Consider the following 50,757-nt stretch of genomic DNA (forward strand, 5'->3'; position numbering starts at 1 on the left):
GCAGCGTCAGATGTGTATAAGAGACAGATCCAGGCCTTCGGCTCGGCTCGACAGGTGGACGGCGGCAGTGGCGCCGTCTACGTGCTGCTGCGAGTGAAGTGACCAATCAGACATCGGCTTCGGGGGTCTCGGCCTGAAATGCGTTGCTGATCAGCTCGTGCAGCACGGCCGTCGCGAACGAGCCGCGCTGCAGACGAAACTGCAGATGCACGTCGGCGCCCTCGATGCGCCACTTCAATTCTCGCACCGGCACGCGCAACGGCCGACGTTCGGGTTCCAGCCTGGCCTTGGACAACCCCGCTGCGAGCACCGCGTATCGCTGAGCAGCCTCGGTCTCCAGCGTCGCAGTCGCGCCCTTCGAGAGTAGTGCATCGCCGTGCCACATCGGCCCGGTGGGATGCACATCGAGCTGCTGGCAGCGATCACGCAGTGTGTCGTCGATGGTCTCCGCAAGGAAGAAACTACCGCTGCCGTTGAGATTCACGACATCGCCGTCGAGCAGTTGATTCCAACTGCCTGCGTTGACTCGCTCGGCGAGCACCGCATTGAAAATCACCGACCGCGCAGCGGATAACGCGAAGCCGCGATCCATTCGCTCCGGCGCGGGACCACCTTCGAACCATGCAATCGCAGTGCTGACATTCGAGCCATTGTGGCCGAAGCGCTGCGGTCCGAAATAATTCGGTGCGCCTGCCGTCGACAGTGTTTGTAGCCGCTGCTCCAGCAGCGTCGTGTCGCCGGAGAACTCACGCAAGACGATCTCGAAATCATTGCCCTTCAACGCGCCTCGCTTCAACTTGCGGCGCGTGCGCGCGGCACTGATGACTTCGAAGCCATCGCCGGTAACACCGAGCCAATTGGGCACGGCGGAGCGACCCGGGACGGTAAACGCCTGCTCGGCGACGGCATCGCGATCTTTCAGACCCGCGAAGCCCACATCGCGCGGATGTATCTTGCCAATTCGCGCCAGCTGCTTTGCCACCCACATGGTGTTCGCGCCGCGCTTACGCACCTTCAACAGTAAATGATCGCCCTCGCCGTCCGCGTCGAAACCGAGCCATTCGCGCACGACGAAATCTTCAGGCAAGGCACGCAAGCGGGCACTCCCCGCCGGTCCACCGTGAGCGCACGGCAGAGTCATGAGGTCGACGAAATTCATCCAGAAATGTGCTCGATCAGTGCAATGGCCTGACAAGCGAGACCTTCGGCGCGGCCGATGAAGCCCATTTTCTCGCTGGTCGTGGCTTTGATGTTCACGCGGGTGATGTTGATACCGAGGTCGGCCGCGATGTTCGCGCGCATCGCCTCGCGATATTTGCCGAGCCGCGGTGCTTCGCAAATAACTGTGGTGTCGACGTTCACGATCACGTAGTCGCTGACCTTGAGCAGGTCTCGCACGTGACGCAGGAACGCGCGACTGTCGGCGCCCTTCCAGCGCGCATCCGTATCTGGAAAGTGCATGCCGATATCGCCGAGCCCGGCGGCACCGAGCAATGCATCGCAGATCGCATGCAACAACACGTCACCGTCCGAATGCGCGAGGATGCCGTGCGTGTGTGGAATCTTTTCCCCGCCGAGCGTCACGTGATCGCCGGTGGTGAATGCATGGACGTCGTATCCCTGCCCGATACGAAGTGGGGAAGTCATGGGGCGCTCCGTGATTGCAAAATGCGCTCGGCACGAGGCAGATCTTCAGGCAACGTGACTTTGATATTGTCCGCGTCGCCCGCGACCAGCTTGGGTTGCAACCCAAGCGCCTCGACCGCCTGCGCCTCGTCGGTGACGGCGATACCTCGTGCCAGCACTCCGTCCAAGGCGCGCTGCAAGAGGTCACGACGAAACATTTGCGGGGTGAGTGCGCGCCAGAGATTTTCTCTGGGCACGGTTTGCGAGACGCGCCCGCCGTCAGCGGCGCGCTTCAACGTATCCACGACCGGCGCGGCGAGCAATCCACCCACCGCATCGTCGTTCAATTCAGTCAGCAAACGATCCAGATCGGTGGCTGACAAGCAGGGTCTGGCAGCGTCGTGGACCAGCACCCAATCCTCTGGCGCAGCGCGATCCTGCAACGCTCGCAACCCCGCGAGCACCGAGTCCATGCGCTCCGCGCCACCGCTTGTGGTAACCACCTTCGCGTCCCCCGCGAGCGCAGTCTGCGGCCAGCGCCGATCGTCCGCCGACAGCACCACGACGATACCCGCGGTGCGTGCGTGCGCCAGAAACGGCGCCAGCGACCACTCAATCACAGTGCGGCCGGCGAGCGGCAGGTATTGCTTGGGCACAGCGGCGCCCATACGGCGGGCACTGCCAGCCGCAGGCACGACGACCCAAAACCTGTTTTCCACCAAAGGAACCTCAGACATCCGCGCTACGGGCGGACGCTAGTCTTTATTCGGCGCGCGAGCCCGAATGACGCTGGCAGGGCTGTTGCCGAATGAGCTACCGCCACCGCTCTCCGCCTCGTCCGACTCGCTCGGCGGGGCCGGCACCGGCTGGACGACCGGCTTGGGCGTGACCACTTGGTAGAAAGTCTCGCCCCGGCCGACCATGCCGAGATCGGTGCGTGCCCGCTCCTCGATGGCGACAGTGCCCTTCTTCAGGTCCTGCACTTCCGCCCCCAGCGTGCGATTGCGCTCCTTCAGCTCGCGGTTCTGCTCGCGCTGAGCCTCGATCTGGGCGCGCAACCCATGGACTTCACGCATGCCGCCGTCGCCCAGCCACAGCCGGTACTGCAGCAGCACCAGGACAATGACCAGGCCGGCGGCGAGGAATTTCATGCTTTGATCAGCAAGAGATACCAGGCAGCGGCACCGGCAGTGCCTCAACGCCAGCATACTTCGCCTCGCTGCCCAGCTCCTGCTCGATGCGCAGCAGCTGGTTGTACTTGGCGATGCGATCCGAACGTGACATCGAGCCCGTCTTGATCTGCGTGGCGCGCGTCGCGACGGCGATATCGGCGATGGTCGCGTCTTCGGTCTCGCCCGAGCGATGCGACACCACCGCCGCATAACCCGCGTCCACCGCCATGTCGATGGCGGCCACGGTCTCGGTCAGCGTGCCGATCTGGTTCACCTTGATCAGGATGGCGTTGGCGATGTGCTTCTCGATGCCCTGCTTCAGGAACTTGGTGTTGGTGACGAACAGATCGTCGCCGACCAGCTGCACCTTCTTGCCGAGGCGCTGCGTCAGGTGCGCCCAGCCGTCCCAATCGTCCTCGCTCATGCCGTCTTCGATGGTCACGATCGGATAGCGACCCACCAGGCCCTCGAGGTAATCGGCGAACTGCGCCGAAGTGAACTTACGGTTCTCCGATTCGAGGTGATAGATGCCGTCCTTGAAGAACTCGGTGCTGGCCACGTCCAGGCCGAGGAAGATCTGCTTGCCGGCCTTGTAGCCGGCGCGATCGATGGCTTCGAGAATGGTCTCGAGCGCCGCTTCGTTCGACGGCAGGTCCGGCGCGAAGCCGCCTTCGTCACCCACCGACGTCGCGAGCTTCCGCTCGTGCAACACCTTCTTCAGCGTGTGGAAGATTTCCGCGCCGTAGCGCAGCGCTTCCGACAGCGACGGCGCGCCGACCGGGAGAATCATGAATTCCTGGATGTCGACGCTGTTGTCGGCATGCGCGCCGCCGTTGATGATGTTCATCATCGGCACCGGCAGCGTCTTGGAGCTGCCCAGGCGGCGGAACAGGGATTGTTTGGTTTCTTTCGCCATCGCGTGCGCGTTGGCCATCGAGACCGCCAACAGCGCATTCGCGCCGAGACGCGACTTGGTCTCGGTGCCGTCGAGCTGGATCATGGCCTGGTCGATCGCGGCTTGGTCGCCGGCATCGCGGCCCACCAGCAGCTTCTTGATCTCGCCGTTGACGTTGGCAACCGCCTTGAGCACGCCCTTACCGAGATAGCGCGATTTATCGCCATCGCGCAGCTCGATGGCTTCACGCGCACCGGTCGAAGCACCGGACGGGACTGCAGCGCGACCCACCGCGCCGGAATCCAGATATACATCGGCTTCCACGGTCGGATTGCCGCGCGAATCGATGATTTCGCGGCCGCGGATGTCGACGATCTTGCTCATAACAAACTTTCCTCGTATGGCCGTGACTTCACGGCTTGGTCTAATTCTTTCAGTGTCGTCAGCAACGCTTCCATGCGCGCCAGCGGCCAGGCATTCGGGCCATCGGATAACGCCTTGGCGGGATCGGGATGCGTCTCCATGAACAATCCGGAGACGCCGGCGGCGACCGCCGCGCGTGCCAGCACAGGCACGAACTCGCGCTGACCGCCGGACGATGTGCCTTTACCGCCGGGCAACTGCACCGAGTGAGTCGCATCGAACACGACCGGTGCGCCGGTCTCGCGCATCACTGCCAGCGAGCGCATGTCAGAGACCAGATTGTTGTATCCGAACGTGAAGCCGCGCTCGCACACCATGATCTGCTGATTGCCGGTGGAGCGAGCCTTCTCGACCACGTTGCCCATTTCCCAGGGCGACAGGAACTGGCCCTTCTTGATGTTCACGGGTCGATTGTGAGAACAGACGTTGACGATGAAATTGGTCTGGCGGGCCAGGAACGCCGGCGTTTGCATCACATCGACGACTTCGGCGACTTCCGCAAACGGTGTGTCCTCGTGAACGTCGGTGAGCACCGGCACGCCGATCTGTTTCTTCACTTCGGACAGGATGCGCAGCCCCTCTTCCATGCCGGGGCCGCGGAAGCTTTTGACGGAGGAACGGTTGGCCTTGTCGAACGACGACTTGAAGATGAACGGCACGTTCAACCGCGCCGTCAGCTCCTTGAGCCGACCGGCGACGTCGATGTTCAGTGCTTCGCTCTCGATGACGCAGGGGCCCGCGATCAAAAAGAACGGCTTATCGGGCCCGACGTCGAAATTCAGCAATCGCATCGTCTTCAAATCCTTCTCAGGCGCCGCCGACCGCAACGCGCTTGGCTTCAGGCTGCTGACTCTGGTGATAAGCGCGCGCCGCCTTCACGAAGCCGGAGAACAGCGGATGTCCATCACGCGGCGTGGAGCGGAATTCCGGATGGAACTGGCTCGCCACGAAGAACGGATGCGACGGCAGCTCGATCATTTCCACCAGGCCGTCGCGCGAGAAGCCGGAGAACCGCAGGCCTGCGTTCATCAGCTTCTGCAGATAACGATTGTTGAACTCGTAACGATGGCGATGACGCTCCATCACCGTGTCCGAGCCATAGATCTGATGCGCCTTCGAGCCGTGCGACAGACGCGCTTCCTGAGCGCCCAGGCGCATGGTGCCGCCCATGTCCGACTTCTCGGTGCGCTGCTCGACGTTGCCCTTCTCGTCCTGCCACTCGGTGATGAGTGCAACGACCGGGTGCGGCGAGGCGCGGTTGAATTCTGTCGAATGCGCGCCCTGCAGTCCGGCGATGTTGCGCGCGAACTCGATGATGGCCAGCTGCATGCCCAAGCAGATGCCGAGGTACGGAATCTGGCGCTCGCGCGCGAACTTGATCGCCTGCATCTTGCCGTCGACGCCGCGCTCGCCGAAGCCGCCCGGCACCAGAATGGCGTCGACGCCTTCGAGGCAGCCGGTGCCGTGCTTCTCCACGTCGGTCGCTTCGACGAACTGAATGTTCACGCGCGTACGAGTGCGCACGCCGGCATGCGTGAGCGCTTCAGAGAGCGAGATGTAGGAGTCGCGCAGATTGACGTACTTGCCGACCATCGCGATCGTGACCTTCGCCTCCGGGTTCGCCTTGGCGTTCACGACCTGCTTCCACTCGCTCAGATCGGCCGGCGGCACATCCAGGCGCAGCTTGTCGACCACGATGTCGTCCAGGCCCTCTTCGTGCAGCAGCTGCGGAATCTTGTACAGATCGTCGGCGTCCACCGCCGTGATGACGGCGCGCTCTTCCACGTTCGTGAACAGCGCGATCTTGCGGCGATGCTCGGCCGGCAGCGCGTTCTGCGAGCGGCACACCAGGATGTCCGGCTGAATGCCGATGGAGCGCAGCTCCTTCACCGAGTGCTGCGTCGGCTTGGTCTTGATCTCGCCCGAGCTCGGGATGTACGGGATCAGCGTCAGGTGCATGTAGAGCACGTTGTTGCGGCCCAGCTCCACGCCCAGCTGACGGATCGCCTCGAGGAACGGCAGCGACTCGATGTCGCCGACCGTGCCGCCGATCTCCACCATGCAGATGTCGGCGTCGCCGGCACCCATGCGGATGCAATGCTTGATCTCGTCGGTGATGTGCGGGATGACCTGCACCGTCGCGCCCAGGTAGTCGCCGCGACGCTCCTTCGCGATCACGCGCTCGTAGATGCGCCCGGTCGTGAAGTTCGAATTACGTGAAGTCGTGGTGCGCACGAAGCGCTCGTAATGGCCGAGGTCGAGATCGCTCTCGTAGCCGTCGGTGGTCACGAACACTTCGCCGTGCTGGAACGGGCTCATGGTGCCCGGATCGACGTTGATGTACGGATCCAGCTTCACCATGCTGACCTTGAGGCCGCGCGATTCGAGAATGGCGCCCAGGGAAGCCGCGGCAATGCCTTTGCCCAGCGAGGAAACTACACCGCCGGTTACACAGATAAAACGCGTCATCGTAAAGCACCGTCGCAAACAAGAAGGGAGTGGGATCTGGATCGTGACGCGCTCCCATCAAAAGTGGGCGAAGGTGGCGCATCAATGAATCACGACGGGAGCGCAGTCTATCTCAATACGGTGCGCGCGGATAGACGAGAACGGATAGAAATCGTCTATGCGTTGGGGTGTCGGCCAACGATCGTCGGGCGCGACTCCCACCGGATCGACACAGCGGGCTCGTGGTCGCGAGCCGCGAACTCGGCAGCAATCCACAAATCGCCGACAGCGACCAGCTGCTTGCCGGCATAAACGAGCGGCAGGCGCTCGCGCCACCACGGCAGGATCGCTGAGGCCTGCAGCAGCTTCTTGAGCTTGTGGTGAATCGCGTGACCCACCGGCTGCAGCGTCTCACCGCCGCCGCGAAATCGCACTGTCAACGTTGCAGGCAGCTTAGCAGCGCTGAGGCGTCCCGGCTCTCCAGGAGAGATACGTAACGCGCCCAGGCCCGCGGGCAATTGCAGCGGCGCGTGGGTGGGCCACTCCAGCACCTGCTTTGTATCCAGCGCCGGCAATTTTTGCTCGCAATACAGCCAACCGCGATGGCGACGCATCTCCCAGCCGTCCCAGCCCACGCAGGGCACGCGATCCAGGCTCGCCGCGAGCATGTCGTGTTCGATGCCTGCGAGCTTGCGCGTCGAAGGCGCGCGAGCGCCACGACGACGAATCCAATATCGCAACAAATTCCGGCGGCGTTCCGGATTGAGCGCACGCAAGGCCGCGACACTCAGACGCTCACCCTCGATGGCTTGCTCGGCGTCGATGGCCGCCAGCTGCTCCAGCGCTCGCCACGCTTCCTGTAAGTGTTGCGAGGAACGCAACGCTGTTTGCGCGGCCGCCGGCCAACGCTCGCGCAGCGCTGCGACGATGCGATGACGGACAAAGTTGCGGTCGAGCGCCAGATTCGTGTTGGAAGGATCGGTGAGCCACTGCAACCCTTGCGCCCTCGCCCACATCTCCAGCTCGGCGCGCGTGAAATCCCAGAGCGGTCGAAGCAATGCGCCGCGCGCGAAAGGCTCGAACACTTGCATCGCGCCCAGCCCCAACACACCGGCACCTCGCATCAATGCGAGCAGCATGGTTTCCAACTGATCGTCGGCGTGATGGCCGACCAAGAGATATTCGCCCGGACGCAGCTCCTGGGCGAAAGCATCGTAGCGAGCGTCACGTGCCGCGGCTTCGACACCAATTTCGTCGATGCCCGTCACATCGACGCGCATGGCCGTGAATTCAACGTGCAACGCCTGCGCCTGACGTTCGCAGTGCTCGCGCCAGAGCGTCGAGTCTGCGTGCAATCCATGATCGATATGAACGGCGCGCACGCGATAGCTGTTCGGCTCGGCCGCGAGACGAGCGAACGCATGCAACAACACCGTGGAATCGAGCCCGCCGCTGAAGGCAACGCAAACGGCCGCATCCGGCGGCAGCAACACCCTGCCCCCGGCCTTGCCTTGCAGGCGATTTTGCAGCTCACGTGGAGAGAACATGAGCCACGACACCGTCAGCCGACGCTATAGACTCCGTAGCTGCGCAGGCGCTGTTCACGCACCTTCATCAACTGCTCCAGCGGCTTGGCCTGCAGATCGTTGAGGTGACGCAGCAGTGCGTCCTTCAACGTATCGGCCATGAGCTGCGGATCGCGATGTGCGCCGCCCAGAGGCTCTTTCAAAACTTCGTCGACGACGCCGGGCAGCTTGGCGATGCGCTCGGCGCTCACGCCCATGGCCTCGGCCGCGAGATCTTTCTTATCGGCGCTACGCCACAGGATGCCGGCGCAGCCTTCCGGCGAAATCACCGAGTAGATGCTGTATTGGAGCATCAGCAGACGATCGCTGACGCCGATGGCCAGTGCGCCACCCGAGCCACCCTCGCCGATCACGACGGCGATGACGGGGGTTTGCAGGGTCGCCATCTCGAACAGGTTGCGGGCGATGGCTTCGCTTTGGCCGCGCTCTTCGGCGCCGACGCCGGGATAGGCACCCGAGGTATCGATAAAGGTAATCAAGGGCACCTGAAAGCGTTCAGCCATCTTCATCAGGCGCAGCGCCTTGCGATAACCCTCGGGCTTGGGCATGCCGTAGTTACGACGCACGCGCTCCTTGGTGTCGCGGCCCTTTTGCTGACCGATCACCATGATCGGCCGGCCGTCCAGCCGCGCCACGCCGCCGACGATGGCGTGATCGTCGGCATACATGCGATCGCCGTGCAGTTCCTGGAAATCGGTGAAAATCGAGCTGATGTAATCCAGCGTATACGGGCGCTGCGGATGACGGGCCAGCTGCGCAATCTGCCATTGGCTGAGGTTGGAGAAGATGCTGGTGGTCAGCGCCCGGCTCTTGGCGCGCAGACGTGCAATCTCCTCGCCGATATTCACCTCGGCGTCGCTGGAGACGAACTTGAGCTCGTCGATCTTCGCCTCCAATTCGGCGATCGGCTGCTCGAAGTCCAGGAAATTCATTGCCATGCAAACAGTTGCCTCATCCTGCGGAGGCGCGAACATAGCGGGGGCCAGCGCGAAGGGCAAGCACGGGGCCCGGACCCCTTGAACAGGCATGCTGGGCAGGATGCCCGAATGCCGGGAGCGCAGGGATGCGCAGGACCGGCACAGAGCCGGGCGCGGCCGCCCCCCGCTGCCTGAATGGCCGCCCTGCCCGCCGTTCGGGCGCCGAACTGCTTGACCCTACTGCACCAATCGCACCGTTTACAGCAATCAGCCACCTCAACCGCGGAGCTGATATGCGCCTGCCCCTGCCGTCCGTCGCGATAGTCGCCGCCCTGGTTCAGCTGTCGATGCCCGGGCCGGCGCTGGCCGGCCGGGATCGCGCCCCGGCGTATGTCCACCAGCTGGCTCGCGTCGAAATCTTCGATCGAACCGCCGGCTTTACCCTGCCGGTGCACGTCCATGACAACCGCCTGTACGTGGTCGGCGAGCCGGGCCACCAATATGGGGTGCGGCTCGGCAACCGGACCAGCGAGCGGCTGCTGGCGGTGACCAGCGTCGATGGCGTGAACGTCATCAACGGCAAGAATGCGGATCAACGGCAATCCGGCTATGTGCTCGATCCCTGGGACGGCCTGAGCATCGGCGGTTGGCGCAAGAGCCTGAATGAGGTCGCGACCTTTTACTTCACGCGACTGCCGGATTCGTACGCGGCGCGGACCGGTCGTGCGGAGAACGTGGGTGTCATTGGAGTGGCCGTGTTTCGAGAGCGGCGGCCCTGCTGTCAGATCCCGCCGCAGCGCGCGGAGGCGCCAGCCGCCGATGAATCTCTAGCGCGCCGTTCGCAGGACCTCGGCACGGGCCACGGTCATCGCGAGACATCGCTAGCCGAATACGTGGACTTTCAACGCGCATCGCACCAGCCGGCCGAGACCATCGTGATCTATTACGACTCGCGCAAGAATCTGGTCGCGCGCGGCGTGATCCTGGACTCGCGCCGCTACGCAGATAGAGACGATCCCAATCCGTTTCCGAATGGCATGTTCGTTCCCGATCCGTAGCGATTACGACTCGGTATCCGGCGCGCCGCCCGCCTTGGCCAGATCCTGCTGATTCACCTTGTCGACGTTGAATTTCGCAAGGCGCTCTTTCATCGTCTTCAGGACTTCCGGCAACGGCGGCGGCTCATCCTTGATCCAGCGCAACGGATTGATACGAGCGACCACGAACGCACGCAGGTACGGACTGACCAGGCCGCGCTCCTTCAACTTCTCGACGACCTTCAACACCTTCTCGTCCAGCTCGAACAGCTGGTCGGCATACTTCTGATGAACCTTCAGCGATGTCTGCAACGACTCCGAGGAGAACTCTTCGAGCCGGCGCAGAATCGGATGATAGGCGCCGCCGGCGAAGTTACCTTTGCGCTCGTAGCACAAGCCCAAGGTCACCAGCGCCGCCTCTTCCAGATAAAACGCGAAATCGCTTTCCGGCCGACGCGGATCCTCTTCGATCAGACCTTTATAGATACGAATGACTTCCAGCGCGCGCTCGCGCAGGTTGTGCGCCTTCTCGGTATTCAGCGCGAGGATCTGCCACGCGATCTCACGTTTGGGCACGACCAGCGCGATGATGGACTTGGCGCCGAGCCGGCGCATCGCCTCGAGCCGGTGCCGGCCGTTCGGAGTCCAGAAGCCGTCCTTCGGCGCGGTGATGGCAATCACCGGATCCAGAAACAAACCGGTGCGATCGATGACCCCGGAGAGTTTCTTGTAATGCGCATCGGACAGATCGCGCTGAAACGGCGTCGGCTCGACCTGATCGATGGGCAGCGCCGCGAGCAACAACGGATTGCGGCCGAGCGGCTCGCAATAGCTGCCGATGACAAAGCCGCCCTCTTGCTCGATGCGCTCGGCTACATCCGCAGCCTCCGGCGGCAGGTTGTCCAGACGACATTCGGCAGGCATGACGCCGCGTGTGCGCGGAGCTGCTTTTTTCGGTGTCTTACGCTTGGCGGGCGCTCGCTTACGCTTCGCGGTTGTTTTGCTTTTCGTAGCCATGACCCCTCCGTGCAAGTATGCATACGGATTCTCATACGCAGTTGCTGCGTCGGCCAGCTCCTGCCACCAGCAGGCTCAGCACATCCATGTGCCCGCCCTGCATTCGGACATCCTGTCCATCACAAATCCTACGTGGAACCCGCCTGCAATTCATCGCGTTGTTTTTGCGGACGGGGCGGACAGCTTGCCTGAAGTCCACCCGACACCCGATGTTCCTCAGGAGGCCCACCAATGCGCAACGGCGCTTTTGAATCCCCAATCCGGCATCTGCGCAAGGATTTGCAGAGCGTCGCCCGTGACGCAGAGGAATTGCTGCGCGCCACCGCCGATATTACCAACGACCGCGTTCAAGAGGCGCGCGCCCGCACTCAGAAAACCGTGCGGCAAGCTTTCGATCATCTATACGACCGCCGGATGCAACGCCGCGTCCGCAGATATGCCCGCAATACGGACGCATATGTGCGCGATCACACGTGGGGCATCATCGGCGCGGTCGCTGGCGTTGCTCTGGTCGTAGGCTTTCTCGCGCGTCGCGACTGAGGACATACCATGAGCCAGACACCCAGCGCGCACGAGGCCAAGGTTTGCGAGGCCATCAGCGATCCGTCGAAAGACTATCGCAGCCCCATGGATGTGGTCAGAGACGATCAGCTCGACGCCGACGAGAAGCTGCGCATTCTCGAGTCGTGGAAAAAGGACGCCGAGCTGTTATCGGTCGCTCAGGATGAGAACATGGCCGGCGGCGAGCGTCCGCAGTTGCAGGACGTAGTGCTCGCCATCCAGGAGCTGGAGCGGATTCGCGGCTCGATCAATTGAGCCGCGTGCGCCGGTGAGCCTGCTCAGTTCTTCCCGAGATTGAGCAGGTTCGCCGGCGAGTACTGATCGGTCAGCACCCGGGCATTGCGCTGCCAGTCCTGCTTGCGTGAGAACAGCGGCAACAGCTTGCTCGCGCTGATACCGAATGAATCGAACGCTTGCTCGAAGCGCTCACTGTTAGCCTGCAGTTGTCGCGCGTCCGGCAGCGGCCCATTGGCCGCGATGATCACGCGGTTGTCCCGTTTCAGATTGAAGAACTCCGGAAACACCGACGCGTAAGTGGTCGACTCGTGATCGTACAGGCGGCTGGATGAGAACGTGTTGGCCGCGAGCACGCCGTCGGGCGCCAGCAGCGCTCGCACTTCCTTCAGAAATTCCTGCGTCAACAGGTGTTCGGGAATGTACTCGTGATCGAACGCATCGAGCATGATGAGGTCGTAGCTCTTGCGCTCACGCAGCGCCTTCTTCACCTGCACCCGGCCGTCCGCTTCGATCACGTTCAGCGCGCTGTTGTCGCCCAGATCGAAATAGCGACGCGCCACCTTGACGACCGCGGGATCGATCTCGACCACGTCGATGCGCGCCTGCGGCACCAGCTCATGCAGCGCGCGCGGAATCGTGCCGCCGCCCAGCCCGATGATCAGCACCGATTTCGGCTCGGGCTTCACGAACAGCGAGCCCAGCATCATCTGCGGGTAGTTCATGACGATGCGGTCGGGATGCTGCACGTCCTGACAGGTCTGCCGGCCGATGCGGCAGAAGCGCGTGAAGCAGATACAGCGCACGCCGCCCGTCTCATAGACGAGCACTTCACGATACAGTGAGCGCTCGGAGTGCAATAACTTCATATTGTCGGCGCTCGCCGGACCGGACAGGAACAAGGCCGCAGCCAACGATAACAATGCCCGCCAACTACTGCGCATTCGCTTCTCCGCGTACCAGACAAGCGGCCCCACCTATGAGGCCTGAAATCGTCATCAGCGCGATCAGGATGTGATTCACTTCCAGGATCAGCACCAGATAGAAAGAAGTCAGCAGCGTGCCGGCGGCGCTGCCAAAAGTCGACACGAAATACAGCTGACCGGCATGACGGCCGGAGCTGGTGCGGTCCGGCACGATCAGACGCACCGCATACGGCGAGATCATCCCGGAGAACACGGTGGGAATGAAGAACAGCACGGTGGCGCCCACCAGCGAGCCGAAGCGCGGATCGGGAATGGCCTCGGCGACCGAATCCAGCAGCGACTCGGCAAATAGCAACAGCGGCAACACCGTCAGCGCTGCGACGATCAGAATGAGCCCGAGCTTGCGCACGCTCGGCGCGTTCATCGACAGGCGACCGCCGGCGAGATAACCGATGGACAGCGCCAGCATGAACACCGTGATGATGGCGCCCCACACATAGATGCTGCTGCCGAAGGTCGGCGCGAGCAGGCGCCCACCGAGCAACTCCACCGCCATGACGAAAAATCCGGACCAGCCGGCAATCAAGTAGCTCAATGTCAGCTGCATACCCGCCTGTCTTCGCGAACAGATCAACGATCCGCTTTGGTATCGGGCGGCGGGCTCTCACCCGACGCGCCCACGACTTCAAATGAGTCCTTGAGCGTGCCTCGCACGCCCGGCGCGGTACCTCGCATCCACACCGAGCTGGAGAAATCCCGCGTTGCTCCCGGCGGAATGGCGATCGGAATCCAGTGCCGGTCCTGCCACAGCACGATACAACCGGTCGGATCCAGCGCGCCTTCGAAACAATCCAGTCGCGTCACCAGCAGCGTGACCGACTTCAACTGCACGTCCGAGGTGTTCTCGATCCGGCCTCGCAACTCGAACGGCGCGCCGCCGCCCGACATCTTCATGTCAGCCACGTGCACCTGATCCGGCGCGATGACCTGCAGCGCCGCCGCCGGCGACGTGGGACGCCCGCGCTGTTGAACGGTGGGCTGAGCGTCGTCCGCAGGTGCCCGTAAGCGTTGAACCACAGCCCAGGTCAGCATCGCACCGAGCACGACGCAACCCACGATACCAACGGGCCGGAGGCGCGGCACAGCCAGCGCCACCAGGATGAAAATTGTAGCTAGTATCCAGTACACCCTGAGAGCATACCTCGTCATCCGCCTCTCGTGCCCGGAACCTCGGTGACAGACGGACGTTTTAGCTGGCAGTAGCTCGACGCACCGGAGGAAGAACTCATGGGCACAACGCGAAACGAAGGCGAAGGCAACAAGACTGCCGATCGCAACTATCGCAAGGCGACCAAGGAATTCGTCGAGTCCGAGCGCGGCAAAAAGGAGATCGAGAACGCCGGCAACGTATCGCCGAGCGAGGAACAGGAGATTCGCCGCGCCGAGCAGCAGGCCAAGCAACGTGCCAAGGACCACGATCCCGAGGAGTTGAGTGGCGAGGAGGATTCGTCGCGAAATTCACGACCAGCGCATTAGACGACGGATGGGTATGACTCCGTCGGCCTGGCGGCCGTGAATTTCGAAGCGGTGTGACGATCCGGGAGCACATTCCGGGTTGTCCACCGCTTCCTTTTATGGGCGCTTTCCTTTGGCAGTGGCTTCGTTCACCATCGCCGCGGGCCCACTAACAACTCCACCCAGTGAACGATAGCGCAGGGACCGCAGCACCCGAGGCCACCACCACTGCCAGACAACGCCTCCGCGCTATTTTCGGCGGCTCGGTCGGCAATCTGATCGAGTGGTACGACTGGTACACCTATGCCGCGTTCGCGATCTACTTCGCGCCCAGCTTTTTTCCGAAGAGCAATGACACTCTGCAGTTGCTGAACACCGCGGCGATTTTCGCCGTGGGCTTTCTGATGCGCCCGATCGGCGGCTGGGTGTTGGGCCGCTATGCGGACCGCCATGGCCGCAAAGCCGCGCTGACCCTGTCGGTCATGCTGATGTGCCTGGGATCGTTGATCATCGCGCTCACTCCGACCTACCAGACCATCGGTGCCGCCGCGCCCGCCCTGCTGCTGGTCGCGCGCTTGCTTCAAGGCTTCAGCGTCGGCGGCGAATACGGCACCAGCGCGACCTACATGAGCGAGATCGCGACGCGAGGCAGCCGCGGTTTCTATTCAGGCATCCTGTACGTCACGTTGATCATGGGCCAGCTGCTGGCGCTCGGCGTGCTGATGGTGTTGCAGTTCTTCGTGCTCGATGCGCAGCAGCTGGAATCCTGGGGCTGGCGCATTCCGTTCGTCCTCGGCGCCCTCGCTGCCGTGGCCGCGCTGTATCTGCGCCGGAATCTGGTCGAGACCGAGGCGTTCAAGAACAAGTCCGCGGCACCCGAGGCGGGTCAATTGAGCCTGCTGCTGCGACATCCGCGCGAAGTGCTGATCGTCATCGGGCTGACCATGGGCGGCACCCTGTTCTTCTACACGTTCACCACGTACATGCAGAAGTTCCTGGTCAACACGGTCGGACTGAGCAAGGGCGAATCGACGCTGGTGTCGACCGCGAATCTGTTCATTTTCATGTTGCTGCAGCCGTTGATGGGCGCCCTCTCCGATCGCTACGGCCGGCGGCCGATGCTGATCGTGTTCGGCGTGCTGGCGCTGTTCGGGACGGTACCGCTGTTGTCGGCTTTGTCACAGGCGCACGATGCCTGGACCGCATTCTTCCTGATATTCATCGCGCTGACGATTTCGTCGCTGTACAGTTCCATCAGCGCCGTAGTGAAAGCTGAATTGTTTCCTGTGGAGATCCGCGCCCTGGGCGTGGGCCTGCCCTATGCGATCACGGTCTCGCTGTTCGGCGGCACCGCGGAAATGATCGCGCTGGCATTCAAGAACATTGGCCACGAAGAACTGTTCTATTGGTACGTGACCGCCTGCGTGTTCTGTTCGCTGCTCGTCTACATATTCATGCGCGACCCGCAGCGCGAGTCGCGCCTCTAACAAGGACCTCGCATGTCACCTGAAGCCCCCGAAGCTGTCGGCCTCTCCAGTAGCCGCTTGCAGTATCTCGATCGTTTCCTGCAACAGCGCTACGTAGACACGGGGCGCCTGCCCGGCACGATGACGCTCATCGAGCGTCGCGGTCAGCTTGCTCATTGCAGCGTGCAAGGACAGATGGATCTGGAGCGCGCGCGACCCTTGCAGCAGGACACGTTGTTCCGCATTTATTCCATGACCAAGCCCATCACCAGCGTCGCGCTGATGATGCTGGTCGAGGAAGGACTGATCGCGCTGGATGATCCGGTGCATCGATACATTCCTCAGTGGCGCAACCTGGGCGTGTACGAAGGCGGCTTTCTCGAAACGTTCCGCACGCGGCCCACGAAAGCGCCGATGCGCATCATCGATCTGCTTCGCCACACCTCGGGCCTGACCTATGGCCTGCAGCAACGAACCAACGTCGACGCCGCGTATCGCAAATTCGGCTTCGGCAATCCCGCCGGCAGCTGCACGCTGGAGGGAATGATCGAAGGTCTCGCGAAGATTCCGCTGGAAGCCTCGCCCGGCGATCTGTGGAATTACTCCGTCTCCACCGACGTGCTCGGGTATCTGGTGGGCAAGCTCTCCGGCGTGCCGTTCGAAGAATTTCTGCAGCAGCGGATCCTGAGTCCGCTCGGCATGGTGGACACGGATTTTCATGTGCCCGCAGCGAAAGCGTCGCGGCTCGCGGCCTGTTACATGCTCGGACCCAATGGCCGGATGCAACTGCAAGACGATCCACAGACCAGCAACTACCTGCGCGTGCCGGCATTCATCTCCGGAGGCGGTGGCCTGGTATCGACGGCGGCCGACTATCTGCGTTTCTGTTGCATGCTGTTGAACGGCGGCGTGCTGGACGGCGTCCGCCTGCTCAGCCCGAAGACCATCGAGCTCATGACCGCCAATCACCTGCCCGGCGGCAAAGAGCTGCCGGACCTCTCCGTCTCCTTGTTCAGCGAGGCGGGTTATTCGGGTGTCGGCTTCGGGCTCGGCTTCGCGGTCACGACCGACCCGGCGCGCACGCTCATTCCCGGCAGCCAGGGCGATTACTCGTGGGGCGGCATGGCGAGCACCTACTTCTGGATCGACCCGCGCGAACAGCTGATCGTGATCTTCATGACGCAGCTGATCCCCTCGACGATTTACAACTTGCGTCGCGAGCTGCGCACATTGGTGTATTCGGCGTTCACATGAGGCCGCTGGATGCGGCATGATGCGCGCTTCGCGGCAGAGAGAAGAACGACGCATGCGACTCCAAGCGATGGCCCGTACCCTGGTCTGGGCAACGATCTCAATCGGCCTGTTTCTGCAGACCGCCGCGGGCCTCGCGGCCGAAAGCGATGTTTCGGTGCTCCCTGCGCCGGCACGCAAGGAAGGTGACGGCCCCTACTCGCAGCTCATCCTGCGTAGCGCGATCGTCATCAACGGCACCGGCGCACCGGCGTTCGGCCCGGCCGATATCGTCATCGAAGGCAATCGCATCGTGGATGTGTTTCCGGTCGGCGCACCGGGCGGCAGCAAGGAACCGCCGAATCGGCCAAAGCTGAAACCGAACGGCCGAGAGATCGATCTGCGCAATCACTACGTCCTGCCCGGCCTGGTCGACATGCATGGGCACATCGGCGGCAAGGAACAAGGCGTGCCCGCCGAGTATGTATACAAACTCTGGATGGGCCACGGCATCACGACCATCCGCGATCCCGGCTGCGGCAACGGCATCGAATGGTGCGTCAGTGAGACGCGCCGAAGCGAGCGCAACGAGATCACCGCGCCGCGCATTTTTCCGTACGCGTTCCTGACGCCGGAAAAGCCGCTGACCACGCCCGAAGAGGGTCGCAAGTGGGTGCGCGACATGAAGGCCAAGGGCGCCGTGGGCATGAAATGTTTCGGCTACCGGCCCGACGTGCTGCAGGCGATCTTCGATGAGCTGAAGAAACAAGGCATGCGCAGCGCCTGCCATCATGCGCAAATGGATGTAAGTCGGGTCAACGCGCTGACGACCGCGCGTTGGGGACTCACCACGATGGAACATTGGTACGGTCTGCCCGAAGCGCTGTTCGATGACCGCACCGTGCAGAACTATCCGCCCGCCTACAACTACTTCAACGAGCAGGACCGCTTCGCGCAGGCCGGCCGCTTGTGGCGTCAGGCCGCGCAGCCCGGCAGCGAAAAATACGAAGCCGTGATGAAGGAACTGCTGGCGCTGGACTTCACCATCGATCCAACCTTCACGATCTATCTCGCATCACGCGATCTGATGCGCGCCCGGCGTGCCGACTGGCACGAGCAGTACACCCTGCCGCAGCTGTGGGACTTCTACACGCCGAATCGTGACAATCACGGCAGCTTCTTCTTCGACTGGGGCACCGAGGACGAAGTCGCCTGGCGCGACAACTACCGCCCGTGGATGGCGTTCGTGAACGATTTCAAGAATCGAGGCGGCCGCGTCACGGTCGGATCGGACTCGGGCTTCATCTATCAGTTGTATGGTTTCGGCACGATTCAGGAGCTGGAGCTGCTGCGCGAAGCCGGCTTCCATCCGCTGGAAGTGCTCCGCTCGGCGACGCTCAACGGCGCTCAGGCGCTCGGCGCAGCCGAGCGCATCGGCTCGATCGAACCGGGCAAGCTCGCCGACCTCGCCGTGCTCGATGAGAACCCCGTCGCCAACTTCAAAGTGATGTATGGCACCGGCCACGTGCGACTCGGCGATGACGGACGCACCCGTCGCGTAGGCGGCGTGAAGTACACGATCAAGGACGGCATCGTGTATGACGCCCGACGCTTGTTGAACGATGTGCGCAACATGGTCAGCGAAGAAAAGCGCGAGCGCGGGGTCAACCAGCTCGCGCAGCCGTGACCGCCTCGTTACTTTACTTTGGGATACCGTCGCCGCCGACCGGCTCGGTCGTCACATAGTCGCCGAAGCCCGCGATCAAGGGTTTGCCCTTGGCGATGGCCGCTTGCACTGAGGGCAGTTTCAGTGAGGCTGCGTGACTCTCCTTGCTGTCCCAAACCTCGGTGATCCAGATCGCGTCGGCGTCCTTCACATCGCGCGCCACGATGTAGCTCAGACACCCGGGCATCTCCTTGATGCCCTCGAGCAGCACCGCGATCAACGCTTCGCGCTGGCCCGGTGTCGCGATCATCTTGCCAATCAATCCGTGCATGGGTCGTGCTCCAGTCCGAGGTTTGTCGTCCGCCGTCGGCAGCGCGCAGCCGCCGACGGTTGCCATCATGGCCACAGTGAATTCTCGTCGCCCGAGCGCCATTTCATTCCTCCGTGGCATAAGTCTTATGCGGGGATCTTACCTGGGTTGAGCTTCCTGTCGCTGTTGCACCAGTCCCTGAAAGCCGCAACACTTTCGGGCATGAAAACCGTCCTCCTCATCGCCCCATGACTTCGACGCGCAAGGCGCCGTCGGATGGCGGCGGCATCGTTTACTCCACCGGCATCGGCGAGCGCTGTCCCAATTGCCAGCGCCCGGTGCGCGAATGTGTCTGCAAAAAAGGTACGCCCGGCAAGACCAGCAGCGATGGTGTCGTGCGTGTCAGCCGTGAAACCGCCGGCCGCAAAGGCAAAGGCGTCACCGTGATCTCCGGCCTCGGCCTGCCAGCGGAGCAACTCGCAGCGCTCGCCACCGAGCTGAAAAAGAAGTGCGGCTCGGGCGGCGCCGTCGACAACGGCCGTATCGAGATCCAGGGCGATCATCGCGACAAACTGGTTCAGGAGCTGACGCAGCGGGGCTTCAAAGCCAAGCGCGCGGGCGGCTAGCAATCGACTCAACCGCTGCCGGTCGGCAGCATCAATGGAGACCTGCATGAAATCATCGTCCCTGCTCGCCCTGGCAGTCGCAGCCGCCGCGCTGACTGCGGGTGCCGCGAGCGCCGCTCCGGTCAAATACGACATTGATCCGAATCACACCTACCCGAGCTTCAGCGCCGATCACATGGGCGGCCTGTCCAAGTGGCGCGGCAAGATCAATAGCAGCTCGGGCACCGTCACGCTCGACACTGCGGCCAAGACCGGTACCGTCGATGTGAAGATGGACATGTCGACCATCGACTTCGGCCACGAGAAGATGAACGCTCACGCCAAGAACGATGAGATCTTCGACGTTGCCAAGTTCCCCGAGGCGACCTACACGGGCAAGCTGGTCAATTTCAAGAACGGCGCCCCGACCGAAGTCGACGGCAACCTCACACTGCACGGCGTGACCAAGCCGGTGAAGCTGAAGATCAACAGCTTCCTGTGCAAGCCGAACCCGATGAACAAGAAAGAAACCTGCGGCGCCGACGCCAGCGCCCAGATCAAGCGCGACGACTTCGGCGTGGATTACGGCAAGGCGTATGGCTTCAAGCAGGAAGTCGAGCTGCAGATCCAGATCGAGGCCGTCAAGGCCGACTGAGCCTGTTGCACCGATACCGCGCGTGGCGACTCACCTCGCCGCGCGCGGCGCTCAGTAAACGTCAACCTGCCGCACCGGCCGAGCGATACTTGGCCGACAGCTTTCTCAAATACTCCGCTTCGAGCTCGCGACGCTCCTCCTGAAAACGATCGGGACAGGCTTCCTTGGCGAAGTTCGCCATGCCGAGCTCATTGAAGCTGACCACCAGGTCGTCGCCGATCGCGAGCGCCTCGCGGCAATCGACGAACGCGATCGAGGTAGCGACGATCGCGTCGCCGGGCTGGTAGCTGCCCTTCCAGGACTCGATCACGGCAAACTCGAACGCGAAGTCTTTTTCGCTCGCGCGCCGGAGCACGCGGACTCGCAACACGTTGCTCCGGTTCTTCAGCAGCCACTCGACCGATTTCCTCACCTGGGCCGGATCGACCTTCGGGGCCGGTTGACAATTACACGCGTTGGACGCCTGCGGAAAGGCCAGGATGGCCGCGACGATCAACCAATACCGCAACGTGCGCTCCGGATTGGCCCCGGAAGATGAAAAAAACATGTCGGCTCCCTATCGACACCCGAAAACGCTTCAAGTCAGATCCGCTGCGCGACGCTCGATGGCTGTCATTGATTGTCATAACTCGGTCGCCACAAAGCCCGCTTGCCTTCGTCCCGCCTGGAACGAACAGCCGCTGATTGTGCGTATTTCGCAGGGCGAGTCATGGATGGATGTCCATGCCACCGGTGTCAGTATTTTTTATTTAACGCTCACGGCTGCAGATCGCCGTGAACACCAGCTGGCAGGTCTGCTATCACGTCGAATTCGCGCCCGCCTCTCTCTGCGCCGCGCGCTCTCCGAGCACCGAGGACGCCAGCGCCCCCATGACGAACACAAAGCCGACCCACGACATGAAGCGCGGCGGCACCAATGTCCACGCCGTCGCGCCGATGCTGGCGCCGACGGCCATGCCGAGGTAAGTCACTGAGGAGTTGAGCGCGATCGTAGCCGCGGCCAGCATGGGAGCGACAGCGACCAGTCGCGCCTGCTGTACGGCTGGAAAGCCGGAGCTGCCGAGGCTCCATAGAAACTGAGCGACATAGATCGTCGCGGCCCAAAGAGAAAACAGCGGCCACAACAACAGCATGGTCGCGGAAGAAATGTTGCAGCGATACGCAACGAGGGTCGCGCCGAACCGCCGCACCATGCGCACGCTCAGTAGATTGCCAACCAATCCGCCCACGCCGGCCGCAAACAACAGCAGAGCCAGCGCGGCACCGGAGATCCCCTGCACGGCTTTAACGATGGGCGCGATGTAACTCATCATCACAGCGCTGCCCATGTTGGCGAGCGCCGTGGCGGCGGTCAGCCACCGTAGCGCCGGAGAGCGCAGTACTTGAAACCAACGCACCCAGTTGAGCGGCGGCACCCTCACGTTCGGCGGCACCGAGTGCCAGATGAAGATCGCGATGATCGCACTGGCCACACCGATGAATGCAAACGACATTCGCCACGACGACACCGAGGCGATCAACACCGACATGGGATTGCCGAGCACCGCGCCGACCGACCAGCCCACCATCAATTTCGCCAGTGTCGGCGCGCGCTCCTGCTCGGGCGTGAGCATGCTCAAAGTCGCAGCGACCTGCGGCGTATAGACGGCTGAGGTCACAGCCGCGAGCACGCGAGCCAGCATCAAGTGCTCATAAGTCTGGCTGAGCGCAGCCAACAAATTCGCGAGCGCGCAGACCGCCATCGAGCCGGTGAGCAGCTTACGTCGGTCGATGCGGGAGCCAAGCGTCGCCAGGGTCGGCGCGCAGACGGCAGCAGCAATGCCAAAGGCGGCGATCAGCAACCCGGCCTTCTCGATGGGAATCTGCAGCGACGACGAAATATCGCTCAGCAGGCCGCCGACGCTCAGGAAGCTGGTGGCGACGAAAAAATTGCCGGCGATGAGGACGAAGAGTCGCTGGGGAGGCACGGAACGGTCGACGTTAGCGAGGGGGTGTTCGTGGCGATGCGCGTTGGTCGCACATCATCTCCGACTCACCCGACAATCGCCAACGCCTTGACTATTCTCCCCGGCTGCCGCCGCCCGGTGGGCCGTAGATCAACTTGAATCCGTCATGTCCGCACAGTTGCGACAGCCGTTCCGTCACCTCGCGCGTCGGTTTGACCTGCCACTCTTGGGATAACACCAGCTCGGCTCGCGCAGCGGAACCGGTGTAGTAAACCGCGACCGCACAGCGGCCGCCGCGGAACGGTCGCAACGTTTGTTCGAGTTGCTTGAGAAAGTTGCGCTGCCCTTGCGGATCGAGGCCGGGTGGCCAGCGAATCGCCAGGCGCTTGCCATGCAGCTCACGAGCCTGATCGATGTCGATGACCTTCTTGGCATTCAGACGCCAGCCTTCGATGTACTCGTCGAAGCGCAGCTGACCTTCGACGATCACGATCGCGCTCTTGGCGATCACCGTGCGGTACTGCTGCCACTGATCTTCGAACATGGAGGCTTCCATGCGACCGCTGCGGTCATCGAGCGTGAAGATCACGCGCTGACCGCGCTTGCCGACATCGAACACCATGCCGCCGACGGTGACCGGCTTGCCCTTGAATTGCTGGAAGCCGCCCTCGCCGCCGCTGGGCGCCGGCCGATCGCTGGTCAGGTCGACGATGCGACCGCTGGTGATGGGCTTGACCTCCGCCTCGAACTCTTCGAACGGATGGCCGGTGAGATACAAACCCAGAGTGTCGCGCTCGCCATCGAGTCGCACGCGCCGGCTCCAGTCCGGCAGCACTTCTGTAACGACCTGCGGTGCCGCCGACGGACTGGTATCCATCAAGCCGAACATATCGTCCTGACCGACCGCTCGCGCGCGGATGGTTTGATCGGCAAGCTGCATCGCTGAAGGCAGCGAATGCATCAGCGTCGCACGATTGGCGCCGAGCGAATCGACCGCGCCGGAGCGGATCAACGCTTCCAGCACGCGACGGTTCATTCGATTCGCGTCACTGCGCCGGCACATGTCCGCCAGATCGCGATACGGTTCTTTGCTTCTGCTCTCGACCAACTCGTCGACGACGTTCTGGCCGACGCCTTTAATCGCGCCCAGACCGTAACGAATCGTGCGTTCGCCCGACACGGTGAACATGAATTGCGAGAAATTCACATCCGGTGGCTCGACCTTCAACTTCATGCGTCGCGCTTCGTCGATCAGCGTCACGACCTTGTCGGTCTTGTCCATATCGGACGACAACACCGCCGCCATGAACGCCGCCGGATAGTGCGCTTTCAACCACGCCGTTTGATACGTCAGCAGCGCGTACGCGGCCGAGTGCGACTTGTTGAAGCCGTAACCGGCGAACTTCTCCATCAGGTCGAAGATGTGCTCGGCCTGTTTCTGATCGACGCCGCGCCCGGTGGCGCCCGTGACGAAAATGGTCCGTTGCTTGGCCATTTCTTCGGGCTTCTTCTTACCCATCGCGCGACGGAGCAAATCGGCGCCACCGAGCGAATAGCCGGCGAGCACCTGCGCGATCTGCATCACCTGCTCTTGATACAAGATGACGCCGTATGTCGGCGCAAGCACCGGCTGCAGATCGGGATGCAGATAGTCGATCGGACCGGTCGTGGTGCCGCGCTTGCGCGCGATGAAGTCGTCGACCATGCCCGACTCGAGCGGGCCGGGACGGAACAGCGCCACGAGCGCGACGATGTCTTCGAAGCAGTCCGGCTGCAGGCGGCGGATCAGATCTTTCATGCCGCGGGATTCCAGCTGGAACACAGCGGTAGTCTCGTAGCGCTTCAGCAGATCGAACGTCGCGGCGTCATCCATCGGCAGCGCGTTGATGTCCAGCGGCCGCTCGCCCTTCGCTGCGCGTTGGGCATTGATGACCTTCAGCGCCCAATCGATGATGGTGAGCGTGCGCAAGCCCAGGAAGTCGAACTTCACCAGACCGGCCTGTTCGACGTCGTCCTTGTCGAACTGCGTCACCACGCTCTGACCGTTCTCGTCGCAGAACAAGGGTGAGAAATCGGTGAGCACGGACGGCGAGATGACCACGCCACCGGCGTGCATACCCGCGTTACGCACCAGGCCTTCGAGTGACATCGCCATATCGAGAATGGCGCGCGTCTCCTCTTCGTTCTGATACCGACGCCGCAGCTCTTCTTCCTTCGCGAGCGCATCCTTCAGCGTGATGCCCAGCTCGAACGGAATCAGCTTGGCGATGGAGTCGGCGAAGCCGTAGCTCTGACCGAACACACGCGCCACGTCGCGCACCACGGCCTTCGCCGCCATGGTGCCGTAAGTGATGATCTGCGAAACGCGCTCGCGACCGTAGTGCTGCGCGACGTAATCGATCACGCGATCGCGGCCGTCCATGCAGAAGTCGACGTCGAAGTCGGGCATGGAGACGCGCTCGGGATTCAAGAAACGCTCGAACAGCAGGTCGTAGCGCAGCGGATCGATGTCGGTGATGCCGAGGCAGAACGCGACCAGCGAGCCGGCGCCCGAGCCGCGGCCTGGGCCGACCGGCACGCCGTTCTTCTTCGCCCATTCGATGAAGTCCGCGACGATCAGGAAGTAGCCGGGGAAGCCCATCTGGATGATGACGCCCAGCTCGATCTCCAACCGTTCCGTATATTCCTCATCGGGAATGACGCGCCCCTGCACGGGCGCCGCCTTGAGCTGCACCAGACGTTGCGCCAGTCCATTGCGCGATTGCTCACGCAGGAAGTCGTCGACCGGCATGTCGCCCGGCGTTGGAAACTTCGGCAGCACGGATTTGCCGAGCTTCAGCTCCAGGCTGCAGCGGCGCGCGATCTCGACCGTGTTCTCCAGTGCCTCGGGCACATCCTTGAACAGCTCCGCCATTTCCTTCGGCGACTTGAGATATTGCTGCTCGGAGAAGCGACGGCGACGCTTGGGATCGGCGAGCAAGGCGCCGTCATGAATGCAAACACGCGCCTCGTGCGATTCGAAATCCTCGCGACGAATGAAGCGCACGTCGTTGGTGGCAACCACTGGAATGCCGCGCTCGATCGCGAGATCCAGCGCGCCCTGCACGTGACGCTCATCGCCTTCGCGGCCGGTGCGTTGCAGTTCCAGATAGAACCGATCGCCGAACAGATTGAGCCAGAAGTCGAGCGCGCTGCGTGCTTCGTCATCGCGGCCGGTGAGGATGGCGCGACCGATATCGCCTTCGCGCGCAGCGGACAGCGCAATCAAGCCCTGCAGATCTTCAGGGTTGAGCCAGCTGCGATCGACGGTCGCGATGCCCTTCTTCTGGCCCTGCAGATAGGACTTGCTGACCAGCTTGGAGAGATTGTTGTAACCGACCGGGTTCTGACACAGCAACACCAGCGCCGAGGGCTCGACCCGATCGCCGACCTCATGGATGCGCAGATCGACGCCGATGATGGGTTTCACGCCGGCGGCCTGCGCCGCCTTGTAGAACTTCACCATCGCGAACAGATTGCTCTGATCGGTGAGCGCGACCGACGGCATCTTTGCGGCCGCCACCGAATCCATCAGGCCAGGAATGCCCTCGCCTTCGCTGGTGATGCGTACCACGCTGTCGACCAGCGAGTACTCGGTGTGCAGATGGAGATGGACGAACGAGGACACTTAGGACGCGACCACAGCAACATCGGACGTCATCGCGCCCATGTCGGCCAGCGTCAAACGCCGCTCTGCGGCGAGGCGCACCGGCTCGAAACTGCGGCGATGAATCGGCGTCGGACCGTGATGCTTCAGGGCCTTGTAGTGTTGCGGCGTGCTGTAGCCCTTGTGAGAAGCAAAGCCATATTCGGGATACAGCGCATCCAGCTCGACCATCATGCGATCGCGAGTGGTCTTGGCGAGAATGGACGCGGCACCGATACAGGTCTTGAGCGCGTCGCCGTCAATGATGGCTTCGTAGCTGCACTTCATTGGCAGTCCGATGAACGACGGACACAGATTGCCGTCGATCTGCACGTGGCCCGGATGAATGTGCAGACCGATGAGCGCCCGGCGCATCGCCAGGTGCGTGGCCTGCAGGATGTTGTGGCAGTCGATCTCTTCCACGTCGGCCCAGGCGACCGACCAGGACAACGCAGCCCCGCGAATCTTGATCGCGAGCGCCTCGCGCTCTTCGGCTTCGAGCTGCTTGGAGTCTTTGATGCCACGGATACGACGGCTGGGATCGAGAATCACCGCCGCGGCGACCACCGGTCCCGCAAGCGGTCCGCGCCCCGCTTCGTCGACGCCCGCGACCAGCCCGGGCGCCTGCAACGGCAAGGCCATCGTCTGTCGAGATGCTGCCCGCTGAGATGCTGCCATCGCCCTTTTCTACACCGACAATCGACGCTTCACCAACAAGTCCACGATCGCGTCCGCCGCGCGCGCACTGGCGTCGCGCTTGAGGGTCTCGTGGATGGAGGTGAAAGTTTGCACCAGCTGCTCGCGATCGGCACGTTCCAATTGCTGAAGCACCGCAGGACCGAGCACGTCGGCCCGCACCTGCGCGTTGAAGAACTCCGGCACCAGCTGCCGGCCGGCCAGCAGGTTGGGCTGCGCGAAGAACGGCGCCTTGAAGAGTTTCAAATGCTTGAGCAGAAAACTTGTCAGCAGCTTTAAGCGATAAGCCACCACCATCGGGCGCTTCACCAAAGTCGCTTCCAGGGTCGCCGTGCCTGAGGCGAGCAGCACGACGTCACTGGCAGCCATCACGGCCTGCGCTTGACCGTTGACCACCGTGACCCGTTCGCGCAAGGTCGGCGCGTCAGCGGCAGCGCGATCCAGTGCTGCTTCAAAGTTTTTTCGCGTCGAGTCGCTCGCGAGCGCGGCAACAAAGCGCAACTGCGGCCGCTGTTTGAGCAACCAGGCCATAGTCGCCGCGAAATCCGGACTGAGCCGTGACACCTCACCCTGCCGGCTGCCAGGTAGCACAGCAATGTATTGACCGTCCGTCGGGACACCCAGCTTGGCGCGCGCCTCGACAGCGTCCATCTGCATCGGCACCTGATCCGCGAGAGGATGCCCCACGAACTCGGCATGCACCGCGTGCGCGTCGTAGAACGGCTTTTCGAAGGGCAACAGACACAGGATCAAATCCACCGCTCTGCCAATCGTGTGCACGCGCCCTTGTCGCCAGGCCCACACCTGGGGGCTGACGTACTGCACGGTCGGAATGCCCGCTTCCTTGAAACGGGGCGCGATGCGCAGATTGAATTCCTTCGCATCGACGCCGACATACACCGCCGGCCGTTCGGCCAGCACGCGCTCGATCAGATTGCGCCGGATGCGCAGCAGTCGCGGCAAATGCGGAATGATCTCGAACAGTCCCATGACGGACAGGCTTTCGGCGCGTTCCCAAGGTTCACAGCCGGCTGCAACCATGCGCGGCCCGGCGATGCCGGCAAAGCGTGCTTGAGGGATGCGCTGGCGTAGCGCCGAGATGAGCTGAGCACCGAGGTTGTCGCCGGATGTTTCACCGGCAACCAGAACTATTAGCGGTGCTTCGTCAGGCTGAGCCACCTACCCTTTTACCTGACGATACCGACGCGCTCGCGCCGTGGCGTGGAGTCGTTGAGGAAATCGACCAGCGGCTGCAGCTCGGGCTGCGTCTTGGCGCGCTGCTCGATCTGCTCGGTGGCCTCGATCAGTTTGAGCTGCGAACGATACAGGATGCGATACGCGTCGCGAATGTTCCGAATCTGCTCGGGCGAGTAGCCGCGGCGCTTCAGTCCTTCCGAATTCACGCTGTGCGGTTCAGCAGGACGGCCCACTGCCATTACGAACGGCGGCACGTCGCGCGTCACGGCGGTGTTGTTAGCGATGAACGCATGCGCGCCGACCTGACAGAACTGATGAATGCCGGCGAAGCCGCCCATGTGCACCCAGTCGCCGATGATCACGTGACCGCCGAGTGTGCCGTAGTTCGCCAGCACGCAATGCGAGCCGATGACGCAGTCGTGACCGACATGCGAGCCGGTCATGAACAAATTATCGCTGCCGATGCGCGTGACCAGCTGATCCTTGGTGGTGCCGCGATTGATGGTGGTGTTCTCGCGGAACGTATTCCGGTCGCCGATTTCGAGCCGGGTCGGCTCGTTGTTGTATTTCAGATCCTGCGGCGCGGCACCGATCGAGGCGAACTGAAAAATCTTGTTGTCGCGGCCGATCGTGGTCGGGCCGTCGATCACCACGTGCGGCCCGATCCAGGTACCGGCGCCGATGACGACACCGGCACCGATGACGGTGTACGCGCCAACCTGCACATCCGGCGCGAGCTGCGCGCTGGGATCGATCAGCGCTGTGGAATGAATAGCCATCGTGGCAATGTCCGTTACTTTCGCGTTTCGCCCGGCGCAACCATCATTTCAGCGCTGCACGCTTCCTGGCCGTCGACCTCGGCGATCGTGGAGAACTTCCAGATGCCGCGAATCGACCGCTCCAGCGTCGCCTTCAGGATCAATTGATCGCCCGGCTCGACCGGCTTGCGGAAGCGCGCCTTGTCGATGCCGACGAAGTACAGCTGACGGTGCTCGTCCGGGTACACGCCGGCGGTCACGAAGGCGAGGATGCCGGCGGTCTGGGCCAGCGCCTCGAGGATGATTACGCCCGGAAATACCGGCCGGTGCGGAAAGTGGCCGGGAAAGAACGGCTCGTTGATGGTGACGTTCTTGAGTGCGCGGATGTGCTTGCCCGACTCGCACTCGAGCACCCGATCCACCAGCAGGAACGGATAGCGATGCGGCAAACGGCGCATCACCTCGTGAATGTCCATGGTCAACACATCGCCGGCGGCTTTGCCCTGCTCTGTCTGAATGCTATCGGTCATCGGAAGCCTTGTTATTCCTCGGTTTCTGGCGGCGCGGCCTGGTCGGCGGCGCCCCGCTCCCGGCGGACCTCGCGGACGAATTCGTCCAGGTGGTGGAAGCGGGCCGCATTCTTGCGGAAACGGGTCGTTTCGTCGACCGGTATCCCGCTCGAATAGTACCCCGGCTTGCGGATGCTGCTGTTCACGAAAGATTTACCGGTCACCATCACGTCGTCGCAGATGGTCAGGTGTCCGGCGACGCCCACCATGCCGCCGATCATGCAGCGTTTGCCGATCACCGCGCTGCCGGAAATTCCGGCACAGCCGGCAATGGCGGTATGGTCGCCGATACGTACGTTGTGGCCGATCTGGATCTGGTTATCCATCTTCACGCCGTCGCCGATGACGGTGTCGTCCATGGCGCCGCGGTCGATGGTGGTACTGGCCCCGATCTCGACATCGTTGCCGATGCGCACCGTGCCCACCTGCGGGACCTTCAGCCACTCGCCCTGATCCGGCGCGAGACCGAAGCCGTCGGCACCGATGACAACGCTCGGGTGGAACAGGCAACGATCGCCGATGCTGACGCCGTGACATAAAGTCACATTCGCCGTGAGCCGCGTGTCGGCGCCGATCGTCACATCGTCCATGACCACGCAGCCCGGCCCGATGACCGTGCGTGCGCCGATCTTTACTCTCGCACCGATGACCGCATGCGGACCGATCGATGCGCTCGCATCGATCTGCGCCGAATCCTCGACGGCGGCGGTTGCATGTCGACCGGGCGGCGCGGCGGGCGGTGGATATAACAAAGCCGCGATGCGTGCGTATGTCGCATACGGATTCTTCGCCAGCAGCGCGTTCACCGGACAGGCATCTGCCAGCTTCGGGTCGATGACGACCACGCCGGCCTGGGTCTGCTGCAAATGACGGCGATAGCGTGGATTGGCTAGAAACGCGACGGACGAAGCGTCCGCGCGCTCCAGCGCAGCGACCCGCGACACGCGCAGGTCAGGATCGCCTTTGAGGATGCAGCCAAAGCGGACGGCGAGCTCGCCCAGGCTGAGGCCGGGCTGCGCGGACATCGCCGTCGCCCGGCTCAGTGACGCAACCCGGAAGGGATATGCGCACTCATGAGGTTACTGCTTGGCCGGCGGGGTGGCGGGCTTCGCGGGCGGCGTTGCCGGCTTCACACCACTGGTCTTGGCGCGAGCCTGCAGGGCCGTCAGCACCTGCGGGGTGATGTCGAGCGACTCGTTGACGAACAGCACGCCATCGCCGACCACCAGGTCATAACCGGACGAACGAGCGAAGGTCTGCACTTCTTGCAGCAGGGCCTTCTGCAGCTTGCCCAGCTCCTCGTTACGGCGCACGTTCAGATCCTCGACGTACTCATTCTGCTTGCGAGCCAGGTCGCGCTGACCTTCGCGCAGCTCCTTCTCGGCGTTGCGACGCTCGTTTTCGGCCATCACGGCACCGTCACGCTGCAGCTTCTCTTCCTTGGTCTTCAGGTCTTTCTGCTGAGCGGCCATCTCGCGCTGACGCGGCGAGAACTCGTCTTGCAAGGCCTGCATGGCGCCCTTGGCCTGTGGGGCCTCTTCCAGCAGCCGCGGCACGTTGACCACGGCAATCTTCAGCTGCGTCTGGGCGCCGGCCACCGGCGCGAACAACGCCACCGACAGCGCCAGCGGAGCAAGCAGAAAAGCAGGAATGCTCAAACGTGCCATGTATCCAACCTCGGAAAAATGTCCCAATTATCGTAATAAGAGCCCAAGAATCGCCGCGACCCGTCAGAACGCCTGGCCGATCGAGAACTGGAAACCTTCCGTCTCGTCGCCATAGCGCGCGTTGGTGTCGCCGCTGAATTTCTTGAGCGGCACCGCGTAGCTGAAGCGGAACACGCCCAGCGGCGCCAGCCATTGCACGGCCAGACCGGCGGATTGCCGGAGCTGATCATAACTGAACCCGTAGTCCACGGGGGTGACCTGATCGGGCCCGTAGAACTTGACGTTCTGGTTCGAGAAGACGTTACCGATGTCGTAGAACAAGCTGAACCGGGCGCTGTTACGCCATTTGTCCGGGATCGGCAACAACAATTCGGTCTGGGCGATGGTCTTGATATTGCCGCCGTACGGACGGCCGAAGTTGTCCTTCGGACCCAGGCGGCTCTCGCGGAAACCGCGCACCGACTGCGGACCGCCGCCGAAATACTGCCGATACGGCGGCAGTGCGGTGGTGTCGCCCAGCGCCTCGCCGTACGCGAGCTCGACGTTGAACATCAGGGTCAGGCTGCGCCAGATCGGCAGGAATTGCAGGTAATCGTAGGACGCGGTCCAGAACTCAACGTCGCTGCCTGGCACCGTGTAACCGATGTTGAAACGATGCCGGGCGCCCCGGTCGGCGAAGATCGCGCGGTTGCGCGAGTCATAACGCCAGCCCAAGTTCAGCTCGAGCGTGTCGAAAGCACTGGTGTACAGGAAGTAGTCGTACGAACCGGGGGTGCCCGGATTGCAGACGCCATCGCTGTAGACATCGATACAGCGCGTGCGCGAATTGCCGTTCGAGCGCACCCAGTCGGTCGCCTGCTGGGCGCTGCCGCCCTGGCTGGTCGCCAGCTCGGCGCGCTGCGCCGACAGACCCACACCGAGATATTGATACTCGGTGATCGGCCAGTCGTAGTTGATGCCGAGCGTGACCGTGGTCGTGTTGAAGTCCGAAGTCGCCGACGTGAATTGCTTGACGTCGCGATAGCCCGCCGAAATGGTCCGCTGCACTTCATCGATGGTGGTGTAGCGATCGGTGTGCGAGAAGCTGAACGCCTTGGCGAAACGGCCGGAGTTGATCTCCATGGCGATACGGTTGCCCGTGCCCATGAAGTTCGAGTGCACGAAGTTGCCGTTCAGGATGATGGACTGCGACTCGGAGTAGCCGATGCCGCCGCCGAACTGACCGGGCAGGCCCTCCTCGATCTGGAAATCGACGTCCACCAGGTCGGGCGCGCCCGCCACCTGGTTGGTTTCCACGTCGACTTTCTGAATGAACGGCAGACGCTGGATACGCTGCTTGGAGCGCTCCACCGCCGAGTTCGACAGGTACGCGCCTTCGAACTGGCGCATTTCGCGGCGGAACACTTCGTCGTTCACGCCCGAGGTGCCGTTGAAATTCACCCGGCGCACATACACGCGGTTCTTCGGATCGACCACGAAGGTCAGCGAGATTTCCTTGGTCTCGTTGTTCGGTGTCGGCACCGGATCGACGGTGGCGAAGGCATAACCGTCGACACCGAGGCGCAGCTTCATCGCCTCCTGGGTGGCGGTGATACTGCGCAATGAATACGTGTCGCCGGGCTTGAAGAAAATCATCCGGCGCAGCTCCGACTCCGGCACCACCATGTTGCCGGCCATCTTGATCTCGGAGATCTTGAACACATCGCCTTCATCGACGTTGACCGTGACAAAGATGTCATCTTTCTCGGGCGCGATCGCCACCTGCGTGGACGTCACATGGAAGTTCGCGTAGCCACGGTCCATGTAGTACGAGCGCAGCTTTTCCAGATCGCCCGACAACGATTCGCGCGAGTAACGATCGTCCTGCTTGTACCAGGACAGCCAGCCGGGCGTGTTGAGCTCGAACCCTTCGCGCAGCTCCTCGTCGGTGAACGCGCTGTTGCCGGCAATGTTGATCTGACGGATGCGGGCGCGCTTGCCCTCGTTCACCTCGATGGTGAGCTTGACCTTGTTGCCCGGCACTTCCTCGACTTTGGTGTCGACGCGCACCGCGTATTTGCCGCGGGAGAAATACTGGTCGGTGAGGTATTGCTTGACCTCATCCAGCACCGACTGGTCGAAGGTCTTGCCGGTGGCCAGACCGACGTTGCGCAGCGACTTCTGCAAGTCCTCGGTCTTGATGTCCTTGTTGCCCTTGATCTCGAAGCTCTCGATCGAGGGACGCTCGAGCACCGCGACCACCAGCGTGCCGCCGTCGCGACGGATCTCGACGTCGCGGAAGAAGCCGGTGTTGTACATCGCCCGCAGCGCTTCCTGAACGCGGCGCTCGTCGATCTGGTCGCCGATGTTGACGGGCAGGTAGTTATAAACCGTGCCTTCGGAAATGCGCTGCAGGCCTTCGATACGAATATCGCCGACCGTAAAGCTGGACTGCGATGGCGCGACCTGCGCAAACGCTACGCCCGGCAAAATGCCAGGCACAGCGCCGGCCGCTGCGACCGCGAGTGTCGCGTGGATGATGGACTTCAACCGCATCAGCCCTATGCCCCTAGTTTCTCTTTGGAATACGCCGCCGCAATGTCGGCGTTAATTCAGATGTCGCACGATGTCGTTATAGAAGGCCAGTGTCATCATCAGGATCAACATCACAATGCCGATGCTGTGCCCGAGTTGCAGTGCACGTTCTGAGACCGGCCGGCCCTTCACCAGTTCCGCGAGCTGATACACGATCTGGCCGCCATCCAGGATCGGAATCGGCAGCAGGTTGAGCACGCCCAGACTGATGCTGATCAGCGCCAGGATACCGAAGAAAAAGCGCCAGCCCTGCCGGATCGCAAAGCCCGCCGTCTCGGCGATGCTGATCGGCCCGGAAATCGCCTTCATCGACACATTGCCGGTCACGATACGGCCCACGATGCGCAACGTGAACACCGAGGTGTCCCAGGTCTTGGTGGCCGCCTGGCCGACGGCAGCGAACACACCATACTTCTGCAGCGCCACCATGTCTTCGTAGGTGCGGCCGGTCTTCATCGGCTTGTTCTCCGGCACGACGCCGATCAAGCCGATGCTCTTGCCGCCCGCAGTGCTCTCGCCAATGGTGAGCGGCACCGACAGGGTCTGACCGTCGCGGCGAATCTCCAGCGTCACGTCGCGGCCGGGGTTGGGCTTGACCAGCGCCACCAGCTGACTGAAGTCGCCGATCGGCTGTTCATCCACCTTCAGAATTTCGTCGCCCGTCTGCAAGCCGACCCGGGCGGCGGCGCTGTCGTCGATCACGCTCGCGACCACCGCCGGCACCTTGGGCTGCCAGATATCGAAGCCCAGGCCCGGCATCAGCGCGTCGGGCTGCGTCAGCTCGCGGCTGCGATTGCCGGCATCGAGCGTCAGATCCCGCTCACTGCCATCCACGCCCCGCACGCGCAAATGTATCCTGCCATCGTCGGTCAGATCGTCGATGATGCCGAGCGTAGCCTGTTCCCAGGTATCGGTGGGCCGGCCGTCCACGGCGATGATGTGATCTTCGTAACGCAGGCCCGCCTGCGCGGCGATCGAATTCGGCGTCACCTCGCCGACGATGGAGCGCGGCGCCGGCACGCCGGCGGTGAACAGAATCCAGTACAAAAACACCGCAAAAATCAGGTTGAACACCGGGCCGGCGAGCAGCACGGCAATGCGCTTCCACACCGGCTGGCGCGTGAACGCGCGCTGCACGTCCTGCTCCGGAACATCGCCTTCGCGCTCATCGAGCAATCTCACATAACCGCCGAGCGGAATGGCTGCGATCACGTACTCGACCTGGTCGCGGTCGCGGCCGACATGGCGCCACAGCGGCTTGCCGAAGCCGATCGAGAACCGCAGCACCTTGATGCCGAGCCGGCGCGCCACCCAGTAGTGACCGAACTCGTGCACCGACACCAGGATGCCGATGGCAATGAGGAATCCGACGGCGGATATCAGCCATTCCAGCGGATTGCTCGGTGTAATCATGCACACACTCCCGCGACCGTCGTGAGGGCCGCTTGCGCCTCGCGACGCGCCCAGTCATCCGCGCTCAACACGTCATCGAGCGAGGCGGCGGGCAACGTCCGATGACGCGCCAGCACGCGCTCGATCACTTCCGGGATTTCCAGGAATGACAGCCGGCGCTGTAAAAAAGCTTCGACAGCGATTTCATTGGCAGCGTTCAATACCGCCGGTGCGGTACCGCCCGCCTCCGCCGCCGCGCGCGCCAGCCGCAGGCACGGGAATCGGGTCGCATCGGGTGCTTCGAAATCCAGCCGCGCGGCCCGCAAAATATCGAGCGATTCTACACCCGAGGCAATGCGCTGCGGCCAGCCGAGCGCATGGGCAATGGGCGTGCGCATGTCGGGATTGCCCAACTGCGCCAGCATCGAGCCGTCGATATATTCGACCAGCGAGTGCACGATGCTCTGCGGATGCACCACCACCTCGACCTGCGCCGGCGGCAACGCAAACAGCAAACAAGCCTCGATCAGTTCCAATCCCTTGTTCATCAAAGTGGCCGAGTCCACCGAGATCTTGCGCCCCATCACCCAGCGGGGGTGCTTGCAGGCCTGTTCAGGCGTGACCGCCACCAGCGCACTGGGCGGGGTCCGCAGGAAAGGTCCGCCGGAGGCAGTCAGCAGCACCCGCCGGACATCGGTACGGGTCACGCCGGCCTGGGTTGCCCCTGGCCCGCTCATGCACTGGAACACAGCATTGTGCTCGCTATCCACGGGTAACAACGTCGCGCCGCCATCTCGCACCGCTTGCATGAACAAGGGGCCGGACATCACCAGCGCTTCCTTGTTCGCCAGCATGATCCGCTTGCCCGCGCGCGCGGCGGCAAGGCTGGAACGCAGGCCGGCGGCGCCGACGATCGCGGCCATGACCGCGTCGACCTGCTCGTGAGCAGCAACTTCGCTGAGCGCCGCTTCACCTACCAATACGCGCGTGGTGCAACCGGCAGCAATGAGTTCAGAGCTGAATTTCGCAGCCGCGACCGGGTCGACCACTACCGCAAATTGCGGACGATGAGCGAGGCATTGCTCACGCAGCCGGGCGATGTTGTTGTGGGCGGTGAGCGCGAAGACTTCGAAACGATCCGGATGCCGTGCCAGCACGTCGAGCGTGCTCAGGCCAATGCTCCCTGTGGAGCCGAGTACAGCAACCCGCACGCGCGCGTTCATCGCAGCAGCCCCAGCCGCTCCAGACCGATCAGAAACACCGGTGCGGCGGCAGTTACGCTGTCGACGCGATCGAGCACGCCACCATGGCCGGGCAGCAGATTGCCGCTGTCCTTCAGGCCCGCATGCCGCTTGAACATGCTCTCGGTCAGGTCGCCGACCACCGAAGCGATCGCGACCAGGACGCACAACGCCATGAAAGGCACGGTGTCCATGCTGAACCACCACACGCCAAACGCGGCCATCAGCGCCGCCGCCACCAGGCCACCGCCTACTCCTTCCCAGGTCTTGCCCGGGCTAACCCGCGGTGCAAGCTTGTGCTTGCCGAGGGCCCGACCCGCGAAATATGCGCCTATATCGGCAGCCACCACCAGCAGCAAAAGGAACAACATCAATTGCGGACCCTGCGCGTGCAGCCGCACCAGGGCGATCCAGACCGGCACCAGCGCGAATAAGCCGGCCGCGGCGGCAGTGGCACGGTTCACACTGGCGGGCGCCAGGCCGATCCACAGCAATGCCAGCACCCACCAGACGAGCGAGGCATGCAGCAACAGGTTCGACTCGACGCTATCGACCCCCAGGTACCACGCCAGGACTACACAGGCCGCAATGAATGCGACATAGGCCCACCGGGTCGAGCGATGCGTAAAGCCGGGAAACGCCGACCACTCCCAGGCGCCCGCCGCCACCAGCAACGCCAGGATGGCCGCCGTGATCGGGTGGGGAACCCAGAGAATCACCAGCAGGACGAAGGGGGCCAGCACCAGGGCTGTGATCACCCGCTGACGAAGCATCAGCGCGCCCCTGCCTGACCCGGGGTCAGGCCGAAACGCCGCTGGCGTCGCGAGAAATGCTCGATGGCCGCGTCCAGCTCGCGAGCCCCGAAGTCTGGCCACAGCGTGTCGCAGAAATACAGCTCGGTGTAGGCGAGATTCCACAGCAGGAAGTTGCTGATGCGCTGTTCCCCACCAGTGCGAATCAGCAGGTCGGGATCCGGCAGCCCCGCCAGCGCCAGGTGCGCATGCACGGCCGCCTCGTCGATCGCCTCGCTCTGTAGCTCCCCGGCAGCACAGCGACGGGCCAGCTCCCGCGTCGCGTTCGCAATATCCCAGCGGCCGCCGTAGGCGATCGCGATCACCAGCGCCATGCCCTGATTGTTGGCGGTCAGCTGCATGGCCGATTCCATCCGTTCGCGCAGCGCCGCGGACAGTTGCGACAGATTGCCGATGAAACGCAATCGCACCCCGTTGTTGTGCAGGCCCTCGATCTCATCGTCGAGCGCCTCGAGGAAGCGGTTCATCAGCATCGAGACTTCTTCGCGCGGGCGCTGCCAGTTCTCGCTGGAGAACGCGAACAACGTGAGCGCCTCGATACGGCGCTCCAGACAGGCCTCGACGATTTGTTTGACCGTGCGCACGCCCATGCCGTGACCGGCCGAGCGCGGCAACGCGCGGGCAGCAGCCCATCGGCCGTTGCCATCCATGATCACCGCGATGTGCCGCGGCATGCCGCCGGAGGTAGGATTCTTCACGAGCTGGTTCAGGCTCAGATCTGCATCAGCTCTTTTTCTTTTTCCTGCAGCACCTGCTCGATGTCGGCAATGTGCTTGTCGGTGAGCTTCTGCACCTCTTCGCCGGCGCGACGCTCGTCGTCCTGCGACAGCAGCTTTTCCTTGAGCATGTCCTTGATCTCGGCGTTCACGTCGCGGCGGACGTTACGAACGGCGACGCGCGCGTTCTCGGCTTCGTGACGCACGACCTTGGTGAGATCGCGACGGCGCTCTTCGGTGAGCGGCGGCATCGGCACACGAATCACGGTGCCGGCGGTGTTCGGGTTCAAGCCCAGATCGGACTTCATGATGGCCTTCTCGATCGCCTGCACCATGGTCTTCTCCCACGGCGTCACGGTGATGGTGCGCGCATCTTCCAGAGCGATGTTGGCGACCTGATTCAGCGGCACTTCGTTGCCGTAGTACTCGACCCGAATGTGCTCGAGCAGGCTCGGGGAGGCGCGACCGGTGCGCAGCCGCTTCAGCTCGTTGCGAAACGCGAGGACGCATTTCTGCATGCGCTCGACGGCGTCTTTTTTTACGTCTTCCAGCATGGTGATTCTCCAGGCTTGAGCTTCGGCTCAGCCGTTTGTGACCAGCGTACCCACGTCTTCGCCGCGCACGATGCGCAACAGCTCGCCGGGGGTGTTCAAATCGAATACGCGCAGCGGCAGGTTGTTGTCGCGGCACATGACGATGGCGGTGGCGTCCATCACGTTCAGCCGATCCATCAGCACCTTCTCGAAGGTAAGACGAGAGTAACGCGTGGCATTCGGATTCTTCATCGGATCGTCGTTGTAAATGCCGTTGACCTTGGTGGCCTTGAGCAGCAGGTCCGCCTCGATCTCGATGGCACGCAGCGAGGCCGCCGTGTCGGTCGTGAAGAACGGATTGCCGGTGCCGGCGGCGAGAATACAGACGCGGCCTTTTTCCAGGTGCCGTACTGCACGGCGCCGGATGTATTCCTCGCAGACTTCATTGATGCGGATCGCCGACATCACGCGCGCATGCATGCCGAGCGCCTCGACCGCATCCTGCATGGCAAGCGAGTTCATCACCGTCGCCAGCATGCCCATGTGGTCGCCGGTCACGCGGTCCATGCCGGCGCGCGCCAGGCCGGCGCCGCGGAAAATGTTGCCGCCGCCGATCACCACCGCCACCTGCATGCCGAGGCTCATCACCTCGCGGATCTCCATCGCCACGCGCTTGAGGAACTTGGGATCGATGCCGTAGTCCTCATCGCCCATCAGCGCTTCGCCGGAGAGCTTCAGGAGGATGCGGCGTAGGCCGTTCGGGGCGGAAGTGGCGGGAGTGGCTGCCATGAAAACCTTGGTGTTCAGATAAAACTATCCGCCATTATAAAGAACCCCGCAGGAGCGGGGTTCAAATCGTAATGTCTTCAGTTTTTTGCCCGAGGGGGCCGACCGGTTACGCCTTCTTGGCGCTCTCGACCTGTTTGCGCACTTCCTCGGCGAAATCTTCCTGCTTCTTCTCGATGCCGGCGCCGACTTCGTAACGCACGATGGACAGCACTTCGCCACCCGCCTTCTTCAGGTACTGCTCGACCGTCTGCTTGTCGTCCTTGACAAACGGCTGACCCAGCAGCGTGATCTCGTTCAGCCACTTGCGGACCTTGCCTTCGACGATCTTTTCCAGCAGCTCGCGCGGCTTGCCGGCATTCTTCGGGTCCTGCGCGGCCTGCTCGACGAATACGCCCTTCTCCTTGGCGACTTCCTCGGCGGGCACTTCGGCGGCCGTGACGCGCACCGGATTGATGGCGGCCACGTGCATTGCGATGTCCTTGGCGACCGCGTCGTCACCGGACTTCATCACGACCAGGGCACCGATGCGGGTGCCGTGCAGGTAGGCGCCAACCACCGACGGAGCCTCGACGATCTGGAAGCGACGCACGCTGATGTTCTCGCCGATCTTGGCGATCAACGCACGGCGGGTCTGTTCGACCGACTGACCGCCCGCAATGGTCTGCTCGCCGAGCGCCGCCACATCGGCCGGACGCTGCTCGAGCGCGACTTTGGCCACCGCGCTGGCGAAGTTCTGGAAGTCCTTCTCGCGCGCGACGAAGTCCGTCTCGCAGTTCACTTCGGCGATCGCGGCGCGCTTGCCGTCGGCCGAGCGCTCCAGAACGATCACGCCTTCGGCGGCGAGGCGCGAGGCCTTCTTGTCGGCCTTGGCCAGACCGGCCTTGCGCATCGCTTCCGCGGCGGCGTCCAGGTCGCCATTGGCTTCGACCAGCGCCTTCTTACATTCCATCATGCCTGCGCCAGTTCTCTCGCGCAGGATCTTTACTGCTTCAGCTGTAACGGCCATGGATCAATTACTCCGTGGGCGTGCCGCTAGCAGCCGGGGTCGTGCCACCGGCAGCCGGGGTCGCGTCGGCAGCAGCCGGGGTCGCATCGCCGGCAGCCGGGGTCGTGCCACCGGTGGTCGGCTTGCGCTTGGCCAGCGCCGCCTGGCGACGAGCCATGAACTCTTCAGGGGACACGTCGCCTTCGACGTCGTCGACCTCTGCTGCCACCACTTCCTCGACCTGGCCTTCAGCCATCTTCTCGGGGGCGCGACGGCGCGTCGCAGCCTTCTTCTTGACCGTGGCCGGCTTGCGGTCACGACGGGCAGCAGGCGCACCAGCGGCCTTCGGCTTCGGCTTGCCCTCTTCGTCCAGCTCAACGAACTCGTCTTCGCCAGCCGGCACTTCCGGCTGCGCCGAGCGGCCATCGAGCACGGCATCGGCCACGCCTTCGGCGTACAGCGAAATGGCGCGCATGGCGTCGTCATTGCCCGGCACGACGTAGTCCACGTCATCCGGCGTGCAATTGGTGTCGACGATGGCGACCACCGGGATACCCAGCTTCTTCGCCTCGTGAATGGCGATCTTCTCGTGACCGACGTCGATCACGAACAGCACGTCAGGCAGCGACTCCATCTCTTTGATGCCGCCCAGGCTGCGCTCCAGCTTCTCGCGCTCGCGACGCAGGCCCTGGGCCTCGCGCTTGCTGTGCTGTTCGAGCGTGCCGTTGGTGGCCATCTCATCGAGGTTGGTCAACCGCTTGATGGAGCCACGCACGGTCTTGAAATTGGTGAGCATGCCGCCCAGCCAGCGGTGGCTGACATAAGGCATGCCGGCGCGCAGCGCCGCTGTCTTCACTGCCTCGCGAGCGGAACGCTTGGTGCCGACGAACAGCACGCGCCCGCCGTCCGCCACGACCTGGCGGATGAAGCCCGCTGCGTCCTGGTACATGGGCAGCGTCTTTTCGAGGTTGATGATGTGGATTCGATTCCGCTCGCCGAAGATATAAGGAGCCATCTTCGGGTTCCAGAAGCGGGTTTGGTGTCCGAAATGAACGCCCGCTTCCAGCATCTGTCGCATGGACACGCTGGTCATGATCGCAAACTCCTAAGGGGTTGAGCCTCCATCTGCCCCAGGTGACGACCTGTAGATTTCTTACAGGCACCCCGTCACATGTGTCGGTCAGATGTGAGAATTCAGGTTAAAAAGAAAGAGATTCGTTGCCAAAAAAACGCGCGCTTTATACCATAAACTCCATGATCGTTCACAACTTTTTCCTGCTGGCCCTAACCTCATGATGCGCGGGCTATTGCAGTCTCTGAACCGTAAAGTGGCCGGCGTCGAAGAAAGCGCGGCTTCCCTGACTTCTGCCCAACATGCCATGCAGGTGACGATCAAAACTCCCGCCGAACAGGAACAGATGCGCGTCGCTGGCCGCCTGGCCGCCGACGTGCTGGACATGATCGGTCCATACGTCGTCCCCGGCGTGACCACCGACGAGCTCAATGCCCGCTGCCACGACTACATCGTGAATGAGCAGAAGGCCATTCCGGCTCCCCTGAACTACCGCGGTTTCCCGAAGTCGATCTGCACTTCGGTGAACCATGTGGTGTGCCACGGCATCCCGAGCCCGGACAAGCGCCTCAAACAGGGCGACATCATCAATCTGGACGTCACCGTCATCAAGGACGGCTGGCACGGCGACACCAGCCGCATGTACGCGGTGGGCAAGATCGCCCCGGCCGCGCAGCGGCTCATCGATATCACCCATGAAGCCATGTGGACCGGCATTCGCCAGATCCGCCCCGGCGCCCGCCTGGGCGATCTTGGTGCAGCAATTCAGGTGTTCGTCGAACCTCAGCACCTGTCGATCGTGCGCGAGTATTGCGGACACGGCATCGGCCGAATCTTCCACGAAGATCCCCAGGTGCTGCACTATGGCGAGCGCGGTCGCGGCGTGGAGCTGGTTCCGGGCATGACCTTCACGGTCGAGCCCATGGTGAATGCCGGCAAGCGCCATGTCCGGCTGCTGCCCGACGGCTGGACCGTCATCACCAAGGATCATTCCTTGAGCGCGCAGTGGGAACACACGGTCCTGGTGACTGACACCGGCTACGAAGTGCTGACGCTCGGTGCCGCCCAGCGCTGAATCGCGCGGCACTGAGTATCATTGCGCCCTTCTCTGTTTTTAGCCGGTCCCCATGCCTGTCGTCACTCCTGATGACCTGGAAGAGCTCGCCTCCGCCAAGCCGGCGAGCGATCCGCCGTGGGACTACCTGGCGGCCATGCAGCCGCAGCTGGCCGCGCAGCCGCAGGACATCGCGACCTTTCGCAATGCCCTGACCGAGGGCGACAACCGCCTCAAGCAACGCTTCCTCGATGACGAGCCGGTCGAGCGCCTGGTGCGCGACCGGGCGCGTCTGGTCGATGCTTTGTTGAAAACCGCGTGGTCGATGCATGTCGGCGAGCACGTTCGCGACGTTGCCTTGATCGCGGTCGGCGGCTACGGCCGCGGCGAGCTGAACCTCTGCTCCGACATCGACATCATGATCCTGCTGCCCAAGAGCGAATCCGCTCCGTGGCAGGGCTCGCTGGAGAAATTCCTCACCTTCATGTGGGACATCGGCCTGGAAGTGGGCCACAGCGTGCGCACCATCGACGACTGCCAGCGCGAAAGCGCCGCCGATGTCAGCGTCGCGACCACCATGATCGAGGCTCGCCTGCTGAAAGGTCCCGAGCTGCTATTCGAAGCCATGCGTCGCGCGCTCGCCCCCGAGCGTGTGTGGCCCACGCGCGAGTTCTTCGAGGCCAAGGTCAACGAGCAGACCGCGCGTCACCATCGCTACTACGACACCGCGTACAACCTCGAGCCGAATGTGAAATCGAGCCCGGGCGGTCTGCGCGACATTCAGACGATTGGCTGGGTCGCGAAGCGTCACTTCGGCGCCGAGTCGCTCGACGAGCTCGTCGATCACGGCTTTCTCACCCGCAGCGAGCTGCGCAAGCTGAAAACTGCGCAGGCGTTCCTGTGGAAGGTGCGCTTCGCGTTGCACGTGCTGACGTCGCGCCGCGAAGACCGCTTGCTGTTCGATCATCAGATCCGGCTCGCGAAAATGTTCGGCTACGAAGATGCGACCTACACGCTCGCAGTCGAACAGTTCATGCAGCGCTACTACCGCACAGCCATGGATGTGAGCCTGCTGAACGAAATGCTGTTGCAGCTGTTCCGCGAGGCCATCCTCACCGACCCGAACTTGCCGCCGGTGCCGGTGAACGCGCGCTTCCAGATCCGCAACGACTTTCTCGAAGTCACCGGCGACGATGTGTTCGATCGCTATCCGTCGGCCATGCTGGAGCTGTTCGTCATCATCGAACAGAACTCCGAGAAGATCCGCGGCGTGCGCGCCGAAACCATCCGTCAGCTCACGCGCCATCTGTGGCTGATCGATGAAGAGTTCCGTCAGCACCCGCGCAATCATCGTTTGTTCTTCGAGATCCTGAGCGCGCCGGTGGGCGTGACGCACGAGCTGCGCCGCATGAACCTGTACGGCGTACTCGGCCGCTATATTCCCGCGTTCGGCCGCATCGTCGGCCGCATGCAATACGACTTGTTTCATGCATACACGGTCGACGCGCATACGCTGTTCGTCGTCAGCAATCTGCGTCGCCTCGCGATGCCGAAGTACGATCATGAGTTCCCGGCGTTGTCGCGCATCATGCAGTCGCTGCCGAAGCCGGAGCTGGCGTATCTCGCTGCCATTTTCCACGACATCGCCAAAGGCCGCGGCGGCGATCATTCCGAGCTCGGATCGGTCGATGCGGAAGCCTTCTGTCTGGAACAGGGCTTATCGCGTTACGACGCCCGCCTGGTCGCGTGGCTGGTGCGCAATCACCTGGTGCTGTCGGTCACTGCGCAGAAGAAAGATATTTCCGATCCCAAGGTCATCAACGAGTTTGCCAAGCACGTCGGCGACCGGACGCATCTGGATTATTTGTATGTGCTGACCGTCGCGGACGTCCGCGGCACGAATCCAAAGCTCTGGAACAACTGGAAACAGTCGTTGTTCGCCGAGTTCTACGAGCGCACCCGTCAGGCGTTGCGCCGTGGCTTGGAAAGCCCGCTCGATAAGGACGAGTTGATCGCGGAGACGCAGTCGCGAGCCAAGGAGCTCACGGCGCGCGTTGGCGTCGGCGAGATCCTGCGGCAGTCCGTGTGGCAGCGCTTCACTGTCGATTACTTCCTCCGCCACACACCGGAGGAAATCGCCTGGCACACCAAGATGCTGTCGGACCGCGATGCCGGCGATCAGAGCTCACTCGTGTCCGTACAGCAGCTCTCCGGTCGCGGCGGCACCGGCATCACGACGTACACACCGAAAACTCAGCACAGCTTTGCCCGCACCACTGCCCTGCTCGACCAGCTCGGCTTGAACATCGTCGACGCACGCATCACGCCGACTGCCGATGGGTTCAGCCTCGACGTGTATCACGTGCTGGAAGACACCGGCGCCGAGATCACCGATCCGGCCCGCATTCGCGACATCGAACAACAGCTGTCGCATGCACTGGCAAAGCCCGACAACGTCGCTGTCACTGTGACGCGTCGCGCGCCCAGACAAGTGCGCATGTTCACGACCGCGACGCAGGTGACATTCAGCGAAGAACCCGTGAACGGCCGCACCATCGTCGAGATCATCGCCGGCGACCGCCCTGGCCTGCTGTCGCAGGTCGCCAAGGTGTTCATGGCCGAACAAGTGAAGATCTACACCTCGAAGATCATGACCGTCGGCGAGCGCGCTGAGGACGTGTTCTACATCACCGACGCCGCTGGCGGGCCGCTGAGCACCGAAGCCCGGCAGCAGATGGCGCAACGAATTACTGAAACACTCGACCGTCGCGTATGAACCCCGCTCTGAACAAGCTGCAGCCGTATCCCTTCGAACGGCTGCGGACGCTGCTGGCCGGCGCCCAGCCGCCCGCCGATCTATCCTGGATCGCGATGTATATTGGCGAGCCGCGACATCCGGCGCCGCCGTTCGTGATCGACGCGCTCACCCACAACATGGAAGGTCTGGGGAGTTATCCGCTCACCGCCGGCATTCCCAAGCTGCGCGAGTCGATCGCAAACTGGTTGACCCGCCGCTTCCAGTTACCCGCGGGCTCGGTATCGCCCGAAACCATGGTGTTGCCGGTGAACGGCACGCGCGAAGCCCTGTTCGCCTTCGTCCAGGCCATGGTCGATCCGGGCAAGCAGCCGCTACTGGTGATGCCAAATCCGTTCTATCAGATCTATGAAGGTGCGGCGTTGCTCGCGGGCGCCGAGCCGTATTTCATGCCGAACGATGCCGCACATTCGGCATTGCCAGATCTGGATAGCGTGCCCGCCGATGTCTGGAAGCGCTGCCAGATTCTGTTCCTGTGCTCGCCCAGCAATCCCACGGGCGCCGTCGCCAGCATCGAGTATCTGCAGCACGCACTGCAACTGGCCGAGAAGTACGACTTCATCGTCGCTTCCGACGAGTGCTACAGCGAAATCTATTTCGATGAAACCAAGCCGCCGCCGGGACTGTTGCAAGCCGCTGCTGCCGCCGGCAACACGTTGTACCAGCGCTGCGTCGTATTCCACAGCTTGTCGAAGCGCTCCAGCGTGCCGGGTTTGCGCTCGGGCTTCGTCGCAGGCGATGCCAAGCTGATCAAGCCGTTTCTGCTCTATCGCACGTATCACGGCTCGGCCATGCCGCCGCCGGCGCAGATCGCCAGCATCGCGGCCTGGGACGACGAGACGCACGTGCTCGAGAATCGCAACCTCTATCGTCAGAAGTTCGCCGCGGTCGTGCCCATCCTGCGTGAGGTGATGCCGGTCGACATGCCGGAGGCGGCGTTCTATTTGTGGCCCAAGGTCGACAATGACGAGCATTTCACTCGCGAACTGTTCGAGCAGCAGCACATCACGCTGTTGCCGGGCAGCTACATCGCACGCCCCATGCCTGACGGCACCAATCCAGGTCGCCAGCGCGTGCGCATCTCGCTCGTTGCCAAGGTGCCCGAGTGCATCGAAGCCGCGGCGCGCATTCGCGAGTTTGTGAAGAATCGGAAATGAGAACTGGCAACACTAACTTTAGTCAGTAAGCACCCGGTAATTTCGGCTAAACTGCGGCCCATGACCGAGCTAGCCAATATCATTAACGACGCCTTCGAGCGTCGTTCCGAATTCAATCCCAAGAACGCCCCCACCGACGTGCGTGGTGCCGTCGAAGCGGCTTTGACCCTGCTCGACACCGGCAAGGCGCGCGTCGCCGAAAAACGCGACGGCAAATGGGTCGTCAATCAGTGGCTGAAAAAGGCCGTGCTGCTGTCGTTCCGGCTTTATGACAACCGCCCGATGGAAGCCGGCTTCACGCAGTTCTTCGACAAGGTGCCGTTGAAGTACTCAGATTATGACGAAGCGCGCTTCCGCGCCGAAGGCGTGCGCGTGGTCCCGCATGCCATCGTCCGTCGTGGCGCGTTCGTATCGCCGAATTCCATTCTCATGCCCTCCTACGTCAACGTTGGTGCATTCGTCGGCGAAGGCACGATGGTCGACACGTGGGCGACGGTCGGTTCGTGCGCGCAGGTCGGCAAGAACGTGCACCTGTCCGGCGGCGCCGGCATCGGCGGCGTGCTCGAGCCGCTGCAGGCCAATCCCACCATCATCGAAGACAACTGCTTCATCGGCGCGCGCTCCGAAATCGTCGAAGGCGTGATCGTTGAGGAAGGTGCAGTGATCTCGATGGGCGTGTTCATCGGCGCCAGCACCAAGATCTACGATCGCGAGCGCGATGAAGTGACCTATGGTCGCGTGCCTGCAGGCGCGGTGGTCGTGGCCGGCTCGCTGCCGTCCGCGAGCGGCAAATGCGGCCTGTACTGCGCCGTGATCGTGAAGCGCGTCGATGCGCAGACGCGCTCCAAAGTCAGCCTGAACGAACTGCTGCGCGACTAACCTCTACCGCGGGTACTTCGTCACCAGCAGGCTGTAAACAGTCTCGGTGCCGGTGACGAAGTTGCCCATGCGCATGTTCTCGTCGAACGTGTGCTGGTTGTTGTCGGCGTTGACGGTCGGCACCAGCAAGAACGGCAAGTGAAGCGCGTCGACCAGCACATCGGTCGGCACCGTTCCTCCCATCATTCTGATCCGCACCGGATCCTCCTTCGGCACCGGCCCAGTCGCCGATTTCAACGCAGTCATCGCCCAACGTCCCACCGGCGCATCCATCGGCACGCGCGCCGCGGCTTCCACGCTTCCGAGTTTGAACATCGCGAGCTTGTCGTAGCTTGCGCGTTGCTCTCTCGTGGGCGGCGCGTCGACGAGGTGATAACCCTGCTTCTCGATGTGACGTTTCAGCAGCTCGAACAAACGGCGGCCGTCGGTTTCCGGCGTGGTGCGGATGTCGATTTCAGCAATGGCTTCATTGGGCACAATGTTCGCGGCTTTCGCGCCAACGGAAGCCGATGCCATACCTCGCACATTGAGTGACGGATACTGCAGCGCTTCCTGATAGGTCGCACCGACCCCTTCGGGTCGCGCGATGCCCGCTCGCTTCAGCAGCGCGGCCTCATCATCGCCGGTCGCTTTCAGGATCTGGCGATCGGCGTCGGTGAGCTTGATGCCGTCGTAATAGCCTTCGACCAGCACGCGCCCCTCGTCGTCCTTCATCGATGCCAGCAGCGACGCGAGTCGCAGCGCCGGATTCGGCACATAGTTGCCGAAGTGGCCGCTATGCAAGGGTGCCGTTGGCCCGAACACTGTCAGCGTCGCCTGCGTAATGCCGCGATTGCCGAACACGAGCGTTGGCTTGCCGGAGCCGTGCACCGGACCGTCGAGCACGATCAACGCATCGGCTTTGAACAGCTCGGCGTGCGACTTCACGGTCGCCCCGAGACTCGGCGAGCCCATCTCCTCTTCCGAATCCAGCAGCACTTTGACGTTGATCGCAGGCGCCTTGCGCTGCGACTGCAGGACATCCAGCGCCGTCAGCAACATGACGATGGGCGCTTTATCGTCGGAGGCCGAGCGGGCGAACACGCGCAGCTCCGGATCGAACGGCTTTGCAAACAAACGATCGCGCGGCACTTCCTGCCACGCGCCCTGCTCGTTGCGCTGCTTCACGACGGGCTGGAAAGGATCCTGCTGCGCCCACTCCTCCTTGACGATGGGCTGACCATCGAAGTGCGCATAGAACAGGATCGTCGGCACGGAGGCTTTGGCACCGTTCAGCTCGGCAAGAATCATCGGCCGCCCGGCGGGGTTGTCGAGCCGATGCGTTTTGAAGTTACGTTTCTGAAAGCTTTGCTCGAGAAACGCGACGTTGCGCTCGATGTCGCTGGGCTCGACGGCAACGTTCGGCAGACTGAGCAGCTCGAGATATTCGGTGAAGTTCTGCTGCGCGGCGGTGGTGATAGCTGCCGCTTGCGAGCCGGCCAGCGCATTCGATTGCAGCAGCAGGACACAAATGCCCGCCGCGACGCTGTGCACGCTACGCATCACTTCGCCCCTGCACTCTCAACCGCGCGGCCGTCGCGCTTGCCGGCCCACTGCACATACATCACACACTCGTCGCTGAGACAATCGTCGCCATGCGGCTGATTGCCGGGCTGGAACCAATAGCTGCCCGGACCAAGGACCTTGGCGGTGGCTGCGTCCTCGCTGGCGTCCCAATGTTTCATTTCACCCTCGAGCACGACGAGATCGTAGTCCGAGGAGTGAATGTGCATGGGGCCCGCGCCCTTGCCGAACTTCATCAGCATCGACGACGGCCCACTCGCCGGATCACCGCGCAGTACCGCAATCTGCGCGCCCGCCGGCCGGGCGGGATCCACCGGTTGGTACACGATGCTGTCGCTCGGCGTGACGATCATTCGCGGCCCGGACGCGGCGTAGATGCCGGCGGCGAAGCCGAAAGCGGTGCATGCAACTGACAGGAAAATCGCGCGACGACCCATAGCAGACTCCTCCGATTGCTTCGCCGCATCATACGATGTCGGGCGGCTTGAGGGGGCCACGCCGAGCCAAGCGGCCCCCAGCCTGCGACGGACCTTCCTGACAAATCCTGTCAAGAGGCACCGGGCCAGAATAACTCTTGACTAGCGTACTCTTACTTTGATGACCAACCGTGGGGGCTAGTTACCGTGCATCGCGCGCTAGGTGATTCGGTCCGCTCCCCAACGCTTGAGCCCCCTACTGCGCCTATGACTTCCAGCACCAGGCGACCCTGATTAACCTGTACCTGCACCTGTGCACCTATAGGGAAGCCCGCTTGATCCAGCCAACGCCCTTGCAAACGCAAGAACGGCATGGGCTCCGATCGTACATGCTCCCCATGGCGGGCGCGGACTTCTGGATAACGGCAGCTGATCGTCAGGCGGCGCGAGTTCATCTCATCCGGCTCCCAGGTAAACTTTGTCAAGAGGCGTTGAGTAAATTAACTCTCACCAAGAGTACTCTCATTACGAGTAATGTCAACTCACATCCCAACGAACGGCGTTATGCTCAAGTTCTCATAGAGGATTCGATCAGCGGTATGGCTCCCGACGAGCAGCAGTTCTTGAAGGCGCTCGGCGCACGGATCGCGCAGCTGCGCAAAGATCAAGGCATGAGCCAGCAGGTCATGGCCGACGGACTCGGCATCGCCCAGCAGACCTATGCGCACTACGAAGTGGGCCGCATCCGAATGCCGGTATCGCTGCTGCCGGAGATCGCTCAGATCTTCGGCGTCACCACCGATGACCTGCTCGGCCGCAAGATGGCCGCCGCCGGCAAGCGCGGCCCCGCCTCCAAGTTGCAGCAACAGATCGAACGATTGAGCCAGTTGCCCAAGGCCAAGCAGAAGGTCATCATCGAAATGCTTGACGGCGTGCTTAGCCAGAACCGCTAGCAACGAGGCGGCACGCGGCGAACGTGGAACAGCTCGCGTCGCACAATTTAATCCTCGCCCTATGCATTCGCACTGCGTTACGAAGTGCATCCAGCGGATCGATCACCCGTGCCGCGAACCTGCTTGCTGATCTCGCTCGCGCGCTGAACTGAGCACCGATCAGCTACTCAGCGATGCACTGCCGGTCAAGCGCCCGGCAAGGCAGCGCTCAGCCCGCGGCTGGAACGGCGGCTCAAGCAGATCGAACAGCTCAACCCCAAGTCCAAGCAGCAGTTGCTCAACATCATCGATGCATTCATCGCGAACGAAACACTGAAGCAGCGCAGCTCGCGCTGAGGTCAAAGAGGCGACCGACTGAACTACGGCGATTCTCGATGAGCAGGAGGGGTGAGCGATGCTCCGATTTTTCACATACGCATATGTGTTGATCCGCCCTTCAACCCGATTGGATCGGATTCGACGTATCGCCCCGTCGCCGGGTCGTAATCGCGATAGTAGTTGTAGATAAATCGGCCCGACGCGGTTCGTCGTACACGACGACGATTTTTCCAGTGCCTTCGTCGACTTAGCAGCGCCCGAGCCCGCAGCAAGCGTGCCATTCCAAGTTGATGAGCCCGGATGCGAGTTTTGGCTTAGCTCGATAGTGCCCTTTGTTATCTAATTATGCATCCACTTTTGCGATCGTCCGTAACAAAGCTCTGAATGGCGCCAAGTCATCGGCGAGATCGAAGTCTCGCCTTGCCATCAAATGTTGAACAAGCTCCTCGGTCAGCCGCACCAGGTGACGAGCTTGCTCAATCGATGGCGACCTTGGAGTTGCCCTCTGCAATCTCTGATGGGTAGCACTCTGAGATAAAAAAAAGACCAGACCCTCAACGAAATCAGCGCCCGGAAAGCGGACAGCCAATTCAATGAGCCTGGAGAGCAACGGCCACAGCGCTTCGTCTGTAATGCTAGGGATAGCCATGCGGCCCTGTCTCTTATACACATCTCCGAGCC

Annotated in this window: 49 protein-coding genes and 2 pseudogenes; 14 read left to right on the top strand and 37 right to left on the bottom strand. The window is 62.7% G+C overall.

The window, feature by feature from the left end; all coding sequences use genetic code 11:
• Nucleotides 1-106 precede the first annotated feature (106 nt).
• The 9 genes from truD to accA all read right to left on the bottom strand — a co-directional run bounded on the left by truD (nucleotide 107) and on the right by accA (nucleotide 9,088).
• Nucleotides 107-1,096, bottom strand: a complete 990-nt coding sequence (gene truD, locus D0550_RS30130) for a tRNA pseudouridine(13) synthase TruD (RefSeq protein WP_206606627.1) — start codon at nucleotides 1,094-1,096, stop codon at nucleotides 107-109.
• A gap of 59 nt (nucleotides 1,097-1,155) precedes the next feature.
• Entirely contained in the window at nucleotides 1,156-1,647 is a 492-nt protein-coding gene (gene ispF, locus D0550_RS30135) for a 2-C-methyl-D-erythritol 2,4-cyclodiphosphate synthase (RefSeq protein ID WP_116812901.1), read from the bottom strand.
• The gene (gene ispD, locus D0550_RS30140) at nucleotides 1,644-2,345 is read right to left on the bottom strand and encodes a 2-C-methyl-D-erythritol 4-phosphate cytidylyltransferase (protein ID WP_116812944.1); all 702 of its coding nucleotides are present in this window, start codon (nucleotides 2,343-2,345) and stop codon (nucleotides 1,644-1,646) included. The genes ispF and ispD overlap by 4 nt, the downstream gene beginning before the upstream one ends.
• 36 nt (nucleotides 2,346-2,381) lie before the next feature.
• A complete protein-coding gene (gene ftsB, locus D0550_RS30145; protein WP_116812902.1) occupies nucleotides 2,382-2,777 on the bottom strand; it encodes a cell division protein FtsB in 396 nt (131 codons plus the stop codon).
• Between the two features lie 7 nt (nucleotides 2,778-2,784).
• Complete coding sequence (gene eno, locus D0550_RS30150) at nucleotides 2,785-4,077, bottom strand: phosphopyruvate hydratase (RefSeq protein WP_116812903.1); 1,293 nt, start codon at nucleotides 4,075-4,077, stop codon at nucleotides 2,785-2,787.
• A complete protein-coding gene (kdsA, locus tag D0550_RS30155) occupies nucleotides 4,074-4,907 on the bottom strand; it encodes a 3-deoxy-8-phosphooctulonate synthase (RefSeq protein ID WP_116812904.1) in 834 nt (277 codons plus the stop codon). Before kdsA ends, eno begins: the two co-directional genes overlap by 4 nt.
• A 16-nt stretch (nucleotides 4,908-4,923) precedes the next feature.
• On the bottom strand, nucleotides 4,924-6,585 hold the full coding sequence (locus tag D0550_RS30160; RefSeq protein WP_116812905.1) for a CTP synthase: 1,662 nt from the start codon (nucleotides 6,583-6,585) through the stop codon (nucleotides 4,924-4,926).
• A gap of 155 nt (nucleotides 6,586-6,740) precedes the next feature.
• Complete coding sequence (gene tilS, locus D0550_RS30165; protein ID WP_153067421.1) at nucleotides 6,741-8,111, bottom strand: tRNA lysidine(34) synthetase TilS; 1,371 nt, start codon at nucleotides 8,109-8,111, stop codon at nucleotides 6,741-6,743.
• A 14-nt stretch (nucleotides 8,112-8,125) separates the two neighbouring features.
• A complete protein-coding gene (accA, locus tag D0550_RS30170; protein WP_116812945.1) occupies nucleotides 8,126-9,088 on the bottom strand; it encodes an acetyl-CoA carboxylase carboxyl transferase subunit alpha in 963 nt (320 codons plus the stop codon).
• 272 nt (nucleotides 9,089-9,360) lie between these two features.
• Between accA and D0550_RS30175 the strand changes: the two genes are divergently transcribed.
• On the top strand, nucleotides 9,361-10,125 hold the full coding sequence (locus tag D0550_RS30175; RefSeq protein ID WP_116812907.1) for a hypothetical protein: 765 nt from the start codon (nucleotides 9,361-9,363) through the stop codon (nucleotides 10,123-10,125).
• Between the two features lie 3 nt (nucleotides 10,126-10,128).
• Here the strand turns inward: D0550_RS30175 and D0550_RS30180 are convergent, their stop codons facing one another.
• Nucleotides 10,129-11,121 (bottom strand): ParB N-terminal domain-containing protein, encoded by a 993-nt coding sequence (locus D0550_RS30180; protein ID WP_116812908.1) that lies wholly within the window; start codon nucleotides 11,119-11,121, stop codon nucleotides 10,129-10,131.
• Nucleotides 11,122-11,352: 231 nt separating this feature from the next.
• Here D0550_RS30180 and D0550_RS30185 point away from each other — a divergent pair, with 231 nt between their 5' ends.
• Together D0550_RS30185 and D0550_RS30190 are read left to right on the top strand one after the other, a co-directional pair.
• Complete coding sequence (locus D0550_RS30185) at nucleotides 11,353-11,661, top strand: ElaB/YgaM/YqjD family protein (protein ID WP_116812909.1); 309 nt, start codon at nucleotides 11,353-11,355, stop codon at nucleotides 11,659-11,661.
• A 9-nt stretch (nucleotides 11,662-11,670) separates the two neighbouring features.
• On the top strand, nucleotides 11,671-11,937 hold the full coding sequence (locus D0550_RS30190) for a hypothetical protein (protein WP_116812910.1): 267 nt from the start codon (nucleotides 11,671-11,673) through the stop codon (nucleotides 11,935-11,937).
• A gap of 23 nt (nucleotides 11,938-11,960) precedes the next feature.
• Here D0550_RS30190 and D0550_RS30195 read toward each other — a convergent pair whose 3' ends face one another.
• Genes D0550_RS30195 through D0550_RS30205 form a run of 3 tightly spaced genes read right to left on the bottom strand, consistent with a single transcriptional unit; the run spans nucleotide 11,961 to nucleotide 14,051 of the window.
• The gene (locus D0550_RS30195; RefSeq protein ID WP_116812911.1) at nucleotides 11,961-12,860 is read right to left on the bottom strand and encodes a spermidine synthase; all 900 of its coding nucleotides are present in this window, start codon (nucleotides 12,858-12,860) and stop codon (nucleotides 11,961-11,963) included.
• Nucleotides 12,850-13,449 (bottom strand): fused MFS/spermidine synthase, encoded by a 600-nt coding sequence (locus tag D0550_RS30200; protein ID WP_116812912.1) that lies wholly within the window; start codon nucleotides 13,447-13,449, stop codon nucleotides 12,850-12,852. Before D0550_RS30200 ends, D0550_RS30195 begins: the two co-directional genes overlap by 11 nt.
• Nucleotides 13,450-13,472: 23 nt before the next feature.
• Nucleotides 13,473-14,051 carry a hypothetical protein gene (locus D0550_RS30205; protein WP_153067422.1) on the bottom strand — a complete coding sequence of 193 codons (579 nt, stop codon included), beginning with the start codon at nucleotides 14,049-14,051 and terminating at the stop codon, nucleotides 13,473-13,475.
• Nucleotides 14,052-14,129: 78 nt separating this feature from the next.
• Between D0550_RS30205 and D0550_RS30210 the strand changes: the two genes are divergently transcribed.
• The 4 genes from D0550_RS30210 to D0550_RS30225 all read left to right on the top strand — a co-directional run bounded on the left by D0550_RS30210 (nucleotide 14,130) and on the right by D0550_RS30225 (nucleotide 18,740).
• Nucleotides 14,130-14,378, top strand: coding sequence for a hypothetical protein (locus tag D0550_RS30210; RefSeq protein WP_116812914.1), 249 nt, complete (start codon nucleotides 14,130-14,132; stop codon nucleotides 14,376-14,378).
• Between the two features lie 164 nt (nucleotides 14,379-14,542).
• Nucleotides 14,543-15,844 carry an MFS transporter gene (locus D0550_RS30215; RefSeq protein WP_116812915.1) on the top strand — a complete coding sequence of 434 codons (1,302 nt, stop codon included), beginning with the start codon at nucleotides 14,543-14,545 and terminating at the stop codon, nucleotides 15,842-15,844.
• Between the two features lie 12 nt (nucleotides 15,845-15,856).
• A complete protein-coding gene (locus D0550_RS30220; protein WP_116812916.1) occupies nucleotides 15,857-17,077 on the top strand; it encodes a serine hydrolase domain-containing protein in 1,221 nt (406 codons plus the stop codon).
• Between the two features lie 52 nt (nucleotides 17,078-17,129).
• Nucleotides 17,130-18,740 carry an amidohydrolase family protein gene (locus D0550_RS30225; RefSeq protein WP_206606629.1) on the top strand — a complete coding sequence of 537 codons (1,611 nt, stop codon included), beginning with the start codon at nucleotides 17,130-17,132 and terminating at the stop codon, nucleotides 18,738-18,740.
• A gap of 13 nt (nucleotides 18,741-18,753) precedes the next feature.
• Here D0550_RS30225 and D0550_RS30230 read toward each other — a convergent pair whose 3' ends face one another.
• Nucleotides 18,754-19,116 carry a putative quinol monooxygenase gene (locus tag D0550_RS30230; protein WP_414717358.1) on the bottom strand — a complete coding sequence of 121 codons (363 nt, stop codon included), beginning with the start codon at nucleotides 19,114-19,116 and terminating at the stop codon, nucleotides 18,754-18,756.
• A gap of 161 nt (nucleotides 19,117-19,277) precedes the next feature.
• Here D0550_RS30230 and D0550_RS30235 point away from each other — a divergent pair, with 161 nt between their 5' ends.
• Together D0550_RS30235 and D0550_RS30240 are read left to right on the top strand one after the other, a co-directional pair.
• Nucleotides 19,278-19,655, top strand: a complete 378-nt coding sequence (locus D0550_RS30235; protein ID WP_116812917.1) for a translation initiation factor Sui1 — start codon at nucleotides 19,278-19,280, stop codon at nucleotides 19,653-19,655.
• 46 nt (nucleotides 19,656-19,701) lie between these two features.
• Nucleotides 19,702-20,289 (top strand): YceI family protein, encoded by a 588-nt coding sequence (locus tag D0550_RS30240; protein WP_116812948.1) that lies wholly within the window; start codon nucleotides 19,702-19,704, stop codon nucleotides 20,287-20,289.
• A gap of 61 nt (nucleotides 20,290-20,350) precedes the next feature.
• On the opposite strand, the gene D0550_RS30245 is transcribed toward D0550_RS30240, so the two are convergent.
• The 18 genes and pseudogenes from D0550_RS30245 to rpsB form a co-directional block, all read right to left on the bottom strand.
• Entirely contained in the window at nucleotides 20,351-20,836 is a 486-nt protein-coding gene (locus D0550_RS30245) for a hypothetical protein (protein WP_116812918.1), read from the bottom strand.
• 253 nt (nucleotides 20,837-21,089) lie between these two features.
• Nucleotides 21,090-22,256: an MFS transporter gene (locus D0550_RS30250; protein WP_116812919.1), complete on the bottom strand. Its 1,167-nt coding sequence runs from the start codon at nucleotides 22,254-22,256 to the stop codon at nucleotides 21,090-21,092.
• A gap of 91 nt (nucleotides 22,257-22,347) precedes the next feature.
• On the bottom strand, nucleotides 22,348-25,902 hold the full coding sequence (gene dnaE, locus D0550_RS30255) for a DNA polymerase III subunit alpha (RefSeq protein WP_116812920.1): 3,555 nt from the start codon (nucleotides 25,900-25,902) through the stop codon (nucleotides 22,348-22,350).
• Nucleotides 25,903-26,598: a ribonuclease HII gene (rnhB, locus tag D0550_RS30260; protein ID WP_116812921.1), complete on the bottom strand. Its 696-nt coding sequence runs from the start codon at nucleotides 26,596-26,598 to the stop codon at nucleotides 25,903-25,905.
• Nucleotides 26,599-26,607: 9 nt separating this feature from the next.
• Nucleotides 26,608-27,795 carry a lipid-A-disaccharide synthase gene (lpxB, locus tag D0550_RS30265; protein ID WP_116812922.1) on the bottom strand — a complete coding sequence of 396 codons (1,188 nt, stop codon included), beginning with the start codon at nucleotides 27,793-27,795 and terminating at the stop codon, nucleotides 26,608-26,610.
• 8 nt (nucleotides 27,796-27,803) lie between these two features.
• Nucleotides 27,804-28,592, bottom strand: coding sequence for an acyl-ACP--UDP-N-acetylglucosamine O-acyltransferase (lpxA, locus tag D0550_RS30270; protein ID WP_116812923.1), 789 nt, complete (start codon nucleotides 28,590-28,592; stop codon nucleotides 27,804-27,806).
• A gap of 14 nt (nucleotides 28,593-28,606) precedes the next feature.
• Nucleotides 28,607-29,101 (bottom strand): 3-hydroxyacyl-ACP dehydratase FabZ, encoded by a 495-nt coding sequence (fabZ, locus tag D0550_RS30275; RefSeq protein WP_206606630.1) that lies wholly within the window; start codon nucleotides 29,099-29,101, stop codon nucleotides 28,607-28,609.
• Nucleotides 29,102-29,112: 11 nt separating this feature from the next.
• Nucleotides 29,113-30,165, bottom strand: a complete 1,053-nt coding sequence (lpxD, locus tag D0550_RS30280) for a UDP-3-O-(3-hydroxymyristoyl)glucosamine N-acyltransferase (protein ID WP_116812924.1) — start codon at nucleotides 30,163-30,165, stop codon at nucleotides 29,113-29,115.
• A 54-nt stretch (nucleotides 30,166-30,219) separates the two neighbouring features.
• Nucleotides 30,220-30,807, bottom strand: coding sequence for an OmpH/Skp family outer membrane protein (locus D0550_RS30285; protein WP_116812925.1), 588 nt, complete (start codon nucleotides 30,805-30,807; stop codon nucleotides 30,220-30,222).
• Between the two features lie 63 nt (nucleotides 30,808-30,870).
• Complete coding sequence (bamA, locus tag D0550_RS30290) at nucleotides 30,871-33,342, bottom strand: outer membrane protein assembly factor BamA (protein ID WP_116812926.1); 2,472 nt, start codon at nucleotides 33,340-33,342, stop codon at nucleotides 30,871-30,873.
• A gap of 51 nt (nucleotides 33,343-33,393) precedes the next feature.
• Nucleotides 33,394-34,794, bottom strand: coding sequence for an RIP metalloprotease RseP (gene rseP, locus D0550_RS30295; protein WP_116812927.1), 1,401 nt, complete (start codon nucleotides 34,792-34,794; stop codon nucleotides 33,394-33,396).
• The gene (ispC, locus tag D0550_RS30300; RefSeq protein ID WP_116812928.1) at nucleotides 34,791-35,996 is read right to left on the bottom strand and encodes a 1-deoxy-D-xylulose-5-phosphate reductoisomerase; all 1,206 of its coding nucleotides are present in this window, start codon (nucleotides 35,994-35,996) and stop codon (nucleotides 34,791-34,793) included. The genes rseP and ispC overlap by 4 nt, the downstream gene beginning before the upstream one ends.
• Nucleotides 35,993-36,787 (bottom strand): phosphatidate cytidylyltransferase, encoded by a 795-nt coding sequence (locus D0550_RS30305; protein WP_116812929.1) that lies wholly within the window; start codon nucleotides 36,785-36,787, stop codon nucleotides 35,993-35,995. The genes ispC and D0550_RS30305 overlap by 4 nt, the downstream gene beginning before the upstream one ends.
• Complete coding sequence (gene uppS / locus D0550_RS30310) at nucleotides 36,787-37,524, bottom strand: polyprenyl diphosphate synthase (protein ID WP_241520966.1); 738 nt, start codon at nucleotides 37,522-37,524, stop codon at nucleotides 36,787-36,789. The genes D0550_RS30305 and uppS overlap by 1 nt, the downstream gene beginning before the upstream one ends.
• A gap of 14 nt (nucleotides 37,525-37,538) precedes the next feature.
• Nucleotides 37,539-38,096 carry a ribosome recycling factor gene (gene frr, locus D0550_RS30315; RefSeq protein ID WP_116812931.1) on the bottom strand — a complete coding sequence of 186 codons (558 nt, stop codon included), beginning with the start codon at nucleotides 38,094-38,096 and terminating at the stop codon, nucleotides 37,539-37,541.
• Between the two features lie 27 nt (nucleotides 38,097-38,123).
• Nucleotides 38,124-38,864: a UMP kinase gene (gene pyrH / locus D0550_RS30320; protein WP_116812932.1), complete on the bottom strand. Its 741-nt coding sequence runs from the start codon at nucleotides 38,862-38,864 to the stop codon at nucleotides 38,124-38,126.
• Between the two features lie 106 nt (nucleotides 38,865-38,970).
• Nucleotides 38,971-39,870: a translation elongation factor Ts gene (gene tsf / locus D0550_RS30325; protein WP_116812933.1), complete on the bottom strand. Its 900-nt coding sequence runs from the start codon at nucleotides 39,868-39,870 to the stop codon at nucleotides 38,971-38,973.
• A gap of 235 nt (nucleotides 39,871-40,105) precedes the next feature.
• A pseudogene (gene rpsB / locus D0550_RS36205) lies at nucleotides 40,106-40,942 on the bottom strand (30S ribosomal protein S2); the annotation flags it as partial.
• Nucleotides 40,943-41,228: 286 nt separating this feature from the next.
• Here rpsB and map point away from each other — a divergent pair.
• The 4 genes from map to dapD are packed head-to-tail and all read left to right on the top strand — an operon-like array spanning nucleotide 41,229 to nucleotide 46,826.
• Entirely contained in the window at nucleotides 41,229-41,996 is a 768-nt protein-coding gene (gene map / locus D0550_RS30335; RefSeq protein WP_116812950.1) for a type I methionyl aminopeptidase, read from the top strand.
• A gap of 52 nt (nucleotides 41,997-42,048) precedes the next feature.
• Entirely contained in the window at nucleotides 42,049-44,751 is a 2,703-nt protein-coding gene (gene glnD, locus D0550_RS30340) for a [protein-PII] uridylyltransferase (RefSeq protein WP_116812935.1), read from the top strand.
• Nucleotides 44,748-45,947, top strand: coding sequence for a succinyldiaminopimelate transaminase (gene dapC / locus D0550_RS30345; protein ID WP_116812936.1), 1,200 nt, complete (start codon nucleotides 44,748-44,750; stop codon nucleotides 45,945-45,947). Before glnD ends, dapC begins: the two co-directional genes overlap by 4 nt.
• Before the next feature lie 60 nt (nucleotides 45,948-46,007).
• On the top strand, nucleotides 46,008-46,826 hold the full coding sequence (gene dapD / locus D0550_RS30350; RefSeq protein WP_116812937.1) for a 2,3,4,5-tetrahydropyridine-2,6-dicarboxylate N-succinyltransferase: 819 nt from the start codon (nucleotides 46,008-46,010) through the stop codon (nucleotides 46,824-46,826).
• Between the two features lie 3 nt (nucleotides 46,827-46,829).
• Here the strand turns inward: dapD and D0550_RS30355 are convergent, their stop codons facing one another.
• From D0550_RS30355 to D0550_RS37005, 3 genes are all read right to left on the bottom strand, one after another.
• Nucleotides 46,830-48,368 carry a M20/M25/M40 family metallo-hydrolase gene (locus tag D0550_RS30355; protein ID WP_116812938.1) on the bottom strand — a complete coding sequence of 513 codons (1,539 nt, stop codon included), beginning with the start codon at nucleotides 48,366-48,368 and terminating at the stop codon, nucleotides 46,830-46,832.
• On the bottom strand, nucleotides 48,368-48,826 hold the full coding sequence (locus D0550_RS30360) for a cupin domain-containing protein (RefSeq protein WP_116812939.1): 459 nt from the start codon (nucleotides 48,824-48,826) through the stop codon (nucleotides 48,368-48,370). Before D0550_RS30360 ends, D0550_RS30355 begins: the two co-directional genes overlap by 1 nt.
• A gap of 152 nt (nucleotides 48,827-48,978) precedes the next feature.
• A complete protein-coding gene (locus tag D0550_RS37005) occupies nucleotides 48,979-49,260 on the bottom strand; it encodes a SymE family type I addiction module toxin (protein ID WP_170134694.1) in 282 nt (93 codons plus the stop codon).
• On the opposite strand from D0550_RS37005, the gene D0550_RS36210 reads away from it, so the two are divergent.
• Nucleotides 49,195-49,758 carry a helix-turn-helix domain-containing protein gene (locus D0550_RS36210; protein WP_241520968.1) on the top strand — a complete coding sequence of 188 codons (564 nt, stop codon included), beginning with the start codon at nucleotides 49,195-49,197 and terminating at the stop codon, nucleotides 49,756-49,758. The genes D0550_RS37005 and D0550_RS36210 overlap by 66 nt on opposite strands.
• 393 nt (nucleotides 49,759-50,151) lie before the next feature.
• Here the strand turns inward: D0550_RS36210 and D0550_RS37280 are convergent.
• Both D0550_RS37280 and D0550_RS35735 read right to left on the bottom strand, forming a co-directional pair.
• A pseudogene (locus tag D0550_RS37280) lies at nucleotides 50,152-50,261 on the bottom strand (RHS repeat-associated core domain-containing protein); the annotation flags it as partial.
• A 158-nt stretch (nucleotides 50,262-50,419) separates the two neighbouring features.
• Nucleotides 50,420-50,757, bottom strand: a 338-nt coding sequence (locus tag D0550_RS35735; protein WP_206606631.1) for a hypothetical protein, incomplete at its 5' end; no start/stop codon positions are given.

Source organism: Steroidobacter cummioxidans, assembly GCF_003104955.1.

Excerpts from the sequence above, each read along its gene's own strand:
- rseP (WP_116812927.1), bottom strand. The coding sequence starts at position 34,794 with ATGATTACACCGAGCAATCCGCTGGAATGGCTGATATCCGCCGTCGGA.
- bamA (WP_116812926.1), bottom strand. The coding sequence starts at position 33,342 with ATGCGGTTGAAGTCCATCATCCACGCGACACTCGCGGTCGCAGCGGCC.
- ftsB (WP_116812902.1), bottom strand. The coding sequence starts at position 2,777 with ATGAAATTCCTCGCCGCCGGCCTGGTCATTGTCCTGGTGCTGCTGCAG.
- D0550_RS30305 (WP_116812929.1), bottom strand. The coding sequence starts at position 36,787 with ATGCTTCGTCAGCGGGTGATCACAGCCCTGGTGCTGGCCCCCTTCGTC.
- rnhB (WP_116812921.1), bottom strand. The coding sequence starts at position 26,598 with ATGGCAGCATCTCAGCGGGCAGCATCTCGACAGACGATGGCCTTGCCG.
- D0550_RS30360 (WP_116812939.1), bottom strand. The coding sequence starts at position 48,826 with ATGGGTCGTCGCGCGATTTTCCTGTCAGTTGCATGCACCGCTTTCGGC.
- accA (WP_116812945.1), bottom strand. The coding sequence starts at position 9,088 with ATGGCAATGAATTTCCTGGACTTCGAGCAGCCGATCGCCGAATTGGAG.
- fabZ (WP_206606630.1), bottom strand. The coding sequence starts at position 29,101 with ATGACCGATAGCATTCAGACAGAGCAGGGCAAAGCCGCCGGCGATGTG.
- D0550_RS30205 (WP_153067422.1), bottom strand. The coding sequence starts at position 14,051 with ATGACGAGGTATGCTCTCAGGGTGTACTGGATACTAGCTACAATTTTC.
- ispC (WP_116812928.1), bottom strand. The coding sequence starts at position 35,996 with ATGAACGCGCGCGTGCGGGTTGCTGTACTCGGCTCCACAGGGAGCATT.
- D0550_RS30160 (WP_116812905.1), bottom strand. The coding sequence starts at position 6,585 with ATGACGCGTTTTATCTGTGTAACCGGCGGTGTAGTTTCCTCGCTGGGC.
- map (WP_116812950.1), top strand. The coding sequence starts at position 41,229 with ATGCAGGTGACGATCAAAACTCCCGCCGAACAGGAACAGATGCGCGTC.
- dapC (WP_116812936.1), top strand. The coding sequence starts at position 44,748 with ATGAACCCCGCTCTGAACAAGCTGCAGCCGTATCCCTTCGAACGGCTG.
- D0550_RS30175 (WP_116812907.1), top strand. The coding sequence starts at position 9,361 with ATGCGCCTGCCCCTGCCGTCCGTCGCGATAGTCGCCGCCCTGGTTCAG.
- pyrH (WP_116812932.1), bottom strand. The coding sequence starts at position 38,864 with ATGGCAGCCACTCCCGCCACTTCCGCCCCGAACGGCCTACGCCGCATC.
- D0550_RS30245 (WP_116812918.1), bottom strand. The coding sequence starts at position 20,836 with ATGTTTTTTTCATCTTCCGGGGCCAATCCGGAGCGCACGTTGCGGTAT.
- lpxA (WP_116812923.1), bottom strand. The coding sequence starts at position 28,592 with ATGGCTATTCATTCCACAGCGCTGATCGATCCCAGCGCGCAGCTCGCG.
- D0550_RS30210 (WP_116812914.1), top strand. The coding sequence starts at position 14,130 with ATGGGCACAACGCGAAACGAAGGCGAAGGCAACAAGACTGCCGATCGC.
- frr (WP_116812931.1), bottom strand. The coding sequence starts at position 38,096 with ATGCTGGAAGACGTAAAAAAAGACGCCGTCGAGCGCATGCAGAAATGC.
- ispF (WP_116812901.1), bottom strand. The coding sequence starts at position 1,647 with ATGACTTCCCCACTTCGTATCGGGCAGGGATACGACGTCCATGCATTC.
- D0550_RS30185 (WP_116812909.1), top strand. The coding sequence starts at position 11,353 with ATGCGCAACGGCGCTTTTGAATCCCCAATCCGGCATCTGCGCAAGGAT.
- D0550_RS30355 (WP_116812938.1), bottom strand. The coding sequence starts at position 48,368 with ATGCGTAGCGTGCACAGCGTCGCGGCGGGCATTTGTGTCCTGCTGCTG.
- D0550_RS30200 (WP_116812912.1), bottom strand. The coding sequence starts at position 13,449 with ATGCAGCTGACATTGAGCTACTTGATTGCCGGCTGGTCCGGATTTTTC.
- glnD (WP_116812935.1), top strand. The coding sequence starts at position 42,049 with ATGCCTGTCGTCACTCCTGATGACCTGGAAGAGCTCGCCTCCGCCAAG.
- D0550_RS36210 (WP_241520968.1), top strand. The coding sequence starts at position 49,195 with ATGCTCCCCATGGCGGGCGCGGACTTCTGGATAACGGCAGCTGATCGT.
- D0550_RS30240 (WP_116812948.1), top strand. The coding sequence starts at position 19,702 with ATGAAATCATCGTCCCTGCTCGCCCTGGCAGTCGCAGCCGCCGCGCTG.
- D0550_RS30180 (WP_116812908.1), bottom strand. The coding sequence starts at position 11,121 with ATGGCTACGAAAAGCAAAACAACCGCGAAGCGTAAGCGAGCGCCCGCC.
- D0550_RS30230 (WP_414717358.1), bottom strand. The coding sequence starts at position 19,116 with ATGGCAACCGTCGGCGGCTGCGCGCTGCCGACGGCGGACGACAAACCT.
- D0550_RS30195 (WP_116812911.1), bottom strand. The coding sequence starts at position 12,860 with ATGCGCAGTAGTTGGCGGGCATTGTTATCGTTGGCTGCGGCCTTGTTC.
- eno (WP_116812903.1), bottom strand. The coding sequence starts at position 4,077 with ATGAGCAAGATCGTCGACATCCGCGGCCGCGAAATCATCGATTCGCGC.
- D0550_RS30190 (WP_116812910.1), top strand. The coding sequence starts at position 11,671 with ATGAGCCAGACACCCAGCGCGCACGAGGCCAAGGTTTGCGAGGCCATC.
- D0550_RS30285 (WP_116812925.1), bottom strand. The coding sequence starts at position 30,807 with ATGGCACGTTTGAGCATTCCTGCTTTTCTGCTTGCTCCGCTGGCGCTG.
- D0550_RS37005 (WP_170134694.1), bottom strand. The coding sequence starts at position 49,260 with ATGAACTCGCGCCGCCTGACGATCAGCTGCCGTTATCCAGAAGTCCGC.
- tilS (WP_153067421.1), bottom strand. The coding sequence starts at position 8,111 with ATGTTCTCTCCACGTGAGCTGCAAAATCGCCTGCAAGGCAAGGCCGGG.
- kdsA (WP_116812904.1), bottom strand. The coding sequence starts at position 4,907 with ATGCGATTGCTGAATTTCGACGTCGGGCCCGATAAGCCGTTCTTTTTG.
- D0550_RS30235 (WP_116812917.1), top strand. The coding sequence starts at position 19,278 with ATGACTTCGACGCGCAAGGCGCCGTCGGATGGCGGCGGCATCGTTTAC.
- lpxD (WP_116812924.1), bottom strand. The coding sequence starts at position 30,165 with ATGTCCGCGCAGCCCGGCCTCAGCCTGGGCGAGCTCGCCGTCCGCTTT.
- D0550_RS30225 (WP_206606629.1), top strand. The coding sequence starts at position 17,130 with ATGCGACTCCAAGCGATGGCCCGTACCCTGGTCTGGGCAACGATCTCA.
- D0550_RS30220 (WP_116812916.1), top strand. The coding sequence starts at position 15,857 with ATGTCACCTGAAGCCCCCGAAGCTGTCGGCCTCTCCAGTAGCCGCTTG.
- dapD (WP_116812937.1), top strand. The coding sequence starts at position 46,008 with ATGACCGAGCTAGCCAATATCATTAACGACGCCTTCGAGCGTCGTTCC.
- tsf (WP_116812933.1), bottom strand. The coding sequence starts at position 39,870 with ATGGCCGTTACAGCTGAAGCAGTAAAGATCCTGCGCGAGAGAACTGGC.